The 57,671-nt window shown below is 36.8% G+C and carries 53 protein-coding genes, 1 tRNA gene and 2 pseudogenes (2 of these 56 cut by a window edge); 21 read left to right on the forward strand and 35 right to left on the reverse strand.

The genetic code is table 11. The features are described from left to right. Window positions 1–310, reverse strand: partial view of a DUF2603 domain-containing protein gene (locus CCY97_RS01605; RefSeq protein WP_112063750.1) — the 5' portion only. The gene continues 143 nt to the left of window position 1, outside the view; only the first 310 of its 453 coding nucleotides appear in the window; the start codon lies at window positions 308–310; its stop codon lies off the left edge, out of view. Further along, the gene (gene argF, locus CCY97_RS01610; RefSeq protein WP_112063751.1) at window positions 307–1,308 is read right to left on the reverse strand and encodes an ornithine carbamoyltransferase; all 1,002 of its coding nucleotides are present in this window, start codon (window positions 1,306–1,308) and stop codon (window positions 307–309) included. The genes CCY97_RS01605 and argF overlap by 4 nt, the downstream gene beginning before the upstream one ends. Window positions 1,309–1,479: 171 nt before the next feature. Here argF and motA point away from each other — a divergent pair, with 171 nt between their 5' ends. Both motA and motB read left to right on the forward strand, forming a co-directional pair. After that, on the forward strand, window positions 1,480–2,250 hold the full coding sequence (motA, locus tag CCY97_RS01615) for a flagellar motor stator protein MotA (protein ID WP_112063752.1): 771 nt from the start codon (window positions 1,480–1,482) through the stop codon (window positions 2,248–2,250). Between the two features lie 10 nt (window positions 2,251–2,260). Continuing rightward, window positions 2,261–3,010 carry a flagellar motor protein MotB gene (gene motB / locus CCY97_RS01620; protein WP_112063753.1) on the forward strand — a complete coding sequence of 250 codons (750 nt, stop codon included), beginning with the start codon at window positions 2,261–2,263 and terminating at the stop codon, window positions 3,008–3,010. Between the two features lie 7 nt (window positions 3,011–3,017). Here motB and ppk2 read toward each other — a convergent pair whose 3' ends face one another. Next, a complete protein-coding gene (gene ppk2, locus CCY97_RS01625; protein WP_112063754.1) occupies window positions 3,018–3,911 on the reverse strand; it encodes a polyphosphate kinase 2 in 894 nt (297 codons plus the stop codon). A 110-nt stretch (window positions 3,912–4,021) separates the two neighbouring features. Between ppk2 and CCY97_RS01630 the strand changes: the two genes are divergently transcribed. Continuing rightward, complete coding sequence (locus CCY97_RS01630) at window positions 4,022–4,699, forward strand: CinA family protein (protein WP_112063755.1); 678 nt, start codon at window positions 4,022–4,024, stop codon at window positions 4,697–4,699. A gap of 5 nt (window positions 4,700–4,704) precedes the next feature. On the opposite strand, the gene CCY97_RS08185 is transcribed toward CCY97_RS01630, so the two are convergent. Further along, window positions 4,705–4,780 (reverse strand) — tRNA-Arg (locus CCY97_RS08185). 83 nt (window positions 4,781–4,863) lie between these two features. Between CCY97_RS08185 and CCY97_RS01635 the strand changes: the two genes are divergently transcribed. Both CCY97_RS01635 and CCY97_RS01640 read left to right on the forward strand, forming a co-directional pair. Beyond that, window positions 4,864–5,862, forward strand: coding sequence for an A/G-specific adenine glycosylase (locus CCY97_RS01635; protein WP_258456822.1), 999 nt, complete (start codon window positions 4,864–4,866; stop codon window positions 5,860–5,862). A 66-nt stretch (window positions 5,863–5,928) separates the two neighbouring features. Beyond that, window positions 5,929–7,980: a heavy metal translocating P-type ATPase gene (locus CCY97_RS01640; protein WP_112063756.1), complete on the forward strand. Its 2,052-nt coding sequence runs from the start codon at window positions 5,929–5,931 to the stop codon at window positions 7,978–7,980. Here CCY97_RS01640 and CCY97_RS08425 read toward each other — a convergent pair. The 10 genes and pseudogenes from CCY97_RS08425 to dnaA form a co-directional block, all read right to left on the reverse strand. Then, window positions 7,952–8,407 (reverse strand): hypothetical protein, encoded by a 456-nt coding sequence (locus tag CCY97_RS08425; RefSeq protein WP_258456823.1) that lies wholly within the window; start codon window positions 8,405–8,407, stop codon window positions 7,952–7,954. The two genes, CCY97_RS01640 and CCY97_RS08425, sit on opposite strands and share 29 nt — an antisense overlap. A gap of 69 nt (window positions 8,408–8,476) precedes the next feature. After that, window positions 8,477–9,352 (reverse strand): hypothetical protein, encoded by an 876-nt coding sequence (locus tag CCY97_RS01655; RefSeq protein WP_112063757.1) that lies wholly within the window; start codon window positions 9,350–9,352, stop codon window positions 8,477–8,479. Further along, complete coding sequence (locus tag CCY97_RS01660; protein ID WP_112063758.1) at window positions 9,327–10,862, reverse strand: MBOAT family O-acyltransferase; 1,536 nt, start codon at window positions 10,860–10,862, stop codon at window positions 9,327–9,329. Before CCY97_RS01660 ends, CCY97_RS01655 begins: the two co-directional genes overlap by 26 nt. Window positions 10,863–11,043: 181 nt before the next feature. Beyond that, the gene (gene groL, locus CCY97_RS01665; protein ID WP_112063759.1) at window positions 11,044–12,675 is read right to left on the reverse strand and encodes a chaperonin GroEL; all 1,632 of its coding nucleotides are present in this window, start codon (window positions 12,673–12,675) and stop codon (window positions 11,044–11,046) included. Between the two features lie 40 nt (window positions 12,676–12,715). Beyond that, a pseudogene (gene groES / locus CCY97_RS01670) lies at window positions 12,716–12,982 on the reverse strand (co-chaperone GroES); the annotation flags it as partial. A gap of 545 nt (window positions 12,983–13,527) precedes the next feature. Continuing rightward, window positions 13,528–15,453, reverse strand: coding sequence for an RNA polymerase sigma factor RpoD (gene rpoD / locus CCY97_RS01675; RefSeq protein WP_112063761.1), 1,926 nt, complete (start codon window positions 15,451–15,453; stop codon window positions 13,528–13,530). A gap of 41 nt (window positions 15,454–15,494) precedes the next feature. Continuing rightward, on the reverse strand, window positions 15,495–18,209 hold the full coding sequence (gene polA, locus CCY97_RS01680; RefSeq protein ID WP_112063762.1) for a DNA polymerase I: 2,715 nt from the start codon (window positions 18,207–18,209) through the stop codon (window positions 15,495–15,497). Window positions 18,210–18,242: 33 nt separating this feature from the next. Continuing rightward, window positions 18,243–20,567 carry a DNA topoisomerase (ATP-hydrolyzing) subunit B gene (gyrB, locus tag CCY97_RS01685; RefSeq protein WP_112063763.1) on the reverse strand — a complete coding sequence of 775 codons (2,325 nt, stop codon included), beginning with the start codon at window positions 20,565–20,567 and terminating at the stop codon, window positions 18,243–18,245. A 23-nt stretch (window positions 20,568–20,590) separates the two neighbouring features. Beyond that, on the reverse strand, window positions 20,591–21,655 hold the full coding sequence (gene dnaN, locus CCY97_RS01690; RefSeq protein ID WP_112063764.1) for a DNA polymerase III subunit beta: 1,065 nt from the start codon (window positions 21,653–21,655) through the stop codon (window positions 20,591–20,593). A 260-nt stretch (window positions 21,656–21,915) separates the two neighbouring features. Then, window positions 21,916–23,238: a chromosomal replication initiator protein DnaA gene (gene dnaA, locus CCY97_RS01695; RefSeq protein ID WP_112063765.1), complete on the reverse strand. Its 1,323-nt coding sequence runs from the start codon at window positions 23,236–23,238 to the stop codon at window positions 21,916–21,918. Between the two features lie 115 nt (window positions 23,239–23,353). Here dnaA and ruvC point away from each other — a divergent pair, with 115 nt between their 5' ends. Beyond that, complete coding sequence (gene ruvC / locus CCY97_RS01700) at window positions 23,354–23,830, forward strand: crossover junction endodeoxyribonuclease RuvC (RefSeq protein ID WP_112063802.1); 477 nt, start codon at window positions 23,354–23,356, stop codon at window positions 23,828–23,830. A gap of 51 nt (window positions 23,831–23,881) precedes the next feature. Here the strand turns inward: ruvC and CCY97_RS01705 are convergent, their stop codons facing one another. From CCY97_RS01705 to CCY97_RS01760, 12 genes are all read right to left on the reverse strand, one after another. Next, on the reverse strand, window positions 23,882–24,181 hold the full coding sequence (locus tag CCY97_RS01705) for a YciI family protein (RefSeq protein ID WP_112063766.1): 300 nt from the start codon (window positions 24,179–24,181) through the stop codon (window positions 23,882–23,884). 13 nt (window positions 24,182–24,194) lie between these two features. Beyond that, entirely contained in the window at window positions 24,195–25,247 is a 1,053-nt protein-coding gene (locus CCY97_RS01710; RefSeq protein ID WP_112063767.1) for a 7-cyano-7-deazaguanine synthase, read from the reverse strand. Continuing rightward, window positions 25,222–26,883 carry a DNA primase gene (dnaG, locus tag CCY97_RS01715; protein WP_112063768.1) on the reverse strand — a complete coding sequence of 554 codons (1,662 nt, stop codon included), beginning with the start codon at window positions 26,881–26,883 and terminating at the stop codon, window positions 25,222–25,224. The genes CCY97_RS01710 and dnaG overlap by 26 nt, the downstream gene beginning before the upstream one ends. 22 nt (window positions 26,884–26,905) lie before the next feature. Further along, complete coding sequence (locus CCY97_RS01720) at window positions 26,906–28,192, reverse strand: hypothetical protein (protein ID WP_112063769.1); 1,287 nt, start codon at window positions 28,190–28,192, stop codon at window positions 26,906–26,908. Between the two features lie 33 nt (window positions 28,193–28,225). Further along, a complete protein-coding gene (gene murA, locus CCY97_RS01725; protein WP_112063770.1) occupies window positions 28,226–29,500 on the reverse strand; it encodes a UDP-N-acetylglucosamine 1-carboxyvinyltransferase in 1,275 nt (424 codons plus the stop codon). A gap of 9 nt (window positions 29,501–29,509) precedes the next feature. Continuing rightward, on the reverse strand, window positions 29,510–29,902 hold the full coding sequence (locus tag CCY97_RS01730; RefSeq protein ID WP_112063771.1) for a hypothetical protein: 393 nt from the start codon (window positions 29,900–29,902) through the stop codon (window positions 29,510–29,512). Then, window positions 29,895–30,716 (reverse strand): UTP--glucose-1-phosphate uridylyltransferase GalU, encoded by an 822-nt coding sequence (gene galU, locus CCY97_RS01735; protein WP_112063772.1) that lies wholly within the window; start codon window positions 30,714–30,716, stop codon window positions 29,895–29,897. Before galU ends, CCY97_RS01730 begins: the two co-directional genes overlap by 8 nt. A 24-nt stretch (window positions 30,717–30,740) precedes the next feature. After that, complete coding sequence (locus CCY97_RS01740) at window positions 30,741–32,363, reverse strand: lytic transglycosylase domain-containing protein (RefSeq protein WP_112063773.1); 1,623 nt, start codon at window positions 32,361–32,363, stop codon at window positions 30,741–30,743. Continuing rightward, a complete protein-coding gene (locus tag CCY97_RS01745) occupies window positions 32,364–32,642 on the reverse strand; it encodes a YggT family protein (protein ID WP_112063774.1) in 279 nt (92 codons plus the stop codon). Window positions 32,643–32,646: 4 nt separating this feature from the next. Next, a complete protein-coding gene (locus tag CCY97_RS01750; RefSeq protein WP_112063775.1) occupies window positions 32,647–32,970 on the reverse strand; it encodes a rhodanese-like domain-containing protein in 324 nt (107 codons plus the stop codon). A gap of 61 nt (window positions 32,971–33,031) precedes the next feature. Continuing rightward, window positions 33,032–33,580, reverse strand: coding sequence for a methyltransferase domain-containing protein (locus CCY97_RS01755; RefSeq protein ID WP_112063776.1), 549 nt, complete (start codon window positions 33,578–33,580; stop codon window positions 33,032–33,034). Beyond that, window positions 33,528–33,869, reverse strand: a complete 342-nt coding sequence (locus CCY97_RS01760) for a hypothetical protein (protein ID WP_181562784.1) — start codon at window positions 33,867–33,869, stop codon at window positions 33,528–33,530. The genes CCY97_RS01755 and CCY97_RS01760 overlap by 53 nt, the downstream gene beginning before the upstream one ends. Window positions 33,870–33,929: 60 nt before the next feature. Between CCY97_RS01760 and CCY97_RS01765 the strand changes: the two genes are divergently transcribed. Continuing rightward, window positions 33,930–34,757: a DUF455 family protein gene (locus tag CCY97_RS01765; RefSeq protein WP_112063777.1), complete on the forward strand. Its 828-nt coding sequence runs from the start codon at window positions 33,930–33,932 to the stop codon at window positions 34,755–34,757. Window positions 34,758–34,777: 20 nt separating this feature from the next. Here the strand turns inward: CCY97_RS01765 and CCY97_RS01770 are convergent, their stop codons facing one another. Genes CCY97_RS01770 through rsmA form a run of 4 tightly spaced genes read right to left on the reverse strand, consistent with a single transcriptional unit; the run spans window position 34,778 to window position 39,021 of the window. Next, window positions 34,778–35,017 (reverse strand): DUF2443 family protein, encoded by a 240-nt coding sequence (locus tag CCY97_RS01770; protein ID WP_112063778.1) that lies wholly within the window; start codon window positions 35,015–35,017, stop codon window positions 34,778–34,780. A 10-nt stretch (window positions 35,018–35,027) separates the two neighbouring features. Next, a complete protein-coding gene (locus tag CCY97_RS01775; RefSeq protein WP_112063779.1) occupies window positions 35,028–35,993 on the reverse strand; it encodes a KpsF/GutQ family sugar-phosphate isomerase in 966 nt (321 codons plus the stop codon). A 51-nt stretch (window positions 35,994–36,044) separates the two neighbouring features. Next, a complete protein-coding gene (locus tag CCY97_RS01780; RefSeq protein ID WP_112063780.1) occupies window positions 36,045–38,114 on the reverse strand; it encodes a ribonuclease J in 2,070 nt (689 codons plus the stop codon). Beyond that, window positions 38,080–39,021 (reverse strand): 16S rRNA (adenine(1518)-N(6)/adenine(1519)-N(6))-dimethyltransferase RsmA, encoded by a 942-nt coding sequence (gene rsmA, locus CCY97_RS01785; protein WP_112063781.1) that lies wholly within the window; start codon window positions 39,019–39,021, stop codon window positions 38,080–38,082. The genes CCY97_RS01780 and rsmA overlap by 35 nt, the downstream gene beginning before the upstream one ends. A gap of 81 nt (window positions 39,022–39,102) precedes the next feature. Between rsmA and hisF the strand changes: the two genes are divergently transcribed. The 10 genes from hisF to CCY97_RS01835 all read left to right on the forward strand — a co-directional run bounded on the left by hisF (window position 39,103) and on the right by CCY97_RS01835 (window position 49,577). Next, complete coding sequence (gene hisF, locus CCY97_RS01790) at window positions 39,103–39,861, forward strand: imidazole glycerol phosphate synthase subunit HisF (protein ID WP_112063782.1); 759 nt, start codon at window positions 39,103–39,105, stop codon at window positions 39,859–39,861. A 4-nt stretch (window positions 39,862–39,865) separates the two neighbouring features. Further along, the gene (locus CCY97_RS01795; protein WP_112063783.1) at window positions 39,866–40,471 is read left to right on the forward strand and encodes a purine-nucleoside phosphorylase; all 606 of its coding nucleotides are present in this window, start codon (window positions 39,866–39,868) and stop codon (window positions 40,469–40,471) included. 19 nt (window positions 40,472–40,490) lie between these two features. Next, on the forward strand, window positions 40,491–41,591 hold the full coding sequence (gene rlmN, locus CCY97_RS01800) for a 23S rRNA (adenine(2503)-C(2))-methyltransferase RlmN (RefSeq protein ID WP_112063803.1): 1,101 nt from the start codon (window positions 40,491–40,493) through the stop codon (window positions 41,589–41,591). Window positions 41,592–41,698: 107 nt separating this feature from the next. Next, window positions 41,699–42,889, forward strand: a complete 1,191-nt coding sequence (locus CCY97_RS01805; protein ID WP_112063784.1) for an epoxyqueuosine reductase QueH — start codon at window positions 41,699–41,701, stop codon at window positions 42,887–42,889. A gap of 90 nt (window positions 42,890–42,979) precedes the next feature. Beyond that, complete coding sequence (gene fabZ, locus CCY97_RS01810; protein WP_112063785.1) at window positions 42,980–43,432, forward strand: 3-hydroxyacyl-ACP dehydratase FabZ; 453 nt, start codon at window positions 42,980–42,982, stop codon at window positions 43,430–43,432. A gap of 17 nt (window positions 43,433–43,449) precedes the next feature. Beyond that, window positions 43,450–44,253 (forward strand): acyl-ACP--UDP-N-acetylglucosamine O-acyltransferase, encoded by an 804-nt coding sequence (gene lpxA, locus CCY97_RS01815; RefSeq protein ID WP_112063786.1) that lies wholly within the window; start codon window positions 43,450–43,452, stop codon window positions 44,251–44,253. After that, window positions 44,246–45,523 carry an ATP-dependent protease ATP-binding subunit ClpX gene (gene clpX, locus CCY97_RS01820; protein WP_112063787.1) on the forward strand — a complete coding sequence of 426 codons (1,278 nt, stop codon included), beginning with the start codon at window positions 44,246–44,248 and terminating at the stop codon, window positions 45,521–45,523. Before lpxA ends, clpX begins: the two co-directional genes overlap by 8 nt. A 64-nt stretch (window positions 45,524–45,587) precedes the next feature. Beyond that, window positions 45,588–46,622 carry a rod shape-determining protein gene (locus tag CCY97_RS01825; RefSeq protein ID WP_112063788.1) on the forward strand — a complete coding sequence of 345 codons (1,035 nt, stop codon included), beginning with the start codon at window positions 45,588–45,590 and terminating at the stop codon, window positions 46,620–46,622. Window positions 46,623–46,636: 14 nt separating this feature from the next. Beyond that, on the forward strand, window positions 46,637–47,449 hold the full coding sequence (gene mreC, locus CCY97_RS01830; RefSeq protein ID WP_112063789.1) for a rod shape-determining protein MreC: 813 nt from the start codon (window positions 46,637–46,639) through the stop codon (window positions 47,447–47,449). Beyond that, on the forward strand, window positions 47,430–49,577 hold the full coding sequence (locus CCY97_RS01835; RefSeq protein ID WP_112063790.1) for a hypothetical protein: 2,148 nt from the start codon (window positions 47,430–47,432) through the stop codon (window positions 49,575–49,577). Before mreC ends, CCY97_RS01835 begins: the two co-directional genes overlap by 20 nt. Here CCY97_RS01835 and rmuC read toward each other — a convergent pair. Further along, window positions 49,557–50,801 carry a DNA recombination protein RmuC gene (rmuC, locus tag CCY97_RS01840; RefSeq protein WP_112063791.1) on the reverse strand — a complete coding sequence of 415 codons (1,245 nt, stop codon included), beginning with the start codon at window positions 50,799–50,801 and terminating at the stop codon, window positions 49,557–49,559. The two genes, CCY97_RS01835 and rmuC, sit on opposite strands and share 21 nt — an antisense overlap. After that, a complete protein-coding gene (locus CCY97_RS01845; protein ID WP_181562785.1) occupies window positions 50,792–51,886 on the reverse strand; it encodes an asparaginase in 1,095 nt (364 codons plus the stop codon). Before CCY97_RS01845 ends, rmuC begins: the two co-directional genes overlap by 10 nt. Window positions 51,887–52,009: 123 nt before the next feature. On the opposite strand from CCY97_RS01845, the gene CCY97_RS01850 reads away from it, so the two are divergent. From CCY97_RS01850 to CCY97_RS01860, 3 genes are read left to right on the forward strand one after another with little or no spacing between them, the layout of a single operon-like run. Further along, the gene (locus CCY97_RS01850; protein WP_112063804.1) at window positions 52,010–52,795 is read left to right on the forward strand and encodes a zinc ABC transporter substrate-binding protein; all 786 of its coding nucleotides are present in this window, start codon (window positions 52,010–52,012) and stop codon (window positions 52,793–52,795) included. A 2-nt stretch (window positions 52,796–52,797) separates the two neighbouring features. Next, on the forward strand, window positions 52,798–53,439 hold the full coding sequence (locus CCY97_RS01855; protein ID WP_112063793.1) for an ATP-binding cassette domain-containing protein: 642 nt from the start codon (window positions 52,798–52,800) through the stop codon (window positions 53,437–53,439). Between the two features lie 15 nt (window positions 53,440–53,454). Further along, on the forward strand, window positions 53,455–54,273 hold the full coding sequence (locus CCY97_RS01860; protein ID WP_112063794.1) for a metal ABC transporter permease: 819 nt from the start codon (window positions 53,455–53,457) through the stop codon (window positions 54,271–54,273). A gap of 10 nt (window positions 54,274–54,283) precedes the next feature. On the opposite strand, the pseudogene CCY97_RS08430 reads toward CCY97_RS01860, so the two are convergent. The 3 genes and pseudogenes from CCY97_RS08430 to CCY97_RS01875 form a co-directional block, all read right to left on the reverse strand. Further along, window positions 54,284–54,402, reverse strand: a pseudogene (locus tag CCY97_RS08430) (phospholipase A); the annotation flags it as partial. Continuing rightward, window positions 54,402–54,710, reverse strand: coding sequence for a hypothetical protein (locus CCY97_RS08435; RefSeq protein WP_258456832.1), 309 nt, complete (start codon window positions 54,708–54,710; stop codon window positions 54,402–54,404). The gene CCY97_RS08435 and the pseudogene CCY97_RS08430, both read right to left, overlap by 1 nt. A gap of 159 nt (window positions 54,711–54,869) precedes the next feature. Continuing rightward, the gene (locus CCY97_RS01875; RefSeq protein ID WP_112063796.1) at window positions 54,870–55,727 is read right to left on the reverse strand and encodes a phospholipase A; all 858 of its coding nucleotides are present in this window, start codon (window positions 55,725–55,727) and stop codon (window positions 54,870–54,872) included. A 156-nt stretch (window positions 55,728–55,883) separates the two neighbouring features. On the opposite strand from CCY97_RS01875, the gene glmS reads away from it, so the two are divergent. Further along, window positions 55,884–57,671 carry the 5' portion of a glutamine--fructose-6-phosphate transaminase (isomerizing) gene (glmS, locus tag CCY97_RS01880; protein WP_112063797.1) on the forward strand. Its footprint extends 9 nt past the window's final position, so the window shows 1,788 of its 1,797 coding nt (coding positions 1–1,788); it begins with the start codon at window positions 55,884–55,886; its stop codon lies off the right edge, out of view.

The raw sequence follows: 57,671 nt of genomic DNA on the forward strand, positions 1-57,671 counted from the left end.
AAGCCACACTAATGGCATCTTCCATATCTATTGGCATCTGAGCTGCAACCTCACGTTCTAGATTCATGAGAAACTTATCATCTTGCAGATGTCTGATTGTTTGGGTGAGGTTACTGAGAATCTGTTGGGGTATCATCGCAAACTCATTACCATCATCATCTTTGAGCAACCAAATACTTTCATTACTTACTTCACCTTTGTGCAAACTCAAAAGTGCTCTTTTGGAATCTATTTTATTGAGTGTTCCAAATGCATATTTTTGGTGGATATTATCCTTGAAAAGTGCTGCGGTTTTTTTTGTTATCTTCATCTTTCTTCCTTATGTAAGTTGTGGATTCTATCAAGCCATACCATCACGCCTTTTTGGCAATGTAGGCGATTTTGTGCCTCTTGAAATACCCTGCTTTGCTTACCTTCAAGCACATCCTCGCTTACTTCTTGCCCACGATAAGCTGGCAAACAATGCAAGAAAATAGCGTCTTTATGAGCTAATGCCATTAGTCTAGAATCTACACAATATCCACGAAAGTCAATTTCACGTTCTCTCTTTTGGGATTCTTGTCCCATAGAAGCCCAAGTGTCTGTTGTGATGACATTTGCTCCCTTGACTGCATACTCGATATCTTGACCAACTTCGATACGCGCATGAGAATCTCTAGCTGCCTGCAGTGCATCATTTATAATTTCTTGCCTTGGTTCATAGCCTTTTGGCGAAGCGATTCTTAGATCAAAGCCAAGCTTTGCGCTCAGATTCAACCACGAATGCGCCATATTATTTCCATCGCCAATATAAGCCACCACAGGATTAGCTTTGTGTTCTGGATAATACATACAATCAGTTGTCCGGACATAAAAACCACACTCTATCATTGTCATATAGTCTGCCAAAAGCTGCATTGGATGAAAATCATCAGTAAGTGCATTAATAACAGGCACACTTGAATATTTGGCAAATTCGAGGATTCTTTGATGGCTACTTGTTCGAATCATCACCATATCAACCATAGAGCTAATTACACGTGCAGTATCTTTCATGGGTTCTCCACGTCCAAGCTGAATGTCTTTGCTTGAAAGAAAAATCCCTGTGCCCCCAAGCTGATAAATCCCTGCTTCAAAACTCACCCGCGTGCGAGTGGAAGATTTTTCAAAAATCATGCCTAAAATCTTATTTTGCATATAAGGCACTCTTTTGCCCAAGATAAATTCTTTTTTGATCTCCATAGCCAGATGAAGTATTTGCACAATCTCACTCGCACTAAAATCTTGCAAACTAAGAAAATGCTTTACTCCATTGAGTGAATGTGCCATTATTCAAGCCTTTTAGGAGTTGGGATAAAGGCGGATTCTAGCAAAAAAGCTTAATGTTTTATTTTACTAGGATTGGTTTTGGACAACTGGCTTGGTTGCAATTTGCGAACGCTTTTTGCTTTTTTTGCCTTGAGTTAGGAATCATTTTCTTCAAGATAAAGGTTTTGCATTATGGAATTAACTAGTCTCTTAGGGCTTATTCTGTCTATTGTAAGTATTTCGGTAGGAGATATTCTAGAGGGTGGAAACCCATTGCATGTGATCCATTTGAGTTCCGTCCTTATTGTGATACCTACTGCGATGTTTTCAGGCATGACTGCCACACATGGTGCTTATGTCAAGGGCGCGTATAAAGAATTTAAAATGGTGTGGATAGCCTCTAAGGTTAATTTGAACCAAACCATCAAGCAAATTGTGGAGCTTGCCACATTAGCGAGAAAAGATGGAGTACTTTCACTTGAGGGGAAAGCAGCGCAAATCGAAGATGATTTTTTACGCAAGGCAGTGAGTATGATTGTCGATGGCAGAGACGCAGAATCTGTCCGTGAAGATATGGAGATTCAGATTGAGGTTTTAGAGGAGTATTATCACGGATGCGGGCATTATTGGGTTCTTGTTGGTGAGTCTTGTCCTACATTTGGACTTGTAGGAGCGGTTATGGGACTTATGCTAGCACTAGGTCTTTTAGATGATCCAAAAGCTATGGCAGCAGGGATTGCTGGAGCATTTACCGCAACGGTGACGGGGATTTTTGGTGCTTATGCGTTTTTTGGTCCATGCGGACACAAAATACTTGCTAAAGCCAAAGATATTATCCAAGAAAAAGTGCTTATAGTCGAAGGTATAGCTGGAATCGCAAATGGTGACAACCCAAGAAACTTAGAAGAAAAACTTCTAGGCTTTATCAAACCAGGCGAGCCAAAAGTTTCACAATTCGAATAAGGCATCTTAAATGGCGAAAAAGAAAAAATGCCCAGAGTGTCCAGCTGGTGAAAAATGGGCTGTACCTTACGCTGACTTCCTGTCGCTCTTGCTTGCGCTTTTTATTGCGCTATGGGCTATATCCTCAACTGCATCAGAAAAAGTCAAGGCACTCAAAGAGGAGCTTATTAAAATCTTTGACTATCCACAAACAATGCCTTTGCCCTCTCCTGTAGATGAGCATTCTGGAAACTATGATGGCAATGACTCTGAAGAATCCTCTTCTGCCTCAAGCCAAACGCTTGAAAACTCCGTGCCCTCAGGTATCGAAAATAATACTGGAGGCGTACTTGAGCAAATAGATTCTGGGAGTTTCTTGCGCTTGCCTAGCAAAATCCTCTTTGAGCCTGGCGTAGCAGAAATCACAAATAGTGATAATTTTACCTACATAGACAGAATCGCAACCATCATCAAAAAATATCCAAATTATGTGCGACTTGATGTGCGAGGATTTAGCGATAATTCTAAACCTCCACTTAGTTCAGGCTTTAAAGATAATTACGAATTAGCAAGTGCTAGGGCGATAAATGTCATGCGTGAGCTTATCCAAAAAGGCATAGAACCACAGAGAATCTCAATATCAAGCTATGGTGCTTATGGGAATAGCCTTCCAAATGACACACAAGAAAACAGAGCCCAAAATAATCGTGTGGAAATATTTTTCTTTGTAAGCAAAGTCAATGTACCACAGATTCAGTCTTTACTAGAAAAGCAACAATAATTTTTATCTATACCTTATCTTTTTCTTTTTTCTTGTCTTTGAATTGCTTTAAAATCTCTTGGGTGGGGTCATCGCTATGGCTTTGGTACTCAGAATACTGCCATAGGATATGCGGATCGGGCAATAAACACACATGTGTTTGATCTTTTTTCTCATAATCAATTTTGCTCAATAAATCTCTAGCAACATTTATCCTAGCGCGCTTCTTATCGTTTGTATTGACCAGAATCCAAGGGCAGAAGTGTGTGTGGGTACGCGCAAACATTTTCTCAAACGCTTGTGTGTATTCATTCCATAAACCCAATGATTTATCATCAATAGGGCTTAGCTTCCAAATACGAAGTGGATCTGTTTTTCTACGCAATATTCTGCGCTTTTGCTCATCTTTACCCACATCAAGGAAGTATTTAAAAATCATCGTCCCGCTTGCAATGAGCATATGTTCTAAGCTCGCCACTTGCGTAATAAATTCTTTGTATTGCTCTTGTGAACAAAATCCCATCACACGTTCAACACCGGCTCTGTTGTACCAGCTTCTATCATAAAAGACGATTTCACCACCACTTGGCAATGTCGAAATATAACGCTTAAAGTACCACTCTGTGCTTTCTACTTCGCTAGGCTTTGGAAGAGCTACTATACGGCAGCCTCGTGGATTTAAATGTTCTTTGAGTGCTTTGATTGTCCCACCTTTTCCGGCTGCATCGCGCCCTTCAAATATGATAACAATCTTTTTGTTGTATTTTTTTACCCAATTCTGCAATTTGCAAAGCTCTATGTGTAATTTGTGCATTTCTTTTTCGTAAAAGCTATTTTTCATACGGCCATTTTTGCGCTTATAGACCTCCTTAAGTTCAAGTGCATTTTCTGGACGGATTACAAGTTGCTTATATTTTGGCATAGATATTCCTTAAGGTATAAAGTAGCTAGCTAGACAGAAATCTGTATAGTATTATGCCTCAAGTCTTAAACAGTGTCTAAAGTAAGGATTCTGAACCTATGGAGACAAGGATGAAACACTACAAAACAAACATTCTCTTACTTGGTATTGACGCACAAAGTGCAGAGATTTTGCTCAAATCCCAAGCCCAAAAATTTGGTGTAGAAATCACAGAAAACTCCCACTTATTGTCTATAAAAGCCCAAGAATCAATCCGATTCCATAAATTCCTCAAGGAAGTAAGCGCATTATTTGGAGACAAAGCACTTTTTGGCCAAAACCTCCCGCAAATCGCCCTAAAACTTCTACAAGCAAAGAAGTTAAAACTCACCACAGCAGAAAGTTGCACAGGCGGACTTTTGGCTTACCAATTCACACAACTTAGCGGCGCTTCTGAGATCTATGATGGTGGTGTCATAAGCTATGCTAACAACATAAAAGAAGCTTGGCTCAATGTGGATTCCCAAAATCTCTCAAAATTTGGTGCAGTGAGTGAAATGGTTGTTGGAGAGATGAGTAAAGGTGCACTGGAGCTCAGCGGTGCAGACATAGCACTTGCTGCAAGCGGCATAGCTGGTCCTCATGGAGGAAGTACGCAAAAACCTGTAGGTACGACTTTTATTAGCGTGCAGCAAAGAGGTCAAAAGCCAAAAATTGCTCGCTATCTTTTCAAAGGCAATCGCAAAAGCTGCCAAAAACAAACTTGCCAAAGTGCTATTATGATGTTGATCAGAGAGATTATTGAGTAGCCCGATGGCGACCCCTGCAAGATTTGAACTTGCGTTCCCGCGTAGAAGGGGCGGTATCCTTGGCCACTAGATGAAGGGGTCAAAACTCCGCATTATAGCACATAGCTAGTTTAAAGCCATCTGAGCTTTTGCTGGTATTTCTATTCTGATTTTTAAGGTTACTCTTGCAAAACATCAAAAAACTCCAAGATTCCTTACTTCTATGGTATGAAAAACACGGACGAAAAGATCTTATATGGCGCAATTTCAAACGCGATGGCAGTCAGGCTTATGAAGTATATGTAAGCGAAATAATGCTGCAGCAAACACAAGTATCACGCGTCTTAAAAGATTTCTATCTGCCATTTTTGGCGCGTTTCCCAAACTTAAAAGAGCTTAGTATTGCTAGTGAATCTGATGTCTTAAAACAATGGCAAGGACTAGGGTACTACTCTCGCGTGCGTAATATGCAAAAAACTGCCATTATTTGCATGCAAAAGCATGGTGGCAATCTACCCTCTAGCGTGTATGAACTACAACAATTACCCGGTATTGGTGCATATACCGCAGGAGCTGTGGCATGTTTTGGATTTGGGAAAAGTGCGAGTTTTGCGGATTCCAATATAAGAAGAGTACTATGTCGTCTTTTTGGTCTGCCCCATCCAAAAAACAGAGAGATAGAAAACCTAGCAAAAATGTTCCTCAATACAAAATCTAGCTTTGATCACAACCAAGCATTGCTTGATTTAGGTGCGCTTATCTGCACGTCAAATCCATCCTGCATCCTATGTCCATTTTTTCCAACCCAATGTGCTGCCATAAAGACAAACCCAAGAGACTTTGACCAAAGAAAAAAGATTATTTATAAAGAGCTAAATATTGCACTTTGCATAGTGTCGCTGCCAAATGGTGAAATCGGTTTTATTAGGGAATCTGGGAAACTCTATGCTGGACTTTATAATCTCCCAAAGCTGGATTCTTTAGGTTTCATCAAAGCCCAATACTTAGGGAGCTTTAAGCACTCTTACACAAAATACAAAATCCTAGCAAATGTCTATACAAGCAAACTGGATTACAAAAATTCCCAAAAGCTTGCTTCGCTTGGGATTGTATTTTTTCCATCTGATAATTTGCCACCAATTGCAAACCTTAGCAAAAAAGCTCTCAAACTCACTGCCCTTTGAACACTCACAATTTACTTCACACACTTATAATGCGCTTCTTTTTAGCTAAATTTTCGGAGGCAGGGGTTGCAAACATTTTTTTTAAAAAATCTTGATTGTGCCAATTGCGCAAACAAAATCGAAAAAGCATTGCAGAATCTTGACTGCGTGCGCGAAGCCAAAATTTCTTTTGCAACAAATACTCTAAAAATTGATTGTGATGATTTGCATGCTGTGCAAAATGCAATCGCCCAATTAGAACCTGATGTAAAACTGATAGAACAAAAAGAAAAAATTCGCTTTTTTACAAAATCATTTTTTCTATTGCTAGGGTTAGTTACGCTTTTTGTAATATCTGTGTGGATATACCATTATTATGCACAATCACAAGAGTTTGAGTTGTATTTTCATATTTTATGGTTTGGGATTTATTGCATAAGTGGTCGCAATGTTTTTGTAGGTGCATTAAAAAGCTTTAAAAACAAAGAATTCTTTGATGAAAATGTGCTCATGCTTTCAGCCTCTATAGCGGCATTTTGTATTGATGCTTGGGAGGAGGCGGTAAGTATTATGATTTTTTTCTCTGCGGGCGAATATCTGCAAAATTTGAGTGTGAAAAAATCAAAAGACACTATCAATTCCAGCACAGATTTTGAAGTCAGTCTTGCACACAAAATACAAGATGATAAGATTATTGACACTCCTGCAAACCAATTGCGTGTAGGCCAGGAAATAATGCTGTATACTGGAGAAATGCTCCCTTGCGATAGCGAGCTTTTAGATGAAAGAGCGAGCTTTAATTGCGCAGCAATCAATGGAGAATCTCTCCCTCGCGATTTTGAAAAAGATTCTTGTGTGCTTGCTGGCTCTATTGCCCTCAATGCTACGAAACTAAGAGTTTTTCGTGTTTTTGAAAAAAGCCAAATGGCAAAAATCACAGAACTTATCACAAATGCTTCGATGCAAAAATCAAATACAGAAAACTTCATCACAACCTTTGCACGCTATTACACACCAATAATCTTTTTTACAGCCATTTGTATTGCGCTTATTCCGCCACTTTTTTTTGGATTAGAGTTCAATGATTGGATTTATAGAGCATTGGTTGTGCTTATGGTGAGCTGCCCTTGCGCACTTGTAATCTCTGTGCCTATCGGATATTTTGGTGGACTAGCAGCAGCAAGCAAAAGTGGGGCATTACTTAAAGGATCAAACTACCTTGAAGCATTAAGCAAGGTATCCTTAGTGGCTTTTGATAAAACAGGCACACTCACAAAAGGTATATTAAAAGTAGTAGATGTATATCCTGCAAATGGCTACAACAAAAATGATGTTTTATTTTATGCACTTTGCGCGCATAATCTCTCCAACCACCCAATCGCACAATCCATCAAATCAGCCTACAATGGCCTTGCTCACACACACAATCTCAGCGAATACGAGGAGTTCTCTGGACTTGGAGTACGTGCAGTATGTGATGACCGAGAAATCATTGCTGGTAATGACAAAATCTTGCATAAATTTGACATCGCACATGATAGTTATGATATACAAGGCAGCCTCATACATATTAGTGTGGATAGGAAACATATAGGATATATCATCCTTGCTGATGAACTCAAAAGCGATGCGATAGAAGTAGTCACTGCACTCAAAAACTTGCATATAGAATCTGTTATGTTAAGTGGTGATGGTGCTTATCCTTGCGGAATGGTAGCCAATAAACTCGGCTGCAGATATTACCACTCACTCTTACCAGAAGAAAAAACAGAAATACTTAGAGAATTAAAAACCACGACAAAAGGCAAAGTCGCATTCGTAGGTGATGGAATCAATGATGCACCTACGCTTGCGCTAGCTGATGTAGGCATAGCTATGGGGAGCGGGAGTGATATAAGCTCACAAAATGCAGATATGATATTACTCAATGATTCTCTGAAAACATTGCTTCATACAATCAAAATTGCCAAAAAGACAAAAATTATCATTTACCAAAACATCATTTTTGCACTTGTGGTAAAAGGCGCATTTATTATACTTGGACTTTTTGGTGTAGCAAGTATTTGGGAGGCCGTCTTTGGAGATGTGGGTGTAGCACTTTTGGCATTAGCTAATGCCATGCGCTGCTTGAAACTATAGTTTCTTTTTTTTCTTTCTCAGAGATTCTCATAAAATCCACTGCTTTTTGGAGATTTGGTCTTTTACAAGAGAGATGCGTATAAAATGAAAAAGTATCACTCAGACCAAAGAGCGATTTTTTAACATTCTCAAAAAAATACTTGCAGATTTCAATAATTTCTTGCTGAGTATTTATATGCTCATAATCCATAATCACATCATAATCCAACCCATACTTGAGTTTGAATTCTAGCCCGGTGCTTAATTTATATCCAAGTGTCCACAAGAGTCGTCCTTGTGATGGAATCGCAGCAGAAAAAATACCATTTTGGTTTAAAAGCAAGCAAGAACATGCAACAAGCAACGGGAGATTTTCAATATGTTCTAAAACTGCACAAGAGATAATTCTGTCATAGACAGATGTAGTAACAGAGTGAGATTCAATCAAAGATGGAGTATTACCCCCCCCCCCTCATATTAATATTTGCTTAATAAAAGAAATTTTTAAACTTAGAGGCTAGGAAAAATCTTTAATTTTTTTCAAAAACTCTTCGCTAAATCTCTGCGCACTTTCATAAAGCAGGTGGATTCCATCAGAGGTTTCATACTCGCTATGCTTTGGCATTGGCAAAAATGGATAAGAAAAATTTTCAATTAAAAGGGTGTATTCCTCGATAAATCTTGACTGTTTAGCTAAAAGTGGATCGATTGGCATGGTAAAAAAGATAATTTTCACGCCCTTATTTTCAAAATACCGCAATTGTTTTTGAAATAAATCTAAGCGGTTTTGATAATTTTGTAGATTTGCTAAAGGCTGTTGATAACGTTTTAAAAAACCTTCCATAGTAAGATTATAAATTTTTTCATCACGTTTTGTTGAGCGCTTTTCCTCATTAGTTTTCCCACCAAAGCGCTTGATAAAACTTGCAAAAATATTAAGGGGCTGGTATTTCTCCTGCAATGCGGGCAAATAATAGCGCATCTTAAAAAACAACGGGTCAAACAAAATCTCGAGCATCGCAGAATCCACATCGCGCTCAAAAAGCACATTTGTTTCAATGTAGAGAATCTGGGGGATTTTGTTTGAACGCTTGATGATTTCTAAGCCACTTTGAACACTCCCACCACCAAAGGCGAGATTGTAGATTCCAACAGATTCTAATAAATCTTTATCAAGACGCGAAGCCAAAGATGAGCCTAACACTACACTTTTTGGCGTGTGTGGAGAATACATATATTCTTGTGCAAAAATTAGATTTGACTGCCATTGATTCTGATAAGTGGTAATTTCTGGCTTGAAAACAAAAATTGCGAGATTATATAACACAAAAAATACCAAAAACACAGCAAAAATTCTAAAAACACCCTTAAAATTGGAAATAAATAAACGCACCACTACTCCCACTATTTGTAAAGATAAAAAACAATAGCATGCCAAAAAACACAGATTCTATGATTTGTCTATATTTGCAAACACTTGAAATTTTTTGATTTTTATCTTTGTATATAATCCATGAATGCACCACATAACGCGTATAATAGGCAAAAATGGGTGCGCTGTAACATAAAATCATCAATAACAACGCATTGCCACGTTGTCCGCTCGGCTCGCAAAAAATCTCGCTCACATACAAAAGCACATCGCTAAAATCACGCAATTTAAAGAGAATCCACCCAAATGACACCACGACAAAGACAAACGCCACGCGCACACAATAAACAAGCACGCTCTTTGCTAGAAATTTTGAAAATCTAGGGAAGTGCGCTCTCAAAACTGGCTTTAGTTTCTCTTTCAAAAAGCGCTCGAGTGCCAAAAATAGCCCATGATACACACCCCACACCATATAAGAAATATACGCTCCATGCCATAGCCCACCAAGTGCCATAACAATAAAAAGATTGCAATAAGTGCGGAATTTACCCTTTCTGCTCCCACCTAATGGGATATAGAGGTATTGCTTTAGCCAAGTGGAAAGCGAGATGTGCCACCTGCGCCAAAACTCGGCAAATGAAGCTGAAATATAGGGAAAATTAAAATTTTGTGGGAGGTTGTAGCCAAAAAGTTTTGCCACACCAATGGCTATCAAACTATAACCTGCAAAATCTGCAAAAATCTGCACGCTATAACCAAAAATGAGCCCTAAAAGAGTAAGAAAATCATAAGCTTGAAAATATGGAGAATCCATCCAAAAGGTTTGATCTTTTAAATTATCCGCGATTACCATTTTGAGAAAATAGCCAAGAATGAGAATTTTAGTGCTTACATAAAAATCGATAGTTTTTAAGACTTTAGCGGAGATTTGTGGGTAAAATTCGTGTGCTTTGACAATGGGACCTGCTACAAGCTGTGGGAAAAAACCGATGAAAAAGAGGGTGTTACGATAGTGCTTGAAAAACCCGCACTTGCAAATAGGAGCAGTTAGAGAATTTTGTTCTAAAGAATGTGTATGCCCCCCCCCCGAATCATTATTTTTCACGCTATCTTTATATAAATCCACCACTAAGCTAATGCCCTGAAATGTGTAAAATGAGATTCCCACCGGCAATGGGACATTGATAAGAAACTCGCCAATACTTTGCGCGCTGATAAAAGATTCCATTGCTCTGCCAAAAAGTGGGCTATATTTAAAAAACGCTAGCACCGCAAGATTTACCCCTACGCCAAACCATGCATAAAGCCTTTTATATACCAAAGCCGGGGCGAAAGCAACCTGATAGCTAGCAAGTGCATTAATCGAAGCAGAGACAAAAAGAAGTGCTAGTAAAATCGGCTGTGAAAAAGCATAAAAAATAAAACTAGCAATGATGAGAATCCATACCTGTGCGCGTTGGAAACCTTTCATATAGTATAGTCCAAAGGTTATGGCAACAAGCGCGATAAAGGCATAACTTGTAAAAAGCATTAATATCCTTGAATGATGTCTTATAGATTCTCAAAAAAAGAAAAGTCGCTGTTGTGCCATAAAATTTCAAAATACTCTAGTTTGCAATTGAAACTACTTTGTGTGAAGAAGGGAGAACCACCAAAGATACTTTGGCAGTCCTCAAAGATTTTGTAGATACTCAGAAAACACGATATTAAAATTACATCATACCGCCCATTCCTCCCATTCCGCCCATATCTGGCATTGCAGGAGCTGGCTTGTCCTCTTTGATTTCATTAATCGTAGCTTCAGTAGTAAGCAAGAGACTTGAAACTGATACAGCATTTTGTAATGCGATACGCGTAACTTTAAGTGGATCGATAATGCCTGCTTCAAACATATCAACATACTCACCTTTAGCTGCATTAAAGCCTGCAGTATCCTTTGCTTTTTCTACTTCATTGACAACCACACCAGAATCAAAGCCTGCATTTATAGCGATTTGTGCTAAAGGCGCTTTAATGGCGCGCTTGATAATGTCATAACCAACTGCTTCATCGCCCTCTAACTTCAACTTGACTTTTTGTGCTGCATGGATAAGTGCCGCGCCACCACCAATTACAATGCCTTCATCTACTGCAGCTTTTGTTGCAGAAAGTGCATCATCAACGCGATCTTTCTTCTCTTTCATCTCTACCTCTGTTGCAGCACCTACTTTGATTACAGCCACACCACCGCTAAGCTTGGCAAGACGCTCTTGAAGCTTTTCTTTATCGTAATCGCTTGTTGTGTTAGTAATCTCGGTTCTGATTTGTGAGATTCTATCTTTTACTGCTTGGGCTTGGCCCTTGCCATCAACAATTGTTGTATTGTCTTTATCAATCACAATTCTTGCAGCCTGACCTAAATCTTGTAAAGTTGTAGCCTCTAGTGTCTTTCCTAATTCCTCACTGATAACTTGCCCACCTGTAAGGATTGCAATATCTTGAAGCATTGCTTTTCTTCTATCACCAAAGCCCGGTGCTTTTACTGCTGAAACATTAAGAACGCCACGAAGCTTATTTACCACTAGTGTTGTAAGTGCCTCACCCTCGATATCTTCAGCAATGATAAGAAGTGGCTTACCACTTTGCATTGTAGATTCAAGCAAAGGAAGGATTTCTTTCATACTTGAGATTTTCTTGTCTGTCAGAAGTACATAAGCATTCTCAAGCTGCGCAATCATCTTTTCAGTATTTGTCACAAAATACGCTGAAAGATACCCACGATCAAATTGCATACCCTCAACTACACTAAGTTCATCATTAATTCCCTTAGCTTCCTCGACAGTGATAACACCATCTTTGCCTACTTTTTCCATTGCTTCAGCGATAAGCTTACCCACTGCTTCATCAGAATTTGCAGAGATTGTCGCAACTTGCGCGATTTCAGAGCCACTCACTTTTTTACTACCTTTTTTAAGCTCCTCTATGATTGCCTCTGCTGCCTTATCCATACCGCGCTTTACTTCCACTGGATTTGCACCTGCTGTAATATTTCGCAAACCTTCTTTAAAAATACTATGTGCTAGAACAGTGGCTGTAGTCGTGCCATCACCTGCTGCATCAGCAGTTTTGCTAGCGACTTCTTTTACAAGTTGTGCACCCATATTTGCAATTGGGTCAGCAAGCTCTACTTCCTTAGCCACACTCACGCCATCTTTTGTAATCGCTGGTGCACCATAGCTTTTTTGGATAAGCACATTGCGTCCACGCGGTCCCATTGTTACCTTCACAGCGTCATTGAGCTGCTTAATCCCTTCATAAAGTTTATTTCTTGCTGAATCTGAAAAGTGGATTTCTTTGTTTGCCATAATTTACTCCTTAAAATTTAAGTTTACGAATTTATTTTTCTAGGATTCCTAAAATATCCTCTGCTTCTAGCACAACGAACTCTTTACCATCAAGCTTAATCTCGCTACCTTTATATTTTTCAAACACAACAACTTGACTCTCTTTCAAGGTTGGGAACTCCTCTTGTGCCTTTTTACCAACAGCCTTGATAATACCTGTAAGCGGTTTTTCTTTTGCGTTATCTGGAATGATGATACCCGAGCTTGTCTTTGTATCCTCTTCTTGTCGTTCTATAAGAACCCTCTTTCCAAGTGGTTGAAACTTCATACTATCTCCTTGAGAATTATAGAATTTAGCACTTAAGTAACTTAAGTGCGTGAATTCTAATAACTTTTGTTAAATAAGTCAATATTTTATAGTAAATAAATAAGAAAACTTTAGTATATATAACTAAATATTATTTATATAAAATAACTAAATTTAGTGTCTAATCCTTCAAAAAAAAAAAAAAAAAAGCGTACACTTCAGATTTTATTCTGTTTAGCTAGGTTTTTTAGGCAGTATTGAGATTTACTGATAATCCCTCATATACTTCATCTTGTGCTTTTTGTGGAGATTCATTCTGCATTTTGAACCAGAGCCTTGAAAGTGTGCTTTTAGATCATAAACAAAGCGCGGTATTTACATTGTAGTCTTTAGAGTCTGCAGTTTGTATATGGTAGTGTTTAAAAAGCTCTCTGCCAGCATCGAGAACCTCTTGTACTTGCGAGCTAAACTTAACAACTCTGTAGAGTGGGGTTAAAAAAGTCTGTGGCGACTTTTGTTTTAGCTCGTCTTCAGCGATGGCGGTAGAGGATATATCCCCCCCCCCTCTATTCCTCGATATAATTTTTAAGCTTTCTCCCTACTTTTGGGTGCTTGAGCTTTTTTATTGCACTAGATTCTATTTGACGCACACGCTCACGCGTTACATTCAATTCTTTACCAATCTCTTCTAATGTGCGATCGCTTTCATCATCAAGCAAGCCAAAGCGCATACGAATGACCGCCTTCTCCCTATCGTTTAATTGCTCTAATACCTCATCAATCTGCGCCTTTAAATCCTCTTTGAGTATAAAGTCCATTGGACCCACTGCACTCTTATCCTCGACAAAATCACCAAACTTTCCATCATCATTGCCAACGGGTGCTTCAAGACTGATTGGCTCTTTAGTGATTTTGATCACATTCTTGACTTTATCCACAGGCAAGCCAACTTCTGCCGCTATAAATTCGACGTCCGCTTCCTTGCCATTTTCTTGCGTGTATTTGCGCATAATTTTGTGGATTCTATTAATTGTCTCAATCATATGGATTGGGATTCTAATAGTACGAGCCTGGTCAGCTATCGCCCGTGAAATTGCCTGTCTTATCCACCAAGTAGCATAGGTAGAGAATTTAAAACCCTTCTTGTATTCGAATTTATCCACAGCTTTCATAAGCCCGATATTGCCCTCTTGTATCAAGTCCAAAAATGGCAAACCACGATTTGTATATCGCTTGGCAATACTTACGACAAGGCGTAAATTAGACTTTGCCATTTTTGCCTTTGCTTTATCAGAGATTCTTTTTCCACGTTTGATTTGCTCCAAAATCTCTTTTAACTTCTCTGGTTCAAGATTAAAGCCCCCTTCACTAGCTTCTTTTGTCTGGAAAAGTTTTTTTAACTCAATATATACGCTCACCATAGTAGCTTCTGGTACAGATGCAGCTATATCCTCTCTGCTCATATTTGTGATATTTGCAAGAATTTTTTGGTGGTTTTGTATCAAAGTATCATTAAAAAGCGGAAGCTTGTATTCAAGTCTTTTGAGCTCTTTTTCAAAACCATCGCCGTTTTTTAGAGTATTCTCCATTGCTTTCACAAGCTCATTTATAAGCTTACTTGTTGGCCCCAAATCAAGCAGTCTGTCTTTGAGTATTTGCTTCTTATGTGCTAAAAGCAGAATATAAACAAGCTCATCCTCACCCTGTTTGATGTTTTCCTCTTGTGCATCAAGAGTTTTAAGCCAATCTTTTTTTGCTTTATCAAGTGCTTTAAAATTTTCCAAAACCTTTTCTACACGTTTTTGATCCTTTTTATTGATAGGTTTTTTAGCACTATTTTCATCATAGGATTGTTCCTCCTCTACTTCTTCAATTTCCTCATCCTCATCCTCATCAAAGTTCTTAAAAAGCTCTTTTACCCTACGCTCTCTATTTATAAGAGCATCTTTATAGTCATAAATAAAATCAATCAGATATGGCACAGAACAAATAGCATCAAGTATAGTACTCTCACCTAATTCAATTTTTTTAGAAAGATCTATCTCATCCTCTTTTGTTAATAATGGAATCTGTCCCATCTCACGCAAATACATCCTTACTGGGCTATCGCTCCTACTCCATTCGAGTAACTCACGTTCCTTAGCGAAATCAAATTCGTTTTCTAATTCTTCATCAAGGACCTTTTTGCGTTCTTTTTGATACTTTATTTCATCTTCCATATTCAATTTTTTTGCAGCTTCAGAAGAAGAAAGCAACTTCTTTTTATACTTTTTAGCAAATTCTTTTATTTTTTTTATCTGAGCCAAACTTGGTGCTTTTGTAAGAATCTGTGCGATTTTTTCATAAGTAACATAGCTACTTTCTTCCTCTTTGAAAAAAGCTTCCAAAGATTTCATAATTTCTTTTGTATTTTTGCCTTCTCGTTTATCTGTAGCTTGATCATCCAATGAAACTTCAAACTCCTCATCCTGAAAAACATCTGACTTTGCCATTTATTATCCTTTCTGTAAATTCATCTCCTAGAGATACCTCTCTATTTTAGATCTGCCCAAGATTTTCCTATATTCACAGAACACTTGAGTGGAACTTTGAGAGTATAAATGGAATTCATTAAAATTTCTAAATCGGGTATAAAACTCGCCACTTTTGAATCTGGTGCTTGAAATATAAGCTCATCATGCACCTGTAAGAGCATTTTAAGCTCAGTACATTGATATTTTTTATAAATCTCATACATACAAAGTTTGATCAAATCTGCTGCACTCCCTTGAAAAATACAATTTATACCCTCGCGTAAATAATTTGCTTTCATAAATTCTGTGGCATTTTGGAAATCAAAGTACCTTCTGCGTCCAAGAAGTGTCTGTGTATAACCATTTTTTAAAAGAAGCTCTTTTTGTTCTCCAAGATAATTTTTCACTGTTGGAAAAAGCTCAAAATAACTTTCAATATACGCTTTTGCTTCTTTAAATGGAATCTTCAATGTCTCACCAAGCTTCTTAGCACCCATGCCATAGATAAGACCAAAGTTGATTGTTTTTGCAATAAAGCGTTTTTCAACTGCCAAATTTTCTCCAAAAAGTCTCAACGCTGTTTCATAATGTATATCTTTATCTAATCTGAATGCCTCTAAGAGACGGGAATCTTCACTAAAGTGTGCTAGAAGTCGAAGCTCTATTTGAGAATAATCGACACTTATAAGCTTGCAATTTTCTTGCGCAATGAAACCTTCTCTTACTTTACGTCCGTATTCGCTTCTGACTGGAATATTTTGTAAATTTGGTGCTTTAGAACTTAATCTACCTGTAACAGTTCCTGTTTGTAAAAATGAAGTGTAAACTTTATGTTCACCATTTTGTTTAGCATATTTCAAAAGTGGCTCTATATAAGTATTTTTGAGCTTGCTCATTTCTCTGTATTCGAGAATAAGTTGAATAATAGGGTGGGTGTCTATAATATTATTTAATGTCTGCTCGTCTGTACTAAGACCACCTTTGACGCTTCGTCCACTTTGTAAGCCGACCTTATTAAAAAGAATATGTGAGAGTTGTTGTGGAGAGTTGATATTAAAATTCTCACCTGCATAATCATAAATTTTATGTGTGAGAGTTGTAAGGATTTTTGTCAAATCTGTATTTAATCTTTCAAAAAGTAAAGTATCAATTTTGATTCCCTCCATTTCCATTTGTACTAATACATTAATAAAAGGGAATTCTAAAGATTTGGCTAATTCCAAAATGTATTCTAGATTGCGATTCTTAAATTCTAAAAATAAACGTTCATATAAAGAAAATGTAGCTACAGCATCCTCTACTGCGTATTGAGCTGCGATTTCTAGATCTATGTCTGCAAAAGTTTGTTTTTTATCTACTATCTCATCAAAGCTCACCATTTTATAATCAAACCATCTGAGCATTTGTTTATCAAGTCCCACGGGTTTAGCACTATCAAATAACCATGCTAAAACCATTGTATCAATAATCTCATTTTCAGGTTTTATACCGAAGTTCTGCCATATGAGTGAAATATCAAACTTAAGATTGTGCCCAACGAGTTTATAAGAAAATATTTTTTGTAATGCAATCTTGGCTTCTTGTTTTGAGATTTGTGCCCCGACACCTAAATAAGTATGTCCTATTGGGACGTAATAGCCCTTCTTTGAATCTAAACAAAAACTGAAACCTACAATATAGGCTTCCTTGGTATCCAACCCACTAGATTCTGTATCAAATCCTAAAACCTGCCCTTCTTTTAAAGTGTTTAAAATTCCAAAAAGCTTTTCTTGAGAATCAATAATTTCCCATTCATATATAAAATTTTCACGTAATTTCTGTGTCTCTTGTTGAACTCTTATAGCTGATTTTTTGGATATAAAATCCTGATATTTCGGACCTTGTATTTTTGTAAGTATCCCATTAAAGTCATATTCATGTAATTCATCAACGATTTTTAAAAGTGGATTTTCTTCAGGCATAGCACATGTGCTAAAGTCTATATCAATCGGAATATCCTTGACTAAGGTGATAAGCTTTCTTGAAAGCAAAGCATCTTCTTTACAATCCCTTACAATTTTTGAAAGTCTTGGACTTATGACATTTTCTAATTCATCACTTCTTGCATACATAGAATCTAAATCACCAAAGTATTTAATAAGCTTACATGCAGTCTTTGGACCTATACCTTTAATACCCATAACATTGTCACTACTATCACCTACTAAACTTTGATAATCAATAAACTCGTTTGGAAATACGCCAAATTTTTCTTGGCATTGTGCTTCTCTAATATTTATTTTTTTAATTGGATCATAGATAAAAGTTTGGGAATCTATAAGTTGGTATAAATCTTTATCATGGCTGATAATATATACGTCTAAGTTCTTTTTATGTGCCAATGTAGAGACTGAGGCGATAATATCATCGGCTTCATAACCCTCTATACTTAAGTTAATAAATCCCATCTTTTTTATCCACTCAACAGCTATTGGTAATTGCAAAAGCAAGTCTCTTGGTGCTTCTTGGCGATTTTGCTTGTATCTTGGATCTAAAAGTTTACGCCGATTTATTCCACCTCCTTCAAGTGCAAAAATTATGTAATCACAATTTCCACTTTTATATAAGGAATTTAAAAGGTTACAAAATCCAAGTAAAAGCCCTGTTGGGAATCCTTTTTTGTTTTTCAACGGAGGTAGAGCAAAGAATGAACGAAAAAAGAAACCAAAAGTATCTACGACAGTAATAGTTTTCATGGTCTAATTTTTAATTAAAGATATTTTTAAAATTTATACATCAAGATGCTTAACATCTTTTGCATGGTCTTGTATATAAATTCTACGAGGTTCAACCTCATCACCCATAAAAAGCGTGAAAATCTCATCAGCACTTATATCATCCTCTAAATTCACGCGCAAAAGTAATCGATTTTCTGGAGTCATAGTCGTTTCCCAAAGTTGTTCTGGATTCATCTCACCTAAGCCTTTATAACGCTGTATATAAGCATCTTTTCTTGCACTTGATTCTATTTCTTCTAGAAGTTCTATCATATTTTTATTTTTCAAAAATTCCAAATCTCTATTTTTTATTTTTTCATAAATAGAACGTGCTTCTTTGAAAAATTTATCATTCCAAAGCTTTGTATTGATTTCTATTTCTATGAGACCCATACGCGTTTGTATATAAAGCTTCAAAGAATTTTCTGTAATAGTTTTACTAAGGATATGAGAATCTTGATTTTTTAAAAACATTTCAATTTGTTGAAAAAGTGTTTGATAATTTTCATTCATAAGTTGTTGATTCTCAATCAAATATTGCACAACTTCCAACATTGGATAGCGTTTTTCTAATTCTTTAAGAATGAAGCGATAATGTGAAATGGATTTTAAAATTTCAAGCAATTCGGTGTTACCAATACCTTCAAAGTTAAAGTTACCAATACCATTTTCTATTAAATATTCACTAAGAGCTTTTTCATCTTTAAGATAAACTTCTTTTTTGCCTTTTTTGAAACGATAAAGTGGAGGTTGGGCTATATAGATATGACCATTTTCTATAAGTGGTTTTAAATAACGATAAAAAAATGTCATCAAGAGTGTCTGTATATGGCTTCCATCTACATCAGCATCCGTCATAATGATAATTTTGTGATAGCGCAATTTTTCTATATTAAACTCATCACCAATCCCACAACCAAAAGCTGTAATCATATTTTTGATTTCATCAGATTTCAAAATCTTATCAAGCCTTGATTTTTCAACATTAAGGATTTTTCCACGTAACGGTAAAATCGCCTGATAGCCCCTATCGCGTCCTTGCTTTGCAGAACCTCCTGCAGAATCTCCTTCAACAAGATAGATTTCAGATTTTGCAGGATCTTTACTCTGACAATCAGCTAATTTACCAGGTAATGTACTAACAGAAAAGCTTTCTTTTTTACGCGTCAAATCCCGTGCTTTTTTAGCTGCTTCTCTGCCACGTGCTGCCATAATGGCTTTTTGCATGATAGCTTTTGCATCATTTGGATTCTCTTCAAAAAACTTTGAAATTTTTTCATAGGCTAGTTTTTGAACGATTGGTTTTACAAAAGAACTTCCAAGTTTCTCTTTAGTTTGCCCTTCAAATTGTGGTTCAATCACTTTTGTTGAAATAATCGCTACGAGTCCCTCTCGAACGTCATCACCTATCACTTTAGAATCTCTTTCTCTCACACTCGCATTAGATTCTATGTAATTCATAATTGCTCGGCTTAATCCAGCACGGAATCCTGATTCGTGTGTCCCACCTCCTGGGGTACGAATGTTATTCACGAAACTTAGCAGTTTTTCGTCATATCCATCGTTATAAGTTAATGCTATTTCTACTTCTACATCTTGTTCACTCGTCTCAAAGGTAATAATTTGTGAAACGAGTGTTTTGTGGTTAAGATCTTGGACAAATTGTAATAATCCACCTTCAAAATGGTAAGTTTCTTGGAAAGCACTGCGCTCATCGTGGAAATCGATTGTTACATTTTTATTGAGATATGCAATCTCTTTGAATCTACGAGAGAGTGTCTCTTTATTGAATTCTGTTACTTCCATAATCTCAGAATCTGGAAAAAACTCTATTGTTGTGCCAGTCTCATTTGTCTGTCCAATGATTTCTAAATCTGTTTGTGGAATCCCTTTTGCAAACTCTTGGCGATAGATATTGCCATCTTTTTTGATTGTCATGATGAGTTTGTTTGAGAGAGCATTCACTACAGAAACACCTACACCATGAAGCCCACCTGAGACTTTGTAAGAATCTTGGTCGAATTTCCCACCCGCGTGTAAGATTGTGAGTACTACAGTTGCAGCTGGAATACCTTCAGTTGGATGGATATCTACAGGGATTCCGCGTCCATTGTCTTCAATGATTGCACTACCTTCATTTGTTAATGTGATTTTTATTGCATTACAATATCCTGCCATGGCTTCATCGATAGAATTATCCACGACTTCATAGATCATATGGTGTAGGCCATTAATATTTGTATCTCCAATATACATTCCTGGACGTTTTCGTACTGCTTCAAGTCCTTTGAGGACTTTAATATTGCTGCTTTTGTACTCTTTTGATAAGTTTTGCATAAATTTCCTTGGGGGATAAAGTTTTAGAGGATGATTGGCATGATAATTGTGATGAAATTATGATCTGAAAGCATTATTGGCTTATTGTTTTGCTCATCAAGTTGGAGTGTGAATTCATCACTGTCAATTTGTGAAAGAAAATCTAGAAGATACTTAGAATCTACTCCTAATACAAAATCTTGGATTTTTATATCAAGTTCTATTTGTGTTGAAGCTTTGTGATTCTTGTCACTTAGAGACTCAAAGAGTATCTCATTTGGTTGGAAGTTGATTTTTATTTTATTTGAAAGTGAGCTTACAATCTTTACAGATTCAATAAATTTGTCTTTTGGCAGTTGTAGAGTGTATTTGAATTCTTTAGGGATTATTGATTCATAGTTTGGATATTTACTACTGATAATTTTGCCAAAAAATGTGTATTGGCCAGATTTTATGATGATATGCGTTTGGTTATAAAAGATTTCTATTTCATCCACAAATAATTTTAAAATTTCATTTATAGAACGCTTTGAGATAATAAGGGAAAGAGTGTTGATGCCTTGGCTTTCATGTTTGATTATTGCTAAACGTCTTGTATCAGTAGCTACAAAGTTAAAAGAATATTCTTTAATATCTAGTAATGCACCATTGAGTTCAAATTTTGGATTATTAGTATCAATAGCTGAGTTGATTTTTTTGATTGAATTGAGGAATTTATTGGATTCTATATTGAGTTTATGATCTGGTGTGTATTCTGGTATATCTGGAAATTCATCTACGTTATACATTGGAAGATTGAGTTTGGATCTGTTTTGTTTTATGAGCAATGTATTATTTTCAACTTCTAGAGTTATGTTGCCTTCTTTGAGTGTTTTAATGAAGTTAAGTATATCTTTTCCATTTGCTGTGGCTTTTCCTTCTTCTTCTGATTGGACTTCAATTTCTGATTGTATGGCTATTTCATAATCTGTAGCTCTAATGATTAAGGTGTTTTCACGGCATTGAAAGAATACATGTGCTGTTATTTGAGAAATATCTCTTTTTTCTAAGAAATTTTGGCAGTTTGAGAGAATATTTTCAAGTTGTGTTTTTTCTATGGTTAGTTTCATAAGATTACTCCTTAATAGATTTGGGAATTTAATTTTGTATTTTAATAAAATATAGTAGTAATAGTAGGGTCAGTGATTTTGTGAAAAGTTGGTTTTAGCTTTGATTTTTTAGCTATTTTTAGGGCTTTAGGACCAGTTGGTTTTTCACATCTCTTATAATGAGTTTTTCACGTTTATTCCCGTTTGTGTTTTTCATCTATACACCAGTTCTGGCTACTACACTTTGGTTCTATTATAGCCTAATTTGTTTGTGAGATAATTTAAACTTCAGGGATATTGTTATTTTTTACTTTGTTTTGAATCTCTTCAAGGAGTATTTTTAGATTATCATCTTCTCTCATTTTTTCTTTTATAGTTTTTAGAGCTTTACTTACGGAACTATGGTCTTTCATGTTGAGTTTATTTGCTAGTACAGGCATTGAATTTAGTGTAAGGGTGTGTGCAATGTAGATAACGATTCTTCTTGCACGTGCTATTCTTTGACTTTTTTCTTTTGAGGTAATTTCACTTGGTTTTATATTGAGTTCTTTGGCAACTATAGTGATAATTTGGTCGATTGTTATGTTTTCTATACTTTCTTTTTGATAGGATTTAATCAGACTTTTAGCAATATTAAATTTTGAGCTGTTTGGGTTGAGATTTGATTGTAAATTTATATTTTGGATAATTCCTATTATTTGTCGGATATTGTTGATTTTGGTCGCTATGTAATTGATTGTTTCAGAATCTAGTGGAATTGCGTTGAGCTCACATTTTGTTTTAATGATTTCGATTTTTGTGTCGAGTTCAGCATTTTCAATTTGAGTGATGACACCAGATTCAAATCTTGAACGTAATCTTTCCTCTAATCCTCGGATTTTTTTTGGTGGCTGATCGCTTGTAAGTACGATCTGTCCTTTGTTTTGTCTGAGTTCATTAAAGGTATGGAAAAATTCTTCACAAATATGTTCTTTTCCTCCAAAAAACTGGACATCATCAATTAATAAATAATCACATTTTCTATAAGTGTTTCGGAATAGATCCATTGCTCTTTGGGTTTTACGTAGTTGGAAATCATTCAAAAATTGTTCTGCTGTTATATAAATAACTTTTTTACGTTTTTTGGCAACAAAGTTATAAATCGCATTAAGTAAATGGGTTTTGCCTACACCTGTTTGTCCGTAAATTAATACAGGGTTATAACCTCCTTGGTTTTCGCAAATTGTTTTTGAGATAAGAAAAGCATGTCTGTTTGAATTCCCAACAACAAAATTTTCAAAAGTTTCGCTTTCATTGTAGTTGATAAGAATCTGATCAGTTTTTTGTATTGTTTTATTATTTTTAAAATTTTTCACATCTTTTGGAAACTCTTTCACATAGATGTGAATTTCTGATCGTATTCCAGCTACTTTTTCAGTACAGAGTTTGAGTTTTTCTATGTAGTTTGTTTCGATCCAATCAGCAATAAAAATATTAGGTGCATAAAATTCTAATAAATCCATTCTTTGCGAGTTTTCGTCGTATTCTAATGTGGAAAAATAGCTTTGGAATTCATATTCTGAAATCTCGCTTTTGAGTTGCTTGAGGATTTCATTTATGTACATAGAATCTCCTTGAAATTTTTGGTTTGGAGTTTGTAAATTAATGTGAATAACCTGTGAAAACTTGATGAAAAAAGAGGGTGTTATAATAAGCAAAAATTGTTTAAATTGGATTGAAATGAATATCTTAGGTATTGATCCTGGAACCAGAAATTGTGGATATGCGCTAATAAATTGTGATAGAAGCACACTGAATCTTATTGAGGCTGGTTTTATAAAGATAAAAGAAAGAATTTTACAGGATCAGATTGTGGAATTTATCGAAGGTATAGATGTGATTTTGCAAACTTATAAAATTGATGAGGTGGCAATTGAGGACATGTTTTATGCTTATAATCCAAAAAGTGTCATAAAACTTGCTCAATTTCGTGGTGCATTAAGCTTGAAAATTTTGCAAGATTTCGGGAATTTCGCAGAATATACACCTTTACAAATAAAAAAATCACTTACGGGAAATGGCAAGGCCGATAAAACACAGGTAGCATTTATGGTAAAACGCATTTTGCGTATCAAAGGTGAAATAAGCCCACTTGATATTACAGATGCTCTAGCAGTCGCTATAACACATGCACAGAGAATACAGAAAAAAATCTGAGAGCTTATTAAAAAAAATTTAGCTTTTCAAGCAGGTTTTTTTATTTATTTTTTAGTCTTGTAAAAAATTTTTTAGTAAATCTGTATAGAGAACAGGTGTAAATTCTAAAATTTCATATGTAGCAGCATCGTTTTTGAAAAATGGATCAGCTCGTGTGAAAGCAAGAGCTTGTTGCTTATCGTTGAATCTCCCTATGATAACTCCACCAGTGCGTGGATTCTGCGGACCAGATACAAGTAAAATATTTTTTTTATATCCTTGTTTTAAATATTCTCTATGAAGTGATAAAAGAGATTCTATTGTATCTAAGGGTTGTGTGTAGGTTACAATAATGCAAAAAAGATTTTTCATTTATTATCCTTAATTAAGTATTTAAAAGCAAGTATTTTGTGCAATCCTCTTTTTTGAGAGCTTTTGTTGTTAAAACTTCATCTCCAATGCGGACATTGTAGCTTTTTCCAGATTCTGTTTTTGCGTAGCTTAGTGTAATTTGTGCGCCTAAGAGTTTATCTTCTTTACACGCACCTTTTTCTATCAATCCCACAGGACCAACAGAATCTAGTAAGATTATCTGCTCCATTTCCGGATTTGGAATACTGAGTTTTTTATTTTCTTCCTCATTCCTACCAATCACGCATCTTGAGCCATTTTCTAAAACCAAATACCGACCTACTTTTATCATTTCTACATCTTCTACAACCATTTTACGATGGCCTGAGAGATCTTTGATTTTACGCGCAATAGAATCTTGCGTAAGCAAGCAACCCCCACCGGGCTTTTCAAAATATTTGAATCCAAACTCTTCTATCATTTTTAACTGTCTTGTGCGCCCTCGTCCGATCACATCAAGGAGTCTCTCTCTATCTACCCAGCCCATTTTTTCTGGAAAGCTTGGTTCTAAAAGTTTTGCACTCATTGGACGCAAAAGCAGTTCATCAAGTGTTTTTGGTTTGCTAGGATCACTTCCATCGCGACTTAAAATTTTGTCAAATTTTTGATTTTTCCCAACGTCTCTTACAAGCTTTTTAACTTCATCAAGTGCTTGTTTACGTTGAGACTTTGGACGCTGTCCCAAGACTTCACCACTAATCACAAAATCTGCACCAGATTCTAAAAGATAATCAAAAGCATTGCCAAACATATTTGCATGGCAGTCAATGCAGGGATTAAAATATTTGCCATATCCATATTTTGGTGTGAATAATACAGAATCAAAAAATTGTTTTTTTATATCAATGATTTTGAGTTCTACAGGAATTTGGGCAGTGGCATTTTGGAAATATTCTAATTTATCTTTATTCCCGCCAAATCCTATATTGAAATGTAAAGCAATAACCTCTATGCCTTGATCTTTGAGTAATTTCATAGCAATAAGGCTATCACAGCCTCCGCTAAAAAGTGCCAAAGCTTTTTTCATAGCTTATAAGTTCTCCTTGTAAAAGTTTTGTGAGTTTGTTCCTAATTGTAGCCAGAGTTTCTAGTTTTTGTTTTGGATCGGTATTGAGTTTATTGATCATTTGTAAGTCTTTTTTGTAAGCTTGGGTTATAAGAATTCTTAAATGTTCTTTGAATTCTTTGATGTTTCGTATGGCTTTCAGATTGCTATTTAGCCAAATGGAGCGCAAATCTTTATCCTCTTGAGCTTTTTTACCTTGAAGTAAGAGGATGTATTCTTTTGCATAGTGCATAAAAACAGAGCTATCAATATATTCGGCAGCTATATCTATCCATTCAGGATTTTCTATCAGTGTAAAAATAAGAGTGCATTCGGCAATATCATTTTGAGAGTTTAGAAATGTCTGTATGTCTGCTATTTTGTGGTTGATTTTAATAAGCAGCGGATTTATACGCAAAGCGTTTGCAACAAAATTTGCATATTCAGTTTGCAGAAGTGGAGTGAGTGTTTTAAGAAAAGCCAGCGATTCTTGTAAGGCTTTTTGTTTTAAAAGAGGATCTGTGATATTGAAGCTTGTAATAATTTTTTGCAAAACAAACTCAACAAATGGTATGGGTTTTGTAAAAAGTTCTTTGAGTTCTTCTAACATATTATTTGCAATCATATCAGCGGGATCCAGATTATTGCTAAATAATACAACGCCACCAATAGCGCTTTCTTTGCTGAGTATTTTTGCTGCTTTAAAAGCAGCATTCACTCCAGCATTATCACCATCATAGCTTAGAATAATCTCTGCTTGGAGTTTTTTTAGAAGCGGCAAATGCTGCTCTGTAAGTGCCGTGCCAAGGGTTGCTACTGTGTTCTTAAATCCTGCTTGATGCAACATAATCACATCAATATAACCTTCACAAATAATGATTCTTTTTTCTCTGAAAATAGAATCCTTAGCGATGTGATAGCCATAGAGTAATTTTGATTTATTAAAAATCCTGCTTTGAGGGGAATTTATGTATTTTGCAGGATTATTTTTATCTAGACTTCTGCCCCCAAAACCTACAATTTTTGCGTTATTTGAATGTATAGGAAAAATAACGCGTTCACTAAAACGGGCATATTCTCTTGTGGAATCTCTGCCTATAACGCCAAATTCTAATGCCTCTTGTTTATTCAAATTATTTGCGTTTATAAATTTTAGAGTTTCAAAATTAGCTGGAGCATATCCTAACTTAAAGAGTTCTATGCTTGATTGTGAGATTCCACGAGATTTCAAATATTCAAGTATTGGAGCATTATTGAGCAATTGTCTTTCATAAAATCTTGAAATATCTTCTAGTAGTGTGCTTTGTTTTTTGTTTGTAGTGTGTTTTTCATAAGTAAGCGTGAAGCCTATCATTTCGGCTATTTTTTCTACACTTTCAGTAAAGTTCAAGTGTTCGTATTCCATCACAAAGGAGATACAATCTCCTCCAACTCCGCAACCATAGCAATGGTAGCTATTACGCGCAGGGCTTACAATAAAACTTGGAGTTTTTTCGTTATGGAATGGACAGCAAGCAGAGAAGTTCGTTCCTGCTTTTCGTAAATCTATGTAAGAACTGATGATTTCGACAATATCGATTCGGTCTTTAAGTTGCTCTATTGAATCTTTTGTGATCATTGCACAACATAGATACTAGCTATCAAAATGCATATTGGATATAAGCTTTAGCAAAGGAGCGATTAAGATTTTTATAGCTTGGTTCATCTCCATCTCCATCAGATTGTTTGCTTTCAAGCATATAAACACCAAGTGCTCCTATTTCAATATCATAGATGCTGGTGTATCTAAACCCGAGAGAATACGCACTTTGAGAGCGCTCAGAATTTCTGCTATCTCTTGCTAAAGCTTCGATGGCGAGGTTATCAAAACTCATATCAAAAAATCCATAAATTGTTCTTGTTTCTTCGTTGTACATATTTGTTGTATGCGTTCCAGAGTGCAAACCACCAGGTTGAATCACATTGAATCTACTATGTCCGTGATTGTGTGCTTCAAAACGAGAATTACTATCCATATTCGCTAACTCGAAGATATGTTTTCCGACTTTTTGGAAACCTATGCCAAATTCTATGTTGTCCCCATACCCAATAGCTTGCTCTATGATTCCAATATAAGAGTGTCCGCGTGGCTCTGTAATATGTGTGGTAATTTCATCTTCATGACCATGCTCATCATGTATTTCATTTGTAAAGAGAGAGTGTAGATAGGCTCCGTGTAATGTCGTGCTTATGTACCAGTTTTGGGATATATCAAAATTAAAGTTAATCTTTGTCCCAGCAACATTAAAAAATGTTGGCAAATAGTAATTGAAAGGTGAAATGTGTGTATATGGAGCTTTTATGTCTGCACCAGCAACAAAAAGGTCTTTTGAATCATAAAGCTCATCATAGAAATTGAAATTATGCAATCCTATTTCACGCGTAGTGTGTGCCTGATCATCGACCCAAAGACCATAGATTCGAAAATATCGAGAATTCAAAGAAGCCATAGCTCCTTGTAATGAATGTCCAATCCAATCAAGATGCTCATCAAATCTTCCACCTTTGATGCTTAAAGTGAGGCTGTCAAAGCTATGAGTGAAGTCCAAATACGCGATATTTTCGATAAATTTTGATTCCACATAAGGAGTGGATTGACCAAAAGGTGTGAATGCAGTAATTCCTAGTCCCGCTCTTAATCCAAATGGTGCATCAGCATTCATTTGCATCGTAGTAAAAAATGTCGAGTAAGAATCTTTGTTCGCATTCTCATTTTTAGAAGCAAGGGCACTGGATTTTGCAAACCAACCAATAGTTCCATATAGCGCAACTTCATCGTTGTGATTATGTCCATGGTGATGATGGTGGTGATGGTGTTTATCAGTTTCTGCATAGGCGACGCCACATATAAGACAAAAAGCAAGGGTGGATTTTGTGAAATTTGTCATAAAGACTCCTCAAAAATTGATTTTCTTTCTCACTTAAGAGAATCTCCGTATTTTAGCACCTAAAAGCCCCAATTTATTCTCTAGATTCTCATAACCTCTATCAAGATGGTAAATTCTACGCACATTAGTTGTGTCTTTTGCTACAAGGGCTGCTAAGACCAAGGCAGAGGAAGCACGTAAGTCTGTAGCCATGACATCTGCACCAAAGAGCGGCTTTTGTCCTTGGATTTTTGCAGTATTGTTTGTAAGTTTTATATCTGCACCCAGGCGCTGTAATTCATTCACATGCATAAAGCGATTTTCAAATAATCTTTCTTCTATTACACTGACACCTTGGCATTGTGTGGCTAATGCCATAAATTGTGCCTGCATGTCAGTAGGGAATCCGGGATATTCTGTTGTGATAAGTTCAAATGGATTGAATTTTTTGGCGGGCAAAATACGCAAAGATTCACAATCTTTAACGATTTGTTTTTCAAAACTAAAGCCAATTTCTTCTAGTTTGTCTAAAATTGCTTGCAGGTGTGATGTATTAAGATTTTTTAAAGTGATGGAGGAATTTGTGATTGCTCCTGCGCACAGATAAGTGCCAGCTTCGATTCTGTCTGGGATTACACAAAAGGGTTCAAAATCTAGCAATACGCCATCGCTTCCTGTAATCTCTAATTCATTGCTGCCTATACCTTTTATTTCTATACCATTTTTATTGAGAATCTCGCAAAGCTGAACGACTTCAGGTTCTTTCGCGGCATTGATAATGCGCGTTTTCCCTTTGGCTAGTGCAGCTGCCATGATGATATTTTCACTTCCTGTTACAGATATTTTGTCAAATAAAATATCTGCACCTTTAAGGCCATTTGGTGCTTGCGCTATGATATAGCCACCTTTAATTCTTATTTGGGTGCCCATTCTTTCCAATGCTTTTAGGTGTAAATCTACAGGACGTGCTCCTATAGCACAACCTCCTGGCAAGCTCACTTCGCATGCTCTAAAACGTGCAAGTAATGCACCTAAAACCAAGATAGATGCACGCATTTTACGCACGATGTCATAGATTGCACGTGTGTGGATGATATTTTTGCATTCAATGCCAAGTGCGTGAGAGCTTTCCCATGAGACGTTTGCGCCCAAATGTTCTAGGAGTTTTATGAATGTTTTTACATCAGCGACATTTGGGAGATTTGAGATTTTTAATGCTTTATCACTTAAAAGACTGAGTGCAAGTAGGGGTAAGGCCGCGTTTTTGGCTCCAGAGATTGGAATCTCTCCTTCTAGCTTCAGTGATTGGGTGATTTGTAAATAATCCATAGCAATCCTTTATTTGTCCCGTTTTTGTAGGGCTGTAGCAATTTTTGTGCGTATTTCGTTTTTGGAGTTTGGATTATCATTTTCTAATTCATCTCGCCATTTTGCTACGGCTTCGGCTTCCATAAGCAATGGATTGACACAAAATTCATAGACCAAACCAAGCCACATTTCATAATCTTCTTTTGTGTCAGGACAGGTGCGAAAATTTTTACAAAAGTCATCATAATGGATTTTTAGTTTTTCTTTATTATTTTTGTAGGTACTTACATCTTGCGTGAGTTGTTGCAGCGGATTTTTTATTGTTTGTGTATTGTAGGTTGTGAGGATTCCAGCGACAATAACTGGCAGTCCAAGCATGAACATCATCAACCAACAAAAGAGATAAAAAAATGTATCAAACATAATCTTTGAATAAATCAATGCTAGCTTTTATATATCCTTCTACCGAGCCACAATCATAACGATTCCCCTTAAATTTGTATGCTAATACTCTGCCTTGTCTTGCCTGCTCTAATAGCGCGTCAGTTATTTGAATCTCCCCTTTTTTTCCCGGTTTTGTAACGCGTAAGATATCAAAAATATCAGGAGTGAGAATATAACGCCCAATGATTGCAAGATTACTTGGTGCAGAGTCTATAGCAGGTTTTTCTATCATATTACTTACCCTATAGACACCACTTTCTACCTCGTCACCTTCAATGATTCCGTACTTATCAACTTCTTTTTTACCGACTTCTTGGATAGCGACAATTGAGCAACGGTATTTTTTATAAAGCTCAACCATTTGGGCTAAGATTCCTTGCGAACCTTTGTTTATACATAAATCATCAGCCAAAATTACTGCAAAGGCTTCTTGACCAATGAGTACTTCACCGGTGAGAATTGCATGTCCTAAACCTTTCATTTCATTCTGTCTTGTGTAAGAAAAACTGCAAAGATTTGTCAAGCGACGAATATCTTTGAGCAAATCCTCTTTATCAGTGCCTTGAATCTGATGTTCCAGCTCGTAGTTAATATCAAAATGATCTTCAATGCTTCGTTTTCCGCGTCCTGTAACTATTGCCATTTTATGACAGCCTGCTTCTAGTGCTTCTTCTACGCCATATTGTATGAGCGGCTTTGTAAGCACGGGAAGCATTTCTTTAGGCATAGCTTTTGTTGCAGGCAAAAATCTTGTTCCATATCCTGCTGCTGGGAATAAACATTTATCAATCATAAATCCTCCTTGATATGGCGGCATTTAATTTAGCGGGATCTCTTTGAGTAATTTTTCAAGCCTGATATTATTGCCAAAAAGCTCTTGATAAATCACATAATTAGCTAGAACTTTTTGCCCATAGAAGCGGGATTCCTCATAAGGAATAAGTTCTAAACTTATCCAGGGTTCAAAAGCGCGATTTTTGAGAAAAAGCCTCTTTTTTTCCAATGCTCTTCGTAAGAAACCTGGACCCCCATTATAAGCGTAAGACACAAGAAGTGGATGTTTGAATTCACCTTCTAGTTCATCAATATAGAATCTTCCAAATTCTAAAGCTATCACGGGGTTAAACATATCTTCGAGTTTTATATTTTTTATACCCATATTTTTAGCAAAGGGTTCTACATTAAAAGGCATGATTTGCATCATTCCAAGCGCATAAGAAGTTGATATAAGGGCTGGCAGAAAGTTAGATTCCTGTCTAGCAATAGCGTAAGTTAGCGACTTTTGGTGTGTGTTTTTCCATTTGATTTCTTGGCTAAATGGAGTGATAAAGTAGTTATTTTTGTATTTTGTAGCACGATTATGGACAAATGCCATGTGTGCTTGGGAATACTCAAAAGCAAACTCGCTGATAAGAGAATCGAGTGCATCTGTGTCTTTCACTTTTAAGAGATTTGCATACAAAATCTCCCACGCAAAAGGATCTTGTATGTCAAATGGAGCTTTTTTGCCACGAATATTTTCAAGCTCACTCAAAATCACATAGCTTGGTTTTGTGCTGAGTTTTTGGTTTGCATAGATTGTATAAATATCGATGTGGTTGCTTGTGGTGAGTTTTTGCAGTATCTGGTTATCGCCTTGTAGTAGGTATTGCCAAAAGAGCGCTTTGTTTATAAATAATGGATTTTTGTTTGCAAGTTCTGAAAGCTTGAAGTATTGTAGAGCATATTTTTTGTTGTTGGCTAAAAGCTCATTTATTCCTAACAAAAAGAGCGTATAGCCATTGTAGGTTTTTGTTATCTTCGCACCCAAAAGAGATTTTTTGAATTTTGGTAGGGAGTCTGAGAGGATAATGCCTTGCAGCATTTTGTCAAACTCTGGATCCTGTTGTTCTGCTAGTTTTTTGAGTGTTTGGGGTTTAATATTTTGGTTGATGATTATTTTTTTCTGGTTTTGATTAAGTTGGGAGTAGATTTGTGCGAAGGTTTTTGCATCGCTGTTGAGCATATTAGTAAGGATAGCTTTAGAGCTTAGAATCTGCACTTGTTTGTATAGACTTTTGTTTTCTTGCACAGCTTTTTTTAGAGTTTCTAATTCGCGTTTGGGCAGTGAGGGAATCTGTGAAAGTTGTAATCCATAGCTTATACATTCGATGTCTTCTTTGAGCAATGTTTCAATATTAAGACTTTTGCAGAAAAATTCTCTTGGTAGTTGGTGTGGTGTACCCTTTTTTTTCATGAGTGCAATTAACTTAGGATTTTTGCGATTGATGAGCTCATAGGCTTTGGTAGCCTCTTGGAGGCTTGTGTTTTCGTTGCTTAAAAAGCGCCAAATATAAAAATCGCGTGCGAGTCCCTTCGGCTTTGATTCTAAAAACTCTAATGTGATATTAGTACCCAAGAGAGATGAACAACTTAGTACAAAAGCCAAAAATTTACGCATTTATAGCCTTTGTGCTAATCCCGTGAGAAATAGGTCAATGAATTTTAAAAATAAAATCACAATGAGTGGAGCTATATCAATACCACCGAAGACAGTTGGTATGAATTTGCGCACATAAGAGAAAAGCGGCTCGCTTAAGCGATTAAGAATCTGCACTATTGGATTATACGGATCAGGGCGCACCCAGCTCACTAAAACAGTAGCAATCAGTACCAGTATATAGAGATTTAATGCGATGCTAATTACGCTTATTAGTGATTGTAAAAATACAGTGAGCATTGAATTATCCTAAAAAACCAAGGAGTTCAAAGTGCGCAAAATAATCATCGAAGTAATATATATTTTTGCAACCCGCTTCTATCAGATGTGTTCCTAAAACACTTGCTGTATGCCCGCTGTAACATACAAGCAAAATTTTTTCATCTTGGTGTGATTTGGCGTATTGGTACACATCTTGCGCGGAGGTTAAGTGTATGGAATCTTTAATATGCGCAGCTTTGAAGTCTTCTTCGTCACGTATATCAACAATAAGAAATTTTTGATTTTCTAAATCATTAACATAAATTGGGGTTGCAAGAGAAAGATTATTTTTGCCTTTTAACTGCATAACTGTCCTTGGTTGTGTTTGGCTGCTTGCGTTAGAAGCAGCGATTATAACCGAAACTCTATTAATAGTTTCGATGCTCAAGCAATTTGGAGTCCTCTTGTGTTTTGCTTTGAAGACATTTATGAAGCAGAAAATACAGGCCACGATTTGCAAACTTTACAATCAACATAAAATAGGTTTGGTTGATTTTATTTTTACTGAAAAGATGTAATCCTTTGTAGGAACAAAAATAGAGATTTTTCTCTTGCGCGATGGATTCTAAGCTTTTGTGTGTGAAAAAACTAATATGTTGTCCGTGTGAAAATCCATAATACCACCATTGTTTGTCTCCAGAATATTCTGGAATCGAAGTAGGCAGGAGTTCTGTAGAAAATAAGAGGTTTGGAGAAAGCTCAAGCATATACATAATTTCTTGTTTTGGATTTGCTAAATGCTCAAATACTTCAAAGCTTGTAGCAAGAGATGGTAGGGGATAGGAATCTTTGTGTCGCTCCCATTCAAAGCCGCGCGCATAAAAATTATCGCAATATTTATCTTCCCAAAATGCCTGGATTCCACTATCGCGTAAAAGTCTCACGAGCATTCCATTGCCGCCTCCAAGATCTAGCAAACTTCGCTCTACCTCCCCCCCCCCCAATATTATTTTTTCCATGATTTCTAAAGCCAAAAAGCAGATAAGCTATGCAAACAACGATTTTGTGTAGATATAAGTTTCGTGCGATGATCCCTGTATCTGATATATTGATTGCTTCTGTGTAGGCTTCTTGTAGCCAATGCACATTTGTTCCAACACTTAAAAATCCACAACTTTGGCATTTGAAAAAATTTTCATCATAGGCATTGAGGATTTTTGCTTGGAATGCCACTTGTGTATTCTGTCCGCAGATTTTGCATTTCATATTCGCTCCTTTTATAAAGTCAATGTATCAATAAGAAGTGTTTGGTGTTAGAATCAAGACATGAAAAAAGAATTCTTTTCTACTCTTGAAGGGCTTTTGGACATAGAGGATTCTAACGCACTCAGAACAAGTTTTGCGGATTTCTATGAAGATTTTAAAGCCAAAAAATTTTATTTAGAATCTGATACGGATTCCAAAGACTGCAAAGAATTTGGCACTCTCAAGCTCTGTAAGGCGCAAATTGTAAGCCCATTAAAAATAAATCGCCCCAAAAAAGTCTGCTCTATAAATACCACAGCAAAAATTCTGCATTCTGTAGCGCATATTGAATGTAGCGCGATCATTTTGGCTCTTGATACGGCATATCGATTTAAGGGTATGCCTTTAAGATTCTATGAAGATTGGTTAGAGGTAGCAAGCGAAGAGATAAGGCATTTTGCGTTGCTAGAGGAGTTGTTGTGTGAGCTTGGCTATAAGTATGGGGATTTTAGTGTGCATAACAAGCTTTTTGAGGCATTGTGTGCAACGAGCAAGGATTTAAGTGTCCGTCTGGGTGTAGTGCATAGAGGTTTGGAAGCAAAGGGATTAGATGCAAATCCTTTCGTATTAACAAAGCTTTTGCAAACCACTTTGCCAATTACTAAAAAACTCAAAGAAGTTTTTGACATTATTTTGTGTGATGAGATAGGCCATGTTTCTAAGGGTGATAAATGGTGGAGACTTACACTAAATACTCTCAAAACTCCATATTCTTTTGTGGATTTATGCAAGGAATTTGAGTATTTTACTTTGGCTGGAAAGGTGATGAATATAGATGCAAGACTGAAGGCTGGTTTTAGCCAAGAGGAACTAGAGCAAATGCAAGACTATTTTCATAAAAGGGCATAAGTCAAATAAAATAGAGTATCTTAAAAGATCAGCATTTCGCGTTTGAGCTTATTGAGTGAATCTATTTCGCTTTTTAGTTTTTCTACCTCTGTGTCAATCTGCTCAAGAAGTGTAAAAGTAAGATTTTCAGGCATATCTTGTGAGCCACGCTTTATCATAATGTAATCAAGCATAGAGATCTTTGCCATAGCTAAAAGGATGTTTATATCATCGCGTATTTCTTCAATATTTCTAAAAATGCTATCAATGCGTTCAAACATTTGCTCTCCTTTAAGACTTTATCCCAGCGCTTATAAGCGTGTGTAGGTGTATAACACCTTGTATGTAATCTTGTTTGTCTGTGATTATAAGTATTTGGATTTTGTTTTTTTCAATCAATTTTAGTGCGTCATAAGCCAACATATTTGGATCTTTGCAAGTTTTTGGATTTTGTGTCGCGTAGGCTAATACTTCTTGTTCTATATCAAAATCTTGCTTTAAAAGAGCGCGGCGTAAATCCCCATCACTTAGCACAGCTATGAGTCTGTCTTCTTTGGTAATGAGCGCATTTCCAAGTCGTGCTTGCGTCATGATGAGTATAGCTTCTTTTAATGATGTTTTGTGGTCGATAATGGGGAGATCCTCTGTCTGCATGAGATCTTTTATTTTTATAAAAAGTCGTTTTCCCAAGCTTCCTCCTGGGTGGAATCTTGCGAAACTTTCATGAGTGAAATGTCTGTAGCGCATAAGGCATACAGCCAATACATCGCCTAATGCTAGTGTGAGTGTGGTTGAGCTAGTAGGAGCGGCATTCAGCGGACAGGCCTCGCTTTTTACCGAAATATCCAAGAAAAAATCCCCCATTTTTGACAGGCTTGATTCTTTGTTTTTACTCATAGTGATTATTGTGTTGCCAAAGGATTTGATATGTGGCATGACATCAAGCAACTCTTGGCTTTCTCCACTATAGCTGATAGCCAAAATCACGTCTTTTTGGGTGATTATTCCCAAATCTCCATGCATAGCTTCTGTGGGGTGCAAAAATACACTAGGCGTGCCGGTAGAGGAAAGTGTAGCGGATATTTTTGCAGCGATATGTCCACTTTTGCCCACACCAATGACTATAAGCTTTCCTTGGGCTTTCGCAATCACTTTGACAATGTTTTTGAGCTCTTGAGAATCCAAGTGATTGATAGAATCTAAAAGCGCTTGAGATTCTTTCTCTAGCACTTCTTTGGCAATCTGCGCAAAATCCATTATTTTTCCTTTTGTATTTTTTAGAATTTTTTGGTTTGCTTTTGATTGTCGTTATATTACATACACCACAACTTCTATGGTGGGGTATTTTTTGACTTTTTTGAATATATGTTTTCGGAAACTTATCGCGATTTCTTGTTCGAAATTTTTTGGATTTGCGGATTCTTTTTTGGGATTTTTGATTATAAACTCTAAGAGTTCATTCATTTCTTTTTCAAACCCCTTATCTTCTTTGTTTGCTACAAGTCCATAGCTTGAGATTCTACTGTTAAGAATCTTTTTGTCTTTGGTGATTTGTGCACTTACAAATACGACTCCATCATTTGCAAGAGTCTGCCTGTCTTGCACAATATCTATGTCAATTTGGCGATTGATTTGGTTATCAATAAAAATCTTGCCATTTTTTACGCTGCGCACCTTGCGTATATAGTTTGGATTAACCTCAATCTGATCGCCATCTTCCATAAGATAGATGTTTTTTTCTGACACTCCACATTTTATCGCTGTGTCTTTGTGTTTAGCTATGTGGTTGTATTCCCCATGTATAGGTAAGAAAAATTTTGGTTTGATAAGCCTTAGCATAAGCTTTTGCTCTTCTTGGGCTGCATGTCCGCTTACATGGATTTCGCTAAAGTCTTGGTAGGCTACGCGCGCGCCTGCTTTTATGAGGTAATTGAGTACGGTTGAGACAGAGCCTTCATTGCCAGGTATTGCCTTAGCAGAGATAATCACCATATCGCTAGGCTTGATTTTGATATGCCGATGCTCATCTGTAGCCATACGATAAAGAGCGCTCATAGTCTCTCCTTGAGAGCCAGTAGTTACGATAAGAATCTCCTCATCAGGATACTTTTCTACTTCGTGTGCTTCTATGAAAATATTTTGTGGTAGTTGTATGTAGCCTAGTTCAAGAGCTATTTCAAGATTTTTTTCCATCGAGCGACCAATGACTGCTACTTTTCTATTAAATTTCAATCCATATTGGATAGCTTGATATACGCGGTGGATATTTGAGCTAAAAGTGCTCATGATCACGCGTCCTTGTGCTTGTTTGAAAAGTGATTCAAAAGTTGGTCCTACGCTTGCCTCGCTAGGGGTTGTGCCTATGCGGTGAGAATTTGTAGAATCACTGAGCAAAAGCATTACGCCTTCTTCTCCATAATGAGCTAAGCGGTGCAAGTCGGTAGGAAGATTGTCAATTGGCGTATGATCGATTTTAAAATCACCTGTGTGTATAATCACACCAGCTTCTGTACGGATAGCAAGCGCTGAAGCATCGATGATTGAATGCGTGATATTGATCCATTCGATTTCAAATTCCCCTATTTTGATTGGTTTGCGTTTTTCTACGATTTTAAAAAATGAGCGGTATCTTTTTAATCCGTGTTCATCGAATTTGCTTCCTATCATGCCAAGCGGCAATGGAGTTCCGTATATAGGAAACTGGAGCTGTTTATACAAATAAGGAACTGCACCAATATGGTCTTCGTGGGCATGTGTGATGATAACGCCTACAATCTTATCTTTGATAGCGTGTATATAGCTAAAATCTGGTATGAGTATATCAACACCATGCATTGTTTCATCAGGGAAGCTCATGCCTACATCAATAACAATTGCGCTATTTTGTGTTTCAATGACTGTGATGTTGCCACCAATTTCCCCAAGCCCACCAAGTGGAGTGATTCTTACACTCGCTTTGGTGTTAAGGTTGAGTTTTGAGTGCGCATTGAGGCTGTCTTGTTGTATCTTTGTGTTTGCTTCTACTCCACGTCTGAGATCTTGATGGAGGCCGAGATTATCTTTTTCATTCGGATCGCGCACTTCTCGTATGCCATTTTTGCTCTCGTATAAATCTTGCATGTGTTGATTCTTGTGTATATTTTTACCGCTCCATCTGCGCTTTTCAAAAGCATTGCGGGAATCATGTTTTGGAGAAATATCGTTTTGGGGATATTCTTTTTTTTTGCTTTCTACTTGTTGTGGTTTTTGTTCAGATTTGAATCTTTTTGCAAATTTTTTAAAACGATTTTCTTGTGTCTGTGTTGTTTGATTCTCCTTTGTATTAGGCTGGTTGTCTTGAATATCATGAGATTGTGGGTTTTTGTTGTTGTCTTGCATTTTTTAACTCCTTGTTTTTGTAAATTTCAAGATATTGTTGTGTGTTGACTTCGTGAGGTCTAGCATCAGAGGGGATTTGAAGTTGCGAGAAGATTTTTTGCGTTTCAAACATATCCAAATTTTTACCAAGTTTTTTACGCGGTGCGCGAAAAGCAGATTTTAAAAACATTTCAAATTCTGAAATTCTAAAGTCTGGATATGGCAGATATTTATCAATAAAAAATACGCTTGAAGTTACTTTTGGCACAGGTTCAAAAGCTGTGTTTGGGACATCAAACAAAATATCTGCTTTACCAAAAACCTGCGTAAGTACGCTTAATGCACAAAAGTTGCTTTGCATACTCTGAGCGCAAAATTTTTGTGCTACTTCCTTTTGTGTCATTACCAAAATGTATTTGCACATATGATCTCGTAATGCACGAGTGATAATATGCGTAGCGATATAGTAAGGAAGGTTTGATATAAGCATATAAGGCTTATCCCATAACCAAGATCCCATATTACTAGCTGTACTTTTTTTATTTTTAGAATGCAGATTCCGTGTTAAGACGCTTTTGTGTGTTTGTGGATAAAATCGTGGCACAACACTCTTGTCCCTACTCTCTAATTCCAATACATTTTTGTTGATAAGTTCTACTCTACCGCTTTCTACGAGTTGTGGAAAGTTTTTGCAAAATAAAGAACACAAGTCGGCATCGACTTCATAGGCAACTAGAGAATCTCTTTTTGCTAATTCTTGTGTCAAATCACCCAAGCCAATCCCAATCTCTACAAGTTGGCAGGGCACATTGGGAATCGCTTGTATGATCTTTTCAAGATAGATGGAATCTCTTAAGAAATTCTGTCCGAGATGTTTTTTCGCCTTATGTACAATAGTGATGTTTCCTCCACCAAATCCTATAAAAATGTTACAATTGTAGCCAAAAACTTATTTAGAATTATCTAAATATCTTTGACTTAGGTCTGAGATATTGTTAGGCTATCTTTCATGGATTTTGCAAAACGTATTATTCCCTGCCTTGATGTCAAAGATGGGCGAGTTGTTAAGGGTGTAAATTTTTTAGGCCTTAAGGATGCTGGGGATCCTATAGAAGTAGCGCGTAGATACAATGATGAAGGTGCAGATGAGCTCGTGTTTTTGGATATTACTGCAAGTCATGAAAAACGTTCGATTATGCTTGAAGTGGTAAGGAGAGTAGCACGTGAAATCTTTATACCATTTAGTGTGGGTGGTGGAATCGATAATGTTGATGATATATATGCATTGCTCTGTGCAGGTTGTGACAAAATCAGTATCAATAGTGCAGCGTTAAAAAATCCTTGCCTCATAGAAGAAGGTGCGAGACGTTTTGGAACCCAGTGTATAGTCGTGGCAGTTGATTATAAGAGACTTACAAATGGCCAATGGAGTGTGTTTAGTAATGGTGGACGCATAGATATGCAAAAAGATTTGCTCCAATGGTGCAGGGAAGTATATGATCGTGGAGCAGGGGAAATTTTGCTTACGAGTATGGATTGTGATGGTATGAAGAATGGCTATGATTTGGAAGTGCTTAGAACCATAAGTTCTGTAGTCCAGATTCCAATTATTGCGAGTGGGGGTGCTGGTAGAATGGAGGATTTTTTACAAGCATTTTCAAATGGAGCAGACGCTGCGCTTGCAGCAAGCGTATTCCATTATGAAGAAATCAAAATTATGGAGTTAAAGTCATTTTTAAAACAACATGATATAAGCGTGAGAATCTGAGTTGATGTTTGTGTGTGCAGGGAATAATGAAAGTTTTAGTTTTGCGCATACAATTGGTGTGGGGTTAATAGAGAGTGCATCCAATCTTACAAAGATATGTATGCGCGAAAATGTCGATGAAATTATTTTCATCGGTAGTGCAGGAGCTTATGATACAGATCTTAATATTTTGGATTTGCATGTTTGTTTTGCAGCTACACAGATAGAACATTCATTGTTTCAAGGAAATTCTTACACGCCCTTACAAAATTTTATACAATCAAATGCGCCTTTCCCTAAGTTTCTTGCTAGGTTTTTACAGGAACACAATAATATTGTTTCATGTGGAACAAAACATGTGAATAGTTCAAACTACATTACTATAGATTCTCAAATGGCAAAGGTTTTTTTTATGCAGGGTATATCTTTAGAGAACATGGAGTTTTTCTCTGTGCTGCAAATAGCAAATTTTTTCAAGATCCCATGTTGTGGTATTTTTTGCGTGAGTAATTATTGCGCATCGAGTGCTCATGAGGAGTTTTTGCACAATCACAAATCAGTAAAAGCAAAACTCGAAGCGTTTTGCATGCAGCTTTGTGATCGTGCAAAAAGTCGAGGTTTGCATGGATAGAGCAATAGTTAAAGAGAATATGCAAAAATCAGAAAGCAAACATAATATTTTTGGTTTTACTTTCGCGGAATTAGAGCAACGTTTTTCTCCTAAGTTTCGTGCAAAGCAAATTTATAAGTGGCTATATGTGTATTATGCGCAGGATTTTTTGCAAATGACAGATTTACCTAGAGATTTGCGTAATGAACTAGAACAAGGGTTTTGTGCAAAAAATCTTGAAATTGTGCGTGTTGAAGAAAGCAGAGACAAAAGCAAAAAATACCTTTTTAGAACGCAAGATGGTTACACTTTTGAATCCGTGCTTTTGCAAATGAAAGAAAAGCAAATAGATGAAGATGGAAGGATTCTTCGTAGCGAAAAATGGACCATTTGCGTATCTTCCCAAGTAGGCTGCAAAGTAGGCTGTGCATTTTGTCTTACGACCAAGGGTGGATTTCAGAGAAATTTAGAATCTGGCGAGATTGTAGAGCAAGTAACGCAGATCAAAGCACATAATGGCATTGCTCCACAAAAACGCGTAAATATTGTGTATATGGGAATGGGTGAGCCATTGGATAATTTAGAGAATGTAGCCAAAGCAGTAAAGATTTTGGGTGAACTTAATGGGTTGAGTATTTCTGCGCGTAGGCAGACCATATCAACAAGCGGTATCGCTCCTAAGATTTATGAGCTAGGAAAACGTAATCTTGGCGTGCAGCTTGCTATATCTTTGCATGCTGTTGATGATCATTTACGTAGTCGTTTGATACCTATGAACAGAAACTACAACATAACACAAGTGTTAGATGAGGTGAGAAGATTCCCGGTGGATATGCGCAAGAAGGTGATGTTTGAATATCTGATGATAAAGGATTTGAATGACAGTTTGCAAGAAGCAAAAAAACTTCTTGTTTTGCTTGAAGGTATCCGCTCAAAAGTCAATATTATTCTTTTTAATCCACATAGTGGAAGCAGATTCCATCGGCCAAGTTTACAAAAAGCTAGGGAATTTGCAGATTTTCTTACGCATAGGGGTTTGCTTTGCACGATTAGAGAATCTAAGGGCTTAGATATTAGTGCAGCATGTGGACAGTTGAGAGAGAAAAACATACAAATTGTTTCATGTGGAACTGAAGGGTAAGTGATGGATTTGCTTGATTGGATAATGATAGGATTTTTGATGGCTGTATTTGTTGGTGGGAGTGTATGTTTTTTGTATTATGCTTACAAATCTGATAAGGGTGAAAAATGATTTTAGTGCATATTTGTTGTTCAGTGGATAGCCATTATTTTTTACAAAAACTGCGAGAAAAATACCAGGATTCTCATTTGGTAGGGTATTTTTATAATCCCAATATCCATCCAAAGTCAGAATATGATGTTCGCTTGGCTGATGTAAAGAGAAGTTGTCAGATGTTAGGCATCGATCTTTTTGAAGGAGAGTATGAACTAGAGCATTGGCTAAAGTGTGTGGAAGGTTTGGAGGAGGAGCCAGAAAAGGGTGAGAGGTGTAGCAAATGCTTTGATATTCGCCTTATAAAAACAGCCATTTTTGCAAAACAAAGAAATATTAAATTATTTACGACAACCTTGCTTTCTAGTCCTATGAAAGAACAGCAGATTTTGTATGTTTATGGAGATAAAATTGCTAGTGATTATGGGTTAGAGTTTATTAAAATTGATGTACGTAGCAATGGTGGCACACAAGAGCAAGCCCAGTTGGCTCGCGATGATAAGTTATATAGACAGAGTTATTGCGGATGCAAGTTTGCACTTTTAAAACAAAGACAAAAGCAGCAAAAACTTTCACTTGAATTGTTAGAGAATTTAGGTAGGCAATTTTTACCTGCAAGCAATGAGGACAGGGTAGAAACCTTTAAGTGTCGTGATAGACTAGAACAAGAGCAGATACCTTATGTGTTGTCTAAGCGTACAATTATCGCCTGGCGCAACCTACGAAGTGTTGCAAAATATAGGGATTTGCCACTTGATATTTATGTACTTGCAGATTCTAAAAGTAAGAATAATGTGAAAACTTCCAAGATAGTTTGGATAAAAAGTGCAGTATTCTCTCCGTTACATATTGCCGCTTTTTTGGGTATAGGTGATAAGAGGACAAATACTTTTGGAGAATCTCAGATTTGTACGCAAAAGTCTTGCAGTGTATTCATAGGAAGTGCAAGCAAGGATGATAGTGTGTTTTTAGATATACAAGGCTTTAATACATTGTGTCAGACGTCTTATGAAAATGTCGCCCAACTTTTGAAAAATCCATTATCTTATGAAATGGAAAATGCTTTAAGAATCAGCATTTGTGGAATTTCTAGCATTAACCCAATAATAGTTTTAGATAAAAAAATAGAATCCAATTTGCGCTTGCAGATTGAGACAATATTCCAAGAAGAAAGTGTGTTCCGACTCTTAGAGGGCGAAGTTTAGATCCCACAAAGCCTTTTTTTGTTACAATGCACCCTTTTACAGAAATTAAGGGAATTTAAATTTAAGGATCCAAATTTTAGGAGAAATTTCATGTTGGATATCAATATGATTCGAGAGATTTTGCCACATCGCTATCCAATGTTACTTGTGGATAGGGTTGTTTCATTGATTCCAAATCAATCTATAGAAGCCTATAAAAATGTAACGATTAATGAGGAGGTTTTTTTAGGACACTTTCCTAAGCAGCCTATCTATCCGGGTGTCATGCAGATTGAAGGAATGGCGCAAGCTGGTGGGTTGCTTGCGTTTGTAAGTATGTTTGGTCATGACACCAAAGAAGCAGAGAATAAGATTGTGTATTTCATGACAATAGATAAGGTTAAGTTTCGCATTCCTGTACTCCCTGGAGATAAGCTTGTATATAAGTTGCATGTACTCAAGCATAAAGGAAATATTTGGAGTTTAGGAGCACAAGCAACTGTTGATGATAAGCTTGTTTCAGAAGCAGAATTAAAAGCTATGATTGCCGATGGTGCAAGCTAAGATAAGGAGAGTTTCTTATGGTATATAACGGAATTTCTCCGCACGCTCTTATTGCCAGTGGCGCAAAAATCGGCAAGAATGTGACGATAGGACATTTTTGTGTTATTGATGCAGATGTTGAAATCGGTGATGATTGCGAGATAGGGAATAATGTAACTATTACAGGCAGGACAAAACTTGGCAAACATAACAGAATCTATAATGGTGCGTGTGTTGGGGTAGCACCACAAGATTTAAAATATGCAGGTGAAGATACAGAGCTTGTTGTGGGGGATGATAATATCATTCGTGAGTTTGTTACGCTCAATATTGGCACACAAGGTGGTGGCGGTAGAACAAGCATAGGGAATAACAATTTATTTATGGCATATGCGCATGTAGCTCATGATTGTGTGGTTGGGAATCATTGCATATTTGCCAATGTGGCTACACTCGGTGGGCATGTGCATATAGGAGATTATGTGAATCTTGGTGGCCTAAGTGCAGTGCATCAGTTTGTAAAAATTGGAGATGGTTGCATGGTAGGTGGTGTGTCTGCGCTTACGCAGGACTTGCCACCATATTGCATAGCACATGGAAACCATGCTTTTATCATCGGACTTAATAAGCATAGAATGCGAAAGATCTTTACTCGTGAGGAGATTGATAGTATATCAGCGCTTTATAAGAGATTATTTTCTCATAGTGCGCCTATGAAAGATATAGCGCAAAAAGAGTTGGATTCTCCAAATATTTCAGAATCCCATCGCTATGTTTGTGAATTTATCCTTTCAAACACTAGAGGTATAGCTATTAAGCATAAGGAAAAAGACAATGATTAAATATTGTAGTTTTTGTGGAAGTCCTGAGACGCCTAACAATCCTATTCTTACTGGCAATAAAACAGGACATAATGTTTATATTTGTAGAAATTGCATAAAAAGCGGAGAGAGTATTTTCAATAATTATAAGCCCTATATTGAGGATGAGCAAACGACAGAAAAGCCATTGAATATCCCAACTCCTAAAGAGCTTAATGCGAAACTTGATGAATATGTCATAGGGCAGGATAAGGCAAAAAAAATATTTTGCGTTGCGGTGTATAACCACTATAAACGTATCAATTTAGAATCACAGGCTAAAGATCAAGAATCGATATTAGGTGATTTGCGTAGTGTAGAAATTTCAAAGTCTAATATCTTGCTTATTGGCCCCACAGGTAGTGGGAAGACGCTTATGGCACAGACTTTAGCGAGATTTCTGGATGTGCCTATTGCAATCTCTGATGCTACAAGCCTTACAGAAGCTGGTTATGTAGGTGAGGATGTTGAAAATATCCTCACTCGTCTTTATCAAGCGGCTGATGGGGATGTTGAGCGCGCACAAAGAGGAATTGTATTTATCGATGAGATTGATAAAATCTCGCGTCTTTCAGAGAATCGCTCTATAACGCGTGATGTAAGTGGTGAAGGTGTGCAGCAAGCGCTTTTAAAAATCATAGAAGGAAGTGTGGTGAATATCCCACCAAAAGGTGGCAGAAAGCATCCAAACCAAGAATTCATCCAGCTTGACACAAGCCATATTCTTTTTATTTGTGGTGGAGCATTTGATGGTCTGGGGGAAATTATCAAAAGACGAGTGGGTGGTAATGTCCTTGGATTCCATGGAAAGAAACATAGCAAGAGCGATGAGAATTATTTGTTGCATTTGGTTGAATCTGAAGATTTGGTAAGTTATGGGCTTATTCCTGAGCTTATTGGGAGATTGCATGTGATTACAACATTAGACCCAATAGACAAAGATGCAATGGTTGCGATTCTCACAAAGCCAAAAAATGCTCTTATTAAGCAATATCAAAAACTTTTTTTGATGGATGGGGCGCGATTGAATTTTGATAAAGATGCTATAGAAAAGATTGCAGAGCTTGCTGTTGCCCGAAAGATTGGTGCAAGAGGTTTGCGCTCAATTATCGAAGAGAGTATTAGCGATTTGATGTATGATTTGCCTGAGCTGAAAGATTGTGAGATAACAATTACAAAAAATTGTATAGATGGAATGCACAAACCACTTGTTGTTAAAAAGGTAAGCAAGAAAAAAACACTTACCTCATAGGGTTTATATATCGATTTTAGCGAGGTGTGTAGTTTAAAAATCAAATTTGTTTAAGGAGTTTGTAATGCTAATGGATAAAATAATTGGCATTTTTTCAAAAGATATTGCTATTGATTTGGGCACAGCAAACACAATCGTGCTTGTCAAAAATGAAGGGATTGTCATAAATGAGCCATCAGTAGTTGCAGTAGAGTACAACAAACGCAGCTATGGGAGGATTCTGGCGGTAGGACGCGAAGCTAAGGATATGGAAGGTAAGACTCCTGATAGAATCCGTGCAGTTCGCCCAATGAGAGATGGAGTAATTGCAGATTTTGATATGACCGAAAAAATGATACGTTATTTTATTGAGGAAGCACATAAACGCAAAACTCTCATTCGTCCTAGAATAATGGTATGTGTGCCTTACGGTCTTACAGGTGTGGAAAAGAAGGCAGTCAAAGAATCTGTTTTAAGCGCAGGAGCCAGAGAGGTGTATTTGATAGAAGAACCTATGGCAGCAGCTATCGGTGCGGGACTGCAGACGGAGGAGGCGAAAGGGAATCTTGTCATTGATATTGGTGGTGGAACAACTGAGATAGGTGTTGTGTCTTATGGTGGGCTTGTGATTAGCAAAAGTATCAAGGTTGCAGGAGACAAATTTGATGTCGCGATTATGGAATATGTGCGTAAGAAATATAACTTGCTGATAGGGGAACGCACAGCGGAGGAGATCAAATTCCAAATAGGATCAGCCTCAATGCTAGAGAATCCGCCAACAATCCAAGTCCGAGGGCGCGATAATGTAAGTGGTTTGCTAAACACAGTTGAGCTCACAAGTGAGGATGCAAGAGAAGCTATGAAAGATCAGCTCAAAGAGATTGCTAATGCCTTAAAGAGTGTTTTGGAAGCACTTCCACCAGATCTTTCAGGTGATATTATTGAGAATGGAATCGTTCTAACAGGTGGAGGTGCACTTATACGTGGGCTTGATAAGTATCTCTCTGATATCGTTCGTTTACCAGTGTATGTGGCTGAAGAACCTTTGCTATGCGTAGCTAAGGGTACCGGTAAAGCTATGGAAGACCCAAAACTTTTAGAAGAATTGACTATTGATTAGAATCCAGAGTTTTTATGCGTTATAAAATGCTTATTTTTTGGGTTTTATTTTTTGTAATCGTTATTGTAAGCATGGAGTTAAGCAAGGGTTTTGAAAACAAGATTCTTGCTCTTGGAGATAGGGTAAGAATCTTTTTTATTGTGAATACACAAGGTATTAGCGATTGGTATGAAAGACATTTCGAGCAAGCCAAAATGATAGAAACTCTCAAACATAAGGTTACTGATTATGATAGGGTTGTTCTGCAAAATATTGCATTGCAAAACAGCAACGCAGAATTAAATGCAATCCTCGCAACCCAGAATTTTCCAAGTACTCCCCAAATCTATCTTTCTTACATGACTTCGTATGTTAGGATGGGTGAATATGATAGGGTATGGCTATCTTTAGATACACAAACACAGCAAAACCTTAAAGAGTCTAAACTTTATGGACTTGTAAGAAATGGTATAGCGCTTGGCATAGCGCGTTATAGAAATGGCAGATTGCAAGGGTTTTTTAATGGTGCACCAGAGTGTAGCTATGGTGTTTTTATTGGAGCAAATAAAGCACTTGGGATTTTAGATGGCACAAGCAAGACTAAAAACAACCAATATGCCAATGTCAATTACATTCCCAAGTGGGTGGATATAAAAATAGGCGATGAGGTGTATACCAATGGGCTTGATGGTATTTTTATTGCGAATATTGCAGTGGGAAAGGTTGTAAATATTTACGAAAGCCACAACTATTTGCAGGCTGATATACAAACCTATGCACACAATCAAGAAAGTGGCTACATGTGGGTGATAAACTCCGGGTTTGAAAATGCAGATTTCGCTGATTGAAAAACTTCTGGCACAGATCCCAAACAAATACGCTCTTGATAAAGCAGTATTGCTTTTAGCAGAAATCCCCCTCTCTGATTTGCAGCGGTTTTGCCAAGCGCACAAGCAGCAAGCACATCATATTTGTATGCAGTTTGCAAACCATTTAGAACATATATTTTTGAGTGGTCATATTTGTGAAGTCGATTATATGCTGGTTTTTCCACTTCTGCGCTTTGCTGCTCCGCCTTTAGATTCTCGTTTTGAAGTATTTTTAGAGAATCTAGAAGCTTTGCTGTTTGGGACAAGTAGCAATGAGATTGAAAATATTTTTTTTATACAAATCTGTAGTGTTTGTAAAATGTTTGCTTTTGGCGCAGAGCAAGGTATGGAATTTTTTATCAGCAAAGTATGCCAACTTGATATGAGCGTGGTGCATAGCGAGAATATAGCGAGCTTTATTGTTGAGTATTTTGTGAAGCTTGGTGTGGATTTTGAGTTTTTTCTTGGCTGTATGCAGAGATTTCTTCCACAAATCCTAGAATTTTCCAAATTTCGTCGCAGAAGTGTATTTAATTGGCAATTGCATTGTTTTTGGAATGTAGAGGGGTATTTTAACCATACAAAATGGCTTGCTCTCTATCCAGTGTGGCGTGATATTTTTTATGGGATTTTATCGCGTGTGCAGGAGAATCTCAATAGCAAAAATTTTGATAGCGCACAGAGCTTGCTTGATGAGGCGTTGTATGTGCAGTTTTTTATCTATCACATATGCGGGAATAGCTTTCATACACAAGATCAATGGAGGATGTTTTGTGAGGAGATAGACAAGGTCGCATCAAAGGTATATGCGCAGTTTAGGCCATATATGCAAGAGTTTTTAACTCCACATACAAAGGAACATACACCATCTAAACTTCATACCATAGGGATTCTCAAAGACAGAATCGTAGAAAACTCACCTTTTAAAGTGGAATATTCGCTTTTTAAAAACTTGTTGACCGATGAGGAGTTTTGCAAACGTTTTAGGCTGAAAATTTATAACATGGGATTACTAGAAAAAAGCCCTGATGAAGAAAAACTTGTAAGAGAGCTAGAATCTCTTGGTGTAGAGGTCTGCCAATATGCATTGCAAGAAAATACAAAGGGTTTTTATAATTCGCATCTTACAAAGGCGCTTTTGCTTCTAAAAGAGATGCAAAATGACAACATAGTGGCTTTATTTAGTCCAAATAATGGCTATGGAATAAGCGATTTTTTGCTGAGTATTAAGGCTTGCGATAAGCAGATTTATTATTCTCATGGGAATTTCGTGTATGACATCCCTAATATCTCAATACGTGCTACGCATATTTGCAATGCTTCAACAAAGGTATGGCACGAAGGTTTTGAGTTTAGCGGGATACCAATCAAGATGGATATGAGATTCTATAACCCTGTGCTACATACTAATGATTTGCATGCAATTAAGGTGCTAAAAACAAAATATTCTAAAAAATGTTTGGGTACCATAGGCAGACTTGTTAAGCTTGATTCTAAAGAATATATGCAAGCAATTGTACGTATAATGCAACAAAATCCAGAATGTGTGTATCTGGCCTGTGGTGGTGGCAATAAAAATTCTGTGCGTGAGCGCATTAAAGAGGCATTTTATGATGAGATGGGTCATGAGTCATGCTCCAATCAATTAGAGTCATTGCTAGAGCGATTCTATTTTGAGGGATATGTAGATAGTGTGGTGTATGGGCATGTGATTGATTTGTGGCTTGATAGTTTTCCGCTTGAGCAAGGAGAGAGCCGTATAGAATACGTCGCTAAAGGCGGGATAGCACTTGTGCTAAGTCAAGAGAGTTTCAAGGAGCGGATGCAAAGGATAGAGAATCTTGTAAATACACACACAAGGATTTTAGAGGAATTTTTACAAATACATCCACACAAGGCAAGTAATCTGGATCATATAAAGGAAATTCTGCAAGATTGCTCACTTGTAAGCTTTAGCCAAGAGGAATATGTACACAAGGCTAATTCTTTACTAGCTTTGGATTCTCTAGAGAATTTACGTTCTCAAAGCATGCTAACGCGTGAAATATTGGATTTTCTTAGAGAAAAGCAATGTGTAAATAGTTTTTTAAGAATCATAACCAGGTAAGCTTTTTGTCGTTTTTGCCCCTAGTTCTTTGAGCCGCTCTATTTGACTTTGTAGCCCGCCCTTACCACTTAGTTTTGTCCCCAAAGTATCGATACTTTTTTGGAGGCCTTGTGTTCTGTTGTTGATTGTTTCGAAATCTTGCATGACTGCGGCAAATTTGTCATAGAGTTTTCCTGCCATCTCAAAAGTTTTGAGTGCTTTTTTGTCCATATCAATATGCTGCCAGGAAATATCTATGGTTTTGAGTGCCATAAGCAGAGTGTGTGGGGTTGTGATATAGATCTTTTTGTTGTAAGCATATTGGTAGAGGGAGTTATCAGATTCTAGAGCCAGATCGAGGATGTTTTGGTAGGGGATAAAAAGCAACACAAAGTTATAAGTATGCGCATCAAAGCGAGCATAAGGCTTTTTAGCAAGCTCATCAATGCGCACTTTGAGATTTTGTGCTAGCTGTGCACAGATATGAGAATCAATATTTTCGAAGCCAAAATCACTTGGCAGTGAAAACTTCGCATCAATAATAATGCTTTTATTGTCATTGAGATACACGACGGCATCTGGGCGATAGGATTGCTCTTCGTCTTTGAAATGTGCTTGTAGATGGTATTGCTGTCCTTGTATGAGTCCGCTGGATTCTAAGACATTTTTAAGTTGCAGTTCCCCGAAGTTCCCTCGTATCTTCTTATCACCCTTGAGAATCTGGGTGAGTTTTTCGGCATTTTCACTCATGAGCTTGCTTGATTGGAACATATTTGTAATGTTTGCTTGCATTTTTGCTTCATTTTCCCCAAGACTTTTAGAATAAAGCTCCATGCTAGCTTTTATGGGTGTAAAAATTTCATCCAATATTTTTTTGGAATCCTTATTAAGGGTGATTTCATTTTGTTTCAAAAGTGATTCTTGCTGGTGATAAAAGGTTTTTTCTAATTCATTTTTGAGTGTGCTGAGGTTGTGTTGGTATTTTTCCTCAAGATTTATATTGAGTTTTTGTGTGCTTTCAAGATTGGCTTCTAAACGTGCATTTTGCTCTCTGCTTTTTTGGAAGTCCGTTTCAAGGGATTTTAATTTTTCTTTAAGCGCGAGATTTTTTTGTTGCTGTAATTCTAGGTCTTTAGTGTAAGTGTGCAGTTTCAAGTGCAGTGTATTGAGTCTCATAATACATAATCCAAGCAAGATTACGAATACAAAGGCAAACAAACTAACACAAATAAGAGCTATAAGCATTTTGTTCCCTCTGTAGAGAATATATTCTCAATCCATTTTCGCCGTGATTGTAGTGTTTTGAGATTCTGAAATTTTTGTGCGCTGAGGGCTAGCATTAAGAGAATCCTAGCTTTTTGTGGATTGAGATTGTAGGCATTAAGAAACTCACTGTGTGCTATGAGAGCATTATTTACCCGTGAACTCATCACGATGAAGGCCCCATGTTTGTTTAGAGCTTGCAATAGCATTTTTTGTGTGATTGGGGGCTTTATACCAAAGAGATTGCAATCTACTTCGTCTTGCTTTAAGATTCTATTGTTTATATTACCCGCACCAAGACCTGCTATCACAAAGCCTCGCACACCTTGAGCGAAAAGAAATGTAGCCAAGCTGGCACAGGAGTCATTTTGGTATGCATAGAGGATCTCAACTCGTGGCAGGAGTTTGTCTTTAAGCTGATAGATAGAAGGAAGCTCTGTTTTGTTTGTCTTAAGTTTTGGCATATGAAAAAATATTTGGGAATTTGTAATGCTTCCTAATGGTTTGGTGTCCTCAAATGCTGCTGTACTGAGTGTATGGGTTTTACGTATTTGGTGGGCATGGTAGATAAAGTCCCCGATAACCACAAATACATTGTTTTCTGTTTTATGTAATTGTTTGAGCAGCCGGCTTGCAAGCAAAAATGCATTATAAAGAGACCGGCTGCCATCATAACTAAGTACATTGCTAGGACGCATACTTGCTGTAAATATCACCGGTTTGGAGGATTGTAAAATAAGGGAGAGAAAATACGCACTTTCCTCTAGAGAATCTGTGCCATGAGTGATAACAATACCTTGTATGCTTGGGTCTTCAAGCAGCTCTTGGAGAAAGAATGCAAGTTTGAGAAGCGTTGGATTATCCATATCCGCACTATCGATTTTTGCAAATTCTAAATTGATGATTTCTGCTAATTGGTGTATTTCAGGAATTTGTATCAATAAAGAATCATTATCCAGAATACCTGCTTTGTATTTAGCGCTTACACTATTTTCAGCTATTCCTAATATCGTCCCACCAGCTGTAACAAATGCTATCTTTGGTTTGGTTTGGGTCTTGGGATTCATCAATATTCTCATAATTTTTGGAAAAATAGTAGCAAAAAATTAAGCTATATTGAGGCATCATTGCGTGCATAATAATTCATGTTCTTGGGGTGATAAGTGGAAAGATTTTGCAATGCTGTTTGTTTGTTTTTTTTGATACTTTGTAGTGTTTTATTCGCTGGAGAATCTTATAAAGTTAGTGTGAGTATTCCTCCTGTTGGGTATTTTGTGTCAAAAATTGCGGGGGATAGTTTGACAATCAATGTTCTTGTGCCACAAAATAGCGACGAGCACCATTTAGAACTAAAACCACAAGATCTAATAGAGGTAGAAAAGAGCGATTTGTATTTTGCAAGTGGGCTAGAGTTTGAGAGGAAAATCATCAGACAGCTCAAGAGAAAAGGCAATTTCAATGTTATCGCGCTCAATCCAAAGAATTTGCGCGATCCAGATCCCCACACTTGGCTTGATCCATTGTTAGTCAAAAAACAAGCACACCTTATTGCAAAAGCACTCAGTAAAAAGTATCCACAAAATAAAATCCTTTATGAAAAGAATCTTGAAAATTTTTTGGAAGAAATTGACGGTTTGCATATGAAGATGAAAGATCTTTTGAGTGGTTTAAGAAGTAACAAATTTATAGTCTATCACCCGTCGTGGAATTATTTTGCTAAGGCCTATAATCTCGTGCAGATTCCAATTGAAATTGAAGGTAAAGAGCCAAAACCACGTGATTTACAAGAATTAATCAAAAGAGCCAAGAAAGAAAACATAAAAATCGTGTTTGTACAAGAAGGTTTTCCAGACACCATCGCACGTAATATAGCAAGTGAATGTGGGGCAGATGTGGTATCTATCAATCATCTTAGTGCTGATTGGGAGGCGGAGCTACTAAAAACAGCGCAAGTTTTACATAACGCATTGAAATAGAAATGCAGCTTTTTAGATTCTCAAATCTTGATTTTGCTTTTGATAAGGAGCTTGTGTTAAAAAATATTAATATCGCGTGTCATACAGAGGATTTTTTGTTGGTAATCGGTCCAAATGGCAGTGGAAAATCTACATTTTTGCGATTACTTTTGGGCTTACAACCCTATAAAATAGGCACGATAGAGCGCAATATCAAAATATCAGAAATTGGCTATGTACCCCAAAGTACTCAAGCAAACCCAAATTTTCCATTGCGTGTTTTAGAAGCCACTCTTATGGGTAAAATAGACAGGAAATGTTTTGGTTTTTATAGCAATCAAGATAAGTGTGAGGCACACGAAGCGCTGAAAAGTGTAGGGATGGGAGAGTTTTGGAACCATAGAATAAATGACTTAAGCATAGGACAAAGGCAACGGGTGTTTGTTGCCAGGGCGCTTTTGGGCAAGTGTAAATTGCTTGTTTTAGATGAGCCTACAGCAAGCTTAGATTCTAAGGCTACAGAGAATATTTTAGTCTTGCTTAAAAATTTGCATTCCCAAGGGATTGCTATCGTTCTTGTGAGCCATGATCTTTTATCAACCTCTAAGTTTGCTACAAAAATAGCACATATCAACAAAACATTATCTGTTCAGCATCTCGCATAAATTCAAAGGTCATTCATGTTTGAGATTTTAGAATTCCATTTTTTTCAAAACGCTTTATTGTGTGCGTTATTGACTAGTGTTGCATGTGGAATCATAGGTGTTTTAGCAATGATAAATAGATTGTTGTCTTTGGCTGGGGGTATTACACATGGTGCATTTGGTGGGATTGGTATAGGATTTTATTTTGCGTTGCCATTGGTTTTTAGTACAAGTATTTTTACTTTGCTTTTAGCATTGATTGTTGCTTTTTTAACTCATCGCTATCCACATAGAAGCGAAAATATTATTAGTGTGATTTGGGCATTTGGTATGGCATTGGGGTTATTGTTTTTGGATTTAAGTCCTGGGTACAAAAATGATGTTATGGGTTATTTGTTTGGGAATATCTTGGCGACCTCAGATGATGATTTGATTCTTTTGTTTGTGTGTGATTGTGTATTTGTATTGCTTGTGCTTATTTTTTATAGACAATTTGAAGCTTTGAGCTTTGACTATGAGTTTGCTAAGGTTCGTGGTGTGAATGTAGTGCTGCTTTATTATTTGCTTGTTATGATGATAGCACTTTGTATTGTATTAAGTATTCGAGTAGTTGGGCTTATTTTGGTTATTGCGCTTTTGGCAATTCCTTGCTTTATAGCGGAGAGTTTTACTAAAAGGCTCGGGTCCATGATGGTAGTATCAGTTTTGTTGAGTTTGTTTATTTGTTTGAGTGGTTTGTTTTTAAGCTATTTTTATAATCTTACAAGTGGAGCAAGCATTATTATGGTAGCAAGCTTGGCTTTTGGTATTTGTGTGGGTATAAGGGTTGCAATAGCAAAATGCAAATTTTTATAGATTTTGTAGGACGCACTCCAATACCAAGACGATTTGAATGGATATTGTATTCATAGATATTATCCCCATACCCATTTGTGTATTGCGCATAGATTCCCATCGCAGAAGTTTGTACGTATAGCCCATTCTTATTCTAGCGTCATGATTTGGCAAATCTTAAAGACAGAAGGATTTGATCTTGCGTGCGCTATCTTTCTCCTGTTTCGCCATTTGGTGTGCTTGCGTCCTAGTCGGACTTCTCGCAACGCTTTTGATGAAGTTTTGTAGGGGAAGTAAAGCTCTGGAAACATAGTCAATGTCTCTGAAATGGACGAGAATCTGTTCCATTGTAATTTTGCAAAAATGATGTTTGTGTGTAAGCAAAGCAAAAGAAATACTTTTTCTTGGGATTCTAAAGCTAAGTTGGAATTTGGTTTTGGTGGCAATGTTTTTGTCATGCACTTGACTAAAGCTGCAATGGCACGGAAGTAAGCAGATAGGATTTGTGCATACAAATCACTGAAGAAATAAGGTTATCTTAAGATTCTATTGATGTGGATCGGTAAAAGAAAAATTCTGAATATGACAATAATTTAAGAAGTGCAAGTTTTCTTTAATTATGGATTTTGCCAAAAGCGAAATCCAATACCAAGACGATTTGAATGGATATTGTATTCATAGATATTATCCCCATACCCATTTGTGTATTGCACATAGACTCCAATATTTTGCGACACATGGAAGGTGTAGCCAAGTGTAAATTTTGGTTTGAAAAAGTTGTAATTGAAGTTATAGTTTGGAATAAGAGGAGTGACTTTGGCCTCAAAGAGATGTCTTGAGTAGTTTACATAAATCATAAGATCAGCATATCCTCTGTATTGAACCAGATCAGGGTTGTCGTGTAAAAAACCTTGAGAATGGGTATTAAGCCATGTCCATAATTGCAATACAGTACCAACCTTTAAACGTTGATTGCGACCATTATCGATTTTTAAGGACAGCAAGACTTGGTTTTGCGTGCGCGATCTTGCTGTTCTTTCGCCATTTGATGTGTGCTTGACACCTAGTCGGATGTGGCGGAGTTTTGTAAGAGGATTCTCATATGCAAGGTAGAATTCTGGAGAGTAGTCAGTGTCTCTAAATGGTTCTGATTCATGGTTGTAATTTTGAAAAAATGATGTTTGTGTGTAGGCAAAAAAAAGAAAATATCTTCGCTGGATATTTATAACTGGGATTCTAAAACTAAATTGGAATTTGGTTTCAGCACGAACATTATCATCATAAAGCCCACTAAAAGTATAATAGTAGGGAAGAGCATAGATTGGATTATGTATATACAAATCGTTTAAGAAAAATATTGTTTCATGAGAAGAATTTGTATTATTGTAATTCACGGAATCCATAGCTGCAGAATAGGAACTGTTGAGAACGACAATCCAAAGAAACATAAATTTTATATATCGAAAGAGTTGCAAATGGCCTCCAAAAAATAACTAAGTTCTGTTTGTGTATTCACTTGATTAAGCTCCAAGCAGTTTCGGCTTTTAAGTGAAAAAGTTTAGATTATATTGTAAGATTGTCAAAAGTTTGCTTTGGAATTCTAGTGCTTTGTGCATTTTTGGAGTATTTGAATGTGTGGAATTATCGGCTACATAGGGGAAAGTGAAAAAAAACAAATTATTCTTAGTGGACTTAAAGAGCTTGAATACAGAGGATATGATAGTGCTGGAATGGCGATCTTAGCTAACGATAAAATATTTAATTTTAAGGCAGTGGGGAAAATTGTAAATCTAGAGAATAAATGTGCTGAATTTAGTTCAAGTGGTTTTGGTATAGGGATAGGGCATACTAGATGGGCTACACATGGCAAGCCGACTGAGACTAATGCACACCCGCATTTTGCAGAATTTAGTAGTGTGGTGCATAATGGGATTATAGAAAACTATGCACAAATTAGACAAAATTTAGAATCCCGGGGACACCAATTTATAAGTCAAACAGATACAGAAATCATTGTCCATTTATTTGAAGAAAATTTGAAGATACATTCTCATCCTTTGGAAGCTTTCAAAGAAAGTATCAATGCTTTGAATGGAGCATACGCAATATTACTTATTACAAAGGCTTCTCCAGATTCTGTGTTTTATGCCAAAAAAGGCTCTCCCCTCATTATAGGAAAAGGCAATGCCCAAAATCCAGGAATTTATTTTGCAAGTTCTGACGCACCGCTAATTGGACTTGTTGATAAGGTGTGCTACTTGGAGGATAATGAAATTGGTTACAGTAGTCTAGATAATTTTGATAATCTTAAAAATATCCAGCCATTGCATACAAACAAGTCTTATGCACAAAAAGATGGCTACCGTTTTTTTATGGAAAAAGAGATTTATGAGCAGCACAAGGTGTTGCTAGAAACTATGATGGGCAGAGTTAATGATGATTTTATAGGATTTGAGGAGGTTGGACCTGAGTTTTTTGAAAATATCCAAGAGATAAGTATTTGTGCATGTGGGACGAGCTATCATGCAGGATTAAGTGCAAAGTATTTATTAGAGCGTGAAGCAAAGATTAAATGCAATGTGGTGTTTGCAAGTGAATTTCGCTATGCAAAGCCTGTAATGAGAGAAAATGAACTTTTTGTCTGTGTGTCTCAGAGTGGTGAAACTGCTGATACACTAGAGGCTTTGAAGCTTGCTAAAGCCCATGGACTTAAAACACTTGCAATCTGTAATGTTGATAATAGCTCTATCGTTAGAGAATCTCATAAGAGTGTGCTTACTCGGGCTGGGATTGAAAAAGGTGTAGCGAGCACAAAGGCTTTTGCTACGCAAGTTATGGTGTTATGGATTTTGAGTGTATATATCGGGTATTTGCGTGGTGCAATCACAAAAGATATGATCAAATCTTATGCTAAGACGATGCTAGAGGCGGGCAAAAAAACGAAAATAGATTCTAAGCTTCATGATAGGATAAAAAGGCTTTCAAGGCGATATTTACATGGACATGGGTTCTTCTTTATAGGACGCGATGTGTTTTATCCACTAGCATTAGAAGGCGCACTCAAATTAAAAGAGATCAGTTATTTGCATGCGGAGGGTTATCCTAGTGGAGAGATGAAACACGGGCCGATAGCGCTTGCAGATTCTGGATTGTTCTGTTTAGCACTTCTCCCAAAACATATGTTGTTTGATAAAGTCAGGAGCAATGTCGAAGAGTTAAGTGTGCGAGACACCACAATTTGTGCGATTTGTAGCGAAGAAATAGAAGGTGTTGATGATATGGTATATATTCCTAAGAGTACGCACTATATGGAGGAATTTTATGCAATGATGGTAGTATTGCAACTTTTAGCTTTAGAGATCTCTATTAAGCTTGGTAATGATGTGGATATGCCAAGGAATCTTGCAAAATCTGTCACC

The sequence above is a fragment of the Helicobacter sp. 10-6591 genome, assembly GCF_003288805.1.
GTDB lineage: Bacteria > Campylobacterota > Campylobacteria > Campylobacterales > Helicobacteraceae > Helicobacter_F.

What these genes read in the sequence shown, in the direction of transcription:
- argF (WP_112063751.1), bottom strand. Translation starts at nt 1,308, where the DNA reads ATGGCACATTCACTCAATGGAGTAAAGCATTTTCTTAGTTTGCAAGAT.
- motA (WP_112063752.1), top strand. Translation starts at nt 1,480, where the DNA reads ATGGAATTAACTAGTCTCTTAGGGCTTATTCTGTCTATTGTAAGTATT.
- motB (WP_112063753.1), top strand. Translation starts at nt 2,261, where the DNA reads ATGGCGAAAAAGAAAAAATGCCCAGAGTGTCCAGCTGGTGAAAAATGG.
- ppk2 (WP_112063754.1), bottom strand. Translation starts at nt 3,911, where the DNA reads ATGCCAAAATATAAGCAACTTGTAATCCGTCCAGAAAATGCACTTGAA.
- CCY97_RS01630 (WP_112063755.1), top strand. Translation starts at nt 4,022, where the DNA reads ATGAAACACTACAAAACAAACATTCTCTTACTTGGTATTGACGCACAA.
- CCY97_RS01660 (WP_112063758.1), bottom strand. Translation starts at nt 10,862, where the DNA reads ATGCTTTTTACAAGTTATGCCTTTATCGCGCTTGTTGCCATAACCTTT.
- groL (WP_112063759.1), bottom strand. Translation starts at nt 12,675, where the DNA reads ATGGCAAACAAAGAAATCCACTTTTCAGATTCAGCAAGAAATAAACTT.
- rpoD (WP_112063761.1), bottom strand. Translation starts at nt 15,453, where the DNA reads ATGGCAAAGTCAGATGTTTTTCAGGATGAGGAGTTTGAAGTTTCATTG.
- polA (WP_112063762.1), bottom strand. Translation starts at nt 18,209, where the DNA reads ATGAAAACTATTACTGTCGTAGATACTTTTGGTTTCTTTTTTCGTTCA.
- gyrB (WP_112063763.1), bottom strand. Translation starts at nt 20,567, where the DNA reads ATGCAAAACTTATCAAAAGAGTACAAAAGCAGCAATATTAAAGTCCTC.
- dnaN (WP_112063764.1), bottom strand. Translation starts at nt 21,655, where the DNA reads ATGAAACTAACCATAGAAAAAACACAACTTGAAAATATTCTCTCAAAC.
- dnaA (WP_112063765.1), bottom strand. Translation starts at nt 23,238, where the DNA reads ATGTACATAAATGAAATCCTCAAGCAACTCAAAAGCGAGATTTCAGAA.
- ruvC (WP_112063802.1), top strand. Translation starts at nt 23,354, where the DNA reads ATGAATATCTTAGGTATTGATCCTGGAACCAGAAATTGTGGATATGCG.
- CCY97_RS01705 (WP_112063766.1), bottom strand. Translation starts at nt 24,181, where the DNA reads ATGAAAAATCTTTTTTGCATTATTGTAACCTACACACAACCCTTAGAT.
- CCY97_RS01710 (WP_112063767.1), bottom strand. Translation starts at nt 25,247, where the DNA reads ATGAAAAAAGCTTTGGCACTTTTTAGCGGAGGCTGTGATAGCCTTATT.
- dnaG (WP_112063768.1), bottom strand. Translation starts at nt 26,883, where the DNA reads ATGATCACAAAAGATTCAATAGAGCAACTTAAAGACCGAATCGATATT.
- CCY97_RS01720 (WP_112063769.1), bottom strand. Translation starts at nt 28,192, where the DNA reads ATGACAAATTTCACAAAATCCACCCTTGCTTTTTGTCTTATATGTGGC.
- murA (WP_112063770.1), bottom strand. Translation starts at nt 29,500, where the DNA reads ATGGATTATTTACAAATCACCCAATCACTGAAGCTAGAAGGAGAGATT.
- CCY97_RS01730 (WP_112063771.1), bottom strand. Translation starts at nt 29,902, where the DNA reads ATGTTTGATACATTTTTTTATCTCTTTTGTTGGTTGATGATGTTCATG.
- galU (WP_112063772.1), bottom strand. Translation starts at nt 30,716, where the DNA reads ATGATTGATAAATGTTTATTCCCAGCAGCAGGATATGGAACAAGATTT.
- CCY97_RS01740 (WP_112063773.1), bottom strand. Translation starts at nt 32,363, where the DNA reads ATGCGTAAATTTTTGGCTTTTGTACTAAGTTGTTCATCTCTCTTGGGT.
- CCY97_RS01745 (WP_112063774.1), bottom strand. Translation starts at nt 32,642, where the DNA reads ATGCTCACTGTATTTTTACAATCACTAATAAGCGTAATTAGCATCGCA.
- CCY97_RS01750 (WP_112063775.1), bottom strand. Translation starts at nt 32,970, where the DNA reads ATGCAGTTAAAAGGCAAAAATAATCTTTCTCTTGCAACCCCAATTTAT.
- CCY97_RS01760 (WP_181562784.1), bottom strand. Translation starts at nt 33,869, where the DNA reads ATGAAATGCAAAATCTGCGGACAGAATACACAAGTGGCATTCCAAGCA.
- CCY97_RS01765 (WP_112063777.1), top strand. Translation starts at nt 33,930, where the DNA reads ATGAAAAAAGAATTCTTTTCTACTCTTGAAGGGCTTTTGGACATAGAG.
- CCY97_RS01770 (WP_112063778.1), bottom strand. Translation starts at nt 35,017, where the DNA reads ATGTTTGAACGCATTGATAGCATTTTTAGAAATATTGAAGAAATACGC.
- CCY97_RS01775 (WP_112063779.1), bottom strand. Translation starts at nt 35,993, where the DNA reads ATGGATTTTGCGCAGATTGCCAAAGAAGTGCTAGAGAAAGAATCTCAA.
- CCY97_RS01780 (WP_112063780.1), bottom strand. Translation starts at nt 38,114, where the DNA reads ATGCAAGACAACAACAAAAACCCACAATCTCATGATATTCAAGACAAC.
- hisF (WP_112063782.1), top strand. Translation starts at nt 39,103, where the DNA reads ATGGATTTTGCAAAACGTATTATTCCCTGCCTTGATGTCAAAGATGGG.
- CCY97_RS01795 (WP_112063783.1), top strand. Translation starts at nt 39,866, where the DNA reads ATGTTTGTGTGTGCAGGGAATAATGAAAGTTTTAGTTTTGCGCATACA.
- rlmN (WP_112063803.1), top strand. Translation starts at nt 40,491, where the DNA reads ATGCAAAAATCAGAAAGCAAACATAATATTTTTGGTTTTACTTTCGCG.
- CCY97_RS01805 (WP_112063784.1), top strand. Translation starts at nt 41,699, where the DNA reads ATGATTTTAGTGCATATTTGTTGTTCAGTGGATAGCCATTATTTTTTA.
- fabZ (WP_112063785.1), top strand. Translation starts at nt 42,980, where the DNA reads ATGTTGGATATCAATATGATTCGAGAGATTTTGCCACATCGCTATCCA.
- lpxA (WP_112063786.1), top strand. Translation starts at nt 43,450, where the DNA reads ATGGTATATAACGGAATTTCTCCGCACGCTCTTATTGCCAGTGGCGCA.
- clpX (WP_112063787.1), top strand. Translation starts at nt 44,246, where the DNA reads ATGATTAAATATTGTAGTTTTTGTGGAAGTCCTGAGACGCCTAACAAT.
- CCY97_RS01825 (WP_112063788.1), top strand. Translation starts at nt 45,588, where the DNA reads ATGCTAATGGATAAAATAATTGGCATTTTTTCAAAAGATATTGCTATT.
- mreC (WP_112063789.1), top strand. Translation starts at nt 46,637, where the DNA reads ATGCGTTATAAAATGCTTATTTTTTGGGTTTTATTTTTTGTAATCGTT.
- CCY97_RS01835 (WP_112063790.1), top strand. Translation starts at nt 47,430, where the DNA reads ATGCAGATTTCGCTGATTGAAAAACTTCTGGCACAGATCCCAAACAAA.
- rmuC (WP_112063791.1), bottom strand. Translation starts at nt 50,801, where the DNA reads ATGCTTATAGCTCTTATTTGTGTTAGTTTGTTTGCCTTTGTATTCGTA.
- CCY97_RS01845 (WP_181562785.1), bottom strand. Translation starts at nt 51,886, where the DNA reads ATGAATCCCAAGACCCAAACCAAACCAAAGATAGCATTTGTTACAGCT.
- CCY97_RS01855 (WP_112063793.1), top strand. Translation starts at nt 52,798, where the DNA reads ATGCAGCTTTTTAGATTCTCAAATCTTGATTTTGCTTTTGATAAGGAG.
- CCY97_RS01860 (WP_112063794.1), top strand. Translation starts at nt 53,455, where the DNA reads ATGTTTGAGATTTTAGAATTCCATTTTTTTCAAAACGCTTTATTGTGT.
- CCY97_RS08435 (WP_258456832.1), bottom strand. Translation starts at nt 54,710, where the DNA reads ATGACAAAAACATTGCCACCAAAACCAAATTCCAACTTAGCTTTAGAA.